Source organism: Flavobacterium foetidum (genome assembly GCF_004634245.1).
Taxonomy (GTDB): Bacteria; Bacteroidota; Bacteroidia; order Flavobacteriales; family Flavobacteriaceae; genus Flavobacterium; species Flavobacterium foetidum.
In genome coordinates, this window is sequence record NZ_SJTF01000009.1 from 115,343 (window position 1) to 173,013 (window position 57,671).

Annotated in this window: 55 protein-coding genes and 1 tRNA gene (1 of these 56 cut by a window edge); 25 read left to right on the forward strand and 31 right to left on the reverse strand. The window is 34.7% G+C overall.

Annotated features, from left to right (window positions below; translation table 11 throughout):
- Positions 1–24: 24 nt before the first annotated feature.
- Both E0W73_RS12705 and E0W73_RS12710 read left to right on the forward strand, forming a co-directional pair.
- The gene (locus tag E0W73_RS12705; RefSeq protein WP_135222452.1) at positions 25–1,284 is read left to right on the forward strand and encodes a putative DNA modification/repair radical SAM protein; all 1,260 of its coding nucleotides are present in this window, start codon (positions 25–27) and stop codon (positions 1,282–1,284) included.
- Positions 1,285–1,287: 3 nt separating this feature from the next.
- A complete protein-coding gene (locus tag E0W73_RS12710; protein WP_135222453.1) occupies positions 1,288–2,070 on the forward strand; it encodes a TIGR03915 family putative DNA repair protein in 783 nt (260 codons plus the stop codon).
- Between the two features lie 538 nt (positions 2,071–2,608).
- Here the strand turns inward: E0W73_RS12710 and E0W73_RS12715 are convergent.
- Positions 2,609–3,433, reverse strand: a complete 825-nt coding sequence (locus E0W73_RS12715) for an SIR2 family NAD-dependent protein deacylase (RefSeq protein WP_135222454.1) — start codon at positions 3,431–3,433, stop codon at positions 2,609–2,611.
- A gap of 66 nt (positions 3,434–3,499) precedes the next feature.
- On the reverse strand, positions 3,500–3,721 hold the full coding sequence (locus tag E0W73_RS12720; RefSeq protein ID WP_135222455.1) for a hypothetical protein: 222 nt from the start codon (positions 3,719–3,721) through the stop codon (positions 3,500–3,502).
- Between the two features lie 619 nt (positions 3,722–4,340).
- On the opposite strand from E0W73_RS12720, the gene E0W73_RS12725 reads away from it, so the two are divergent.
- Positions 4,341–4,880, forward strand: coding sequence for a GNAT family N-acetyltransferase (locus E0W73_RS12725; protein WP_135222456.1), 540 nt, complete (start codon positions 4,341–4,343; stop codon positions 4,878–4,880).
- Positions 4,881–4,921: 41 nt separating this feature from the next.
- Here the strand turns inward: E0W73_RS12725 and E0W73_RS12730 are convergent, their stop codons facing one another.
- The 4 genes from E0W73_RS12730 to E0W73_RS12740 all read right to left on the reverse strand — a co-directional run bounded on the left by E0W73_RS12730 (position 4,922) and on the right by E0W73_RS12740 (position 7,524).
- Entirely contained in the window at positions 4,922–5,182 is a 261-nt protein-coding gene (locus E0W73_RS12730; RefSeq protein WP_135222457.1) for a hypothetical protein, read from the reverse strand.
- A 135-nt stretch (positions 5,183–5,317) separates the two neighbouring features.
- Positions 5,318–5,461, reverse strand: a complete 144-nt coding sequence (locus E0W73_RS21435) for a hypothetical protein (protein ID WP_162847704.1) — start codon at positions 5,459–5,461, stop codon at positions 5,318–5,320.
- A 353-nt stretch (positions 5,462–5,814) separates the two neighbouring features.
- The gene (locus tag E0W73_RS12735; protein ID WP_135222458.1) at positions 5,815–7,128 is read right to left on the reverse strand and encodes a PDDEXK-like family protein; all 1,314 of its coding nucleotides are present in this window, start codon (positions 7,126–7,128) and stop codon (positions 5,815–5,817) included.
- Between the two features lie 322 nt (positions 7,129–7,450).
- Positions 7,451–7,524: transfer RNA gene (locus tag E0W73_RS12740), tRNA-Met, on the reverse strand.
- Between the two features lie 152 nt (positions 7,525–7,676).
- Between E0W73_RS12740 and E0W73_RS12745 the strand changes: the two genes are divergently transcribed.
- Both E0W73_RS12745 and E0W73_RS12750 read left to right on the forward strand, forming a co-directional pair.
- On the forward strand, positions 7,677–8,069 hold the full coding sequence (locus E0W73_RS12745; RefSeq protein WP_135222459.1) for an START-like domain-containing protein: 393 nt from the start codon (positions 7,677–7,679) through the stop codon (positions 8,067–8,069).
- A gap of 54 nt (positions 8,070–8,123) precedes the next feature.
- Entirely contained in the window at positions 8,124–8,963 is an 840-nt protein-coding gene (locus E0W73_RS12750) for an aminotransferase class IV (RefSeq protein ID WP_135222460.1), read from the forward strand.
- Here E0W73_RS12750 and E0W73_RS12755 read toward each other — a convergent pair.
- The 6 genes from E0W73_RS12755 to E0W73_RS12780 form a co-directional block, all read right to left on the reverse strand.
- The gene (locus tag E0W73_RS12755; RefSeq protein ID WP_135222461.1) at positions 8,960–9,520 is read right to left on the reverse strand and encodes a YqgE/AlgH family protein; all 561 of its coding nucleotides are present in this window, start codon (positions 9,518–9,520) and stop codon (positions 8,960–8,962) included. The genes E0W73_RS12750 and E0W73_RS12755 overlap by 4 nt on opposite strands.
- Positions 9,521–9,648: 128 nt before the next feature.
- Positions 9,649–9,921, reverse strand: coding sequence for an HU family DNA-binding protein (locus E0W73_RS12760; RefSeq protein ID WP_008464760.1), 273 nt, complete (start codon positions 9,919–9,921; stop codon positions 9,649–9,651).
- A gap of 180 nt (positions 9,922–10,101) precedes the next feature.
- Positions 10,102–11,049, reverse strand: coding sequence for a methionyl-tRNA formyltransferase (gene fmt, locus E0W73_RS12765; protein WP_135222462.1), 948 nt, complete (start codon positions 11,047–11,049; stop codon positions 10,102–10,104).
- A complete protein-coding gene (locus tag E0W73_RS12770; RefSeq protein ID WP_135222463.1) occupies positions 11,049–12,944 on the reverse strand; it encodes a RecQ family ATP-dependent DNA helicase in 1,896 nt (631 codons plus the stop codon). Before E0W73_RS12770 ends, fmt begins: the two co-directional genes overlap by 1 nt.
- Positions 12,945–13,009: 65 nt before the next feature.
- Positions 13,010–13,543, reverse strand: coding sequence for an AAA family ATPase (locus tag E0W73_RS12775; protein ID WP_135222464.1), 534 nt, complete (start codon positions 13,541–13,543; stop codon positions 13,010–13,012).
- 632 nt (positions 13,544–14,175) lie between these two features.
- Positions 14,176–15,087: a carboxylesterase family protein gene (locus tag E0W73_RS12780; protein WP_135222465.1), complete on the reverse strand. Its 912-nt coding sequence runs from the start codon at positions 15,085–15,087 to the stop codon at positions 14,176–14,178.
- A gap of 291 nt (positions 15,088–15,378) precedes the next feature.
- Between E0W73_RS12780 and E0W73_RS12785 the strand changes: the two genes are divergently transcribed.
- The 4 genes from E0W73_RS12785 (at position 15,379) to E0W73_RS12800 (ending at position 18,852) form a co-directional block, all read left to right on the forward strand.
- Entirely contained in the window at positions 15,379–15,675 is a 297-nt protein-coding gene (locus tag E0W73_RS12785) for a DUF493 family protein (RefSeq protein ID WP_135222466.1), read from the forward strand.
- Positions 15,676–15,679: 4 nt separating this feature from the next.
- Entirely contained in the window at positions 15,680–16,399 is a 720-nt protein-coding gene (locus E0W73_RS12790; protein WP_135222467.1) for a DUF4290 domain-containing protein, read from the forward strand.
- A 113-nt stretch (positions 16,400–16,512) separates the two neighbouring features.
- Positions 16,513–17,826, forward strand: coding sequence for a UDP-N-acetylglucosamine 1-carboxyvinyltransferase (gene murA, locus E0W73_RS12795; RefSeq protein ID WP_135222468.1), 1,314 nt, complete (start codon positions 16,513–16,515; stop codon positions 17,824–17,826).
- 147 nt (positions 17,827–17,973) lie between these two features.
- Positions 17,974–18,852: a cation diffusion facilitator family transporter gene (locus tag E0W73_RS12800; RefSeq protein ID WP_135222469.1), complete on the forward strand. Its 879-nt coding sequence runs from the start codon at positions 17,974–17,976 to the stop codon at positions 18,850–18,852.
- A gap of 245 nt (positions 18,853–19,097) precedes the next feature.
- Here the strand turns inward: E0W73_RS12800 and E0W73_RS12805 are convergent, their stop codons facing one another.
- The 3 genes from E0W73_RS12805 to E0W73_RS12815 form a co-directional block, all read right to left on the reverse strand.
- Entirely contained in the window at positions 19,098–21,587 is a 2,490-nt protein-coding gene (locus E0W73_RS12805) for a DUF5686 and carboxypeptidase regulatory-like domain-containing protein (protein WP_135222470.1), read from the reverse strand.
- A gap of 70 nt (positions 21,588–21,657) precedes the next feature.
- Positions 21,658–22,071 (reverse strand): type II 3-dehydroquinate dehydratase, encoded by a 414-nt coding sequence (gene aroQ, locus E0W73_RS12810; RefSeq protein ID WP_135222471.1) that lies wholly within the window; start codon positions 22,069–22,071, stop codon positions 21,658–21,660.
- A 144-nt stretch (positions 22,072–22,215) separates the two neighbouring features.
- On the reverse strand, positions 22,216–22,776 hold the full coding sequence (locus tag E0W73_RS12815) for a porin family protein (protein ID WP_135222472.1): 561 nt from the start codon (positions 22,774–22,776) through the stop codon (positions 22,216–22,218).
- A gap of 287 nt (positions 22,777–23,063) precedes the next feature.
- On the opposite strand from E0W73_RS12815, the gene E0W73_RS12820 reads away from it, so the two are divergent.
- The 4 genes from E0W73_RS12820 to E0W73_RS12835 all read left to right on the forward strand — a co-directional run bounded on the left by E0W73_RS12820 (position 23,064) and on the right by E0W73_RS12835 (position 26,998).
- Positions 23,064–23,579: a porin family protein gene (locus tag E0W73_RS12820; protein ID WP_135222473.1), complete on the forward strand. Its 516-nt coding sequence runs from the start codon at positions 23,064–23,066 to the stop codon at positions 23,577–23,579.
- Between the two features lie 192 nt (positions 23,580–23,771).
- Positions 23,772–24,359 carry a porin family protein gene (locus E0W73_RS12825; RefSeq protein WP_135222474.1) on the forward strand — a complete coding sequence of 196 codons (588 nt, stop codon included), beginning with the start codon at positions 23,772–23,774 and terminating at the stop codon, positions 24,357–24,359.
- A gap of 80 nt (positions 24,360–24,439) precedes the next feature.
- Entirely contained in the window at positions 24,440–25,336 is an 897-nt protein-coding gene (gene xerD, locus E0W73_RS12830) for a site-specific tyrosine recombinase XerD (protein ID WP_135222475.1), read from the forward strand.
- Between the two features lie 141 nt (positions 25,337–25,477).
- Positions 25,478–26,998 carry a PAS domain-containing sensor histidine kinase gene (locus E0W73_RS12835; RefSeq protein ID WP_135222476.1) on the forward strand — a complete coding sequence of 507 codons (1,521 nt, stop codon included), beginning with the start codon at positions 25,478–25,480 and terminating at the stop codon, positions 26,996–26,998.
- Positions 26,999–27,066: 68 nt separating this feature from the next.
- Here the strand turns inward: E0W73_RS12835 and rny are convergent, their stop codons facing one another.
- From rny to E0W73_RS12850, 3 genes are all read right to left on the reverse strand, one after another.
- Positions 27,067–28,626: a ribonuclease Y gene (gene rny / locus E0W73_RS12840; protein ID WP_135222477.1), complete on the reverse strand. Its 1,560-nt coding sequence runs from the start codon at positions 28,624–28,626 to the stop codon at positions 27,067–27,069.
- A 208-nt stretch (positions 28,627–28,834) separates the two neighbouring features.
- Positions 28,835–29,128, reverse strand: a complete 294-nt coding sequence (locus E0W73_RS12845; RefSeq protein ID WP_135222478.1) for a cell division protein ZapA — start codon at positions 29,126–29,128, stop codon at positions 28,835–28,837.
- A gap of 4 nt (positions 29,129–29,132) precedes the next feature.
- Positions 29,133–29,423, reverse strand: a complete 291-nt coding sequence (locus E0W73_RS12850) for a hypothetical protein (protein ID WP_135222479.1) — start codon at positions 29,421–29,423, stop codon at positions 29,133–29,135.
- A gap of 179 nt (positions 29,424–29,602) precedes the next feature.
- Here E0W73_RS12850 and E0W73_RS12855 point away from each other — a divergent pair, with 179 nt between their 5' ends.
- The 3 genes from E0W73_RS12855 (at position 29,603) to E0W73_RS12865 (ending at position 34,728) form a co-directional block, all read left to right on the forward strand.
- The gene (locus tag E0W73_RS12855) at positions 29,603–31,285 is read left to right on the forward strand and encodes a M23 family metallopeptidase (RefSeq protein WP_135222480.1); all 1,683 of its coding nucleotides are present in this window, start codon (positions 29,603–29,605) and stop codon (positions 31,283–31,285) included.
- Positions 31,286–31,296: 11 nt separating this feature from the next.
- Positions 31,297–33,762, forward strand: a complete 2,466-nt coding sequence (locus tag E0W73_RS12860; RefSeq protein WP_135222481.1) for a TonB-dependent receptor — start codon at positions 31,297–31,299, stop codon at positions 33,760–33,762.
- Between the two features lie 246 nt (positions 33,763–34,008).
- The gene (locus tag E0W73_RS12865; protein ID WP_135222482.1) at positions 34,009–34,728 is read left to right on the forward strand and encodes a CREC-EF hand family protein; all 720 of its coding nucleotides are present in this window, start codon (positions 34,009–34,011) and stop codon (positions 34,726–34,728) included.
- A 223-nt stretch (positions 34,729–34,951) separates the two neighbouring features.
- Here E0W73_RS12865 and E0W73_RS12870 read toward each other — a convergent pair whose 3' ends face one another.
- From E0W73_RS12870 to E0W73_RS12890, 5 genes are all read right to left on the reverse strand, one after another.
- Positions 34,952–35,653 carry a DUF2971 domain-containing protein gene (locus E0W73_RS12870; protein ID WP_135222483.1) on the reverse strand — a complete coding sequence of 234 codons (702 nt, stop codon included), beginning with the start codon at positions 35,651–35,653 and terminating at the stop codon, positions 34,952–34,954.
- Between the two features lie 127 nt (positions 35,654–35,780).
- Positions 35,781–37,610, reverse strand: coding sequence for an ABC transporter ATP-binding protein (locus E0W73_RS12875; protein ID WP_135222484.1), 1,830 nt, complete (start codon positions 37,608–37,610; stop codon positions 35,781–35,783).
- Positions 37,611–37,832: 222 nt separating this feature from the next.
- The gene (locus E0W73_RS12880; protein WP_135222485.1) at positions 37,833–39,560 is read right to left on the reverse strand and encodes a phospho-sugar mutase; all 1,728 of its coding nucleotides are present in this window, start codon (positions 39,558–39,560) and stop codon (positions 37,833–37,835) included.
- A 125-nt stretch (positions 39,561–39,685) separates the two neighbouring features.
- Positions 39,686–40,642 carry a glycosyltransferase family 2 protein gene (locus tag E0W73_RS12885; RefSeq protein WP_135222486.1) on the reverse strand — a complete coding sequence of 319 codons (957 nt, stop codon included), beginning with the start codon at positions 40,640–40,642 and terminating at the stop codon, positions 39,686–39,688.
- Between the two features lie 8 nt (positions 40,643–40,650).
- Positions 40,651–41,181 carry a DUF4199 domain-containing protein gene (locus tag E0W73_RS12890; protein ID WP_135222487.1) on the reverse strand — a complete coding sequence of 177 codons (531 nt, stop codon included), beginning with the start codon at positions 41,179–41,181 and terminating at the stop codon, positions 40,651–40,653.
- A 251-nt stretch (positions 41,182–41,432) separates the two neighbouring features.
- Here E0W73_RS12890 and E0W73_RS12895 point away from each other — a divergent pair, with 251 nt between their 5' ends.
- The 5 genes from E0W73_RS12895 to E0W73_RS12915 all read left to right on the forward strand — a co-directional run bounded on the left by E0W73_RS12895 (position 41,433) and on the right by E0W73_RS12915 (position 47,809).
- Positions 41,433–41,687 carry a type B 50S ribosomal protein L31 gene (locus E0W73_RS12895; RefSeq protein WP_011921626.1) on the forward strand — a complete coding sequence of 85 codons (255 nt, stop codon included), beginning with the start codon at positions 41,433–41,435 and terminating at the stop codon, positions 41,685–41,687.
- Positions 41,688–42,010: 323 nt separating this feature from the next.
- Positions 42,011–43,186 carry a GlmU family protein gene (locus E0W73_RS12900; RefSeq protein ID WP_135222488.1) on the forward strand — a complete coding sequence of 392 codons (1,176 nt, stop codon included), beginning with the start codon at positions 42,011–42,013 and terminating at the stop codon, positions 43,184–43,186.
- Positions 43,187–43,395: 209 nt separating this feature from the next.
- Positions 43,396–45,030 (forward strand): ABC-F family ATP-binding cassette domain-containing protein, encoded by a 1,635-nt coding sequence (locus E0W73_RS12905; protein WP_135222489.1) that lies wholly within the window; start codon positions 43,396–43,398, stop codon positions 45,028–45,030.
- A 221-nt stretch (positions 45,031–45,251) separates the two neighbouring features.
- The gene (locus tag E0W73_RS12910; protein WP_244248484.1) at positions 45,252–46,358 is read left to right on the forward strand and encodes a porin; all 1,107 of its coding nucleotides are present in this window, start codon (positions 45,252–45,254) and stop codon (positions 46,356–46,358) included.
- Between the two features lie 20 nt (positions 46,359–46,378).
- A complete protein-coding gene (locus E0W73_RS12915) occupies positions 46,379–47,809 on the forward strand; it encodes an anion permease (protein ID WP_135222491.1) in 1,431 nt (476 codons plus the stop codon).
- On the opposite strand, the gene E0W73_RS12920 is transcribed toward E0W73_RS12915, so the two are convergent.
- Positions 47,806–48,111, reverse strand: a complete 306-nt coding sequence (locus E0W73_RS12920; protein ID WP_244248485.1) for a GNAT family N-acetyltransferase — start codon at positions 48,109–48,111, stop codon at positions 47,806–47,808. The two genes, E0W73_RS12915 and E0W73_RS12920, sit on opposite strands and share 4 nt — an antisense overlap.
- 477 nt (positions 48,112–48,588) lie before the next feature.
- Here E0W73_RS12920 and E0W73_RS12925 point away from each other — a divergent pair, with 477 nt between their 5' ends.
- On the forward strand, positions 48,589–49,245 hold the full coding sequence (locus tag E0W73_RS12925; RefSeq protein WP_135222492.1) for an alpha/beta hydrolase: 657 nt from the start codon (positions 48,589–48,591) through the stop codon (positions 49,243–49,245).
- Positions 49,246–49,400: 155 nt separating this feature from the next.
- Here E0W73_RS12925 and E0W73_RS12930 read toward each other — a convergent pair whose 3' ends face one another.
- Positions 49,401–49,916, reverse strand: coding sequence for a DUF2892 domain-containing protein (locus E0W73_RS12930; RefSeq protein ID WP_135222493.1), 516 nt, complete (start codon positions 49,914–49,916; stop codon positions 49,401–49,403).
- Positions 49,917–50,085: 169 nt separating this feature from the next.
- Between E0W73_RS12930 and rpmH the strand changes: the two genes are divergently transcribed.
- Together rpmH and carB are read left to right on the forward strand one after the other, a co-directional pair.
- Positions 50,086–50,247 (forward strand): 50S ribosomal protein L34, encoded by a 162-nt coding sequence (rpmH, locus tag E0W73_RS12935; RefSeq protein WP_008464848.1) that lies wholly within the window; start codon positions 50,086–50,088, stop codon positions 50,245–50,247.
- 146 nt (positions 50,248–50,393) lie between these two features.
- The gene (gene carB, locus E0W73_RS12940) at positions 50,394–53,249 is read left to right on the forward strand and encodes a carbamoyl-phosphate synthase large subunit (protein ID WP_135222494.1); all 2,856 of its coding nucleotides are present in this window, start codon (positions 50,394–50,396) and stop codon (positions 53,247–53,249) included.
- Positions 53,250–53,324: 75 nt separating this feature from the next.
- Here the strand turns inward: carB and E0W73_RS12945 are convergent, their stop codons facing one another.
- From E0W73_RS12945 to E0W73_RS12970, 6 genes are all read right to left on the reverse strand, one after another.
- Positions 53,325–53,873 carry a DUF6252 family protein gene (locus E0W73_RS12945; protein WP_135222495.1) on the reverse strand — a complete coding sequence of 183 codons (549 nt, stop codon included), beginning with the start codon at positions 53,871–53,873 and terminating at the stop codon, positions 53,325–53,327.
- Between the two features lie 133 nt (positions 53,874–54,006).
- Positions 54,007–54,405 (reverse strand): inner membrane protein YiaA, encoded by a 399-nt coding sequence (yiaA, locus tag E0W73_RS12950; RefSeq protein WP_135222496.1) that lies wholly within the window; start codon positions 54,403–54,405, stop codon positions 54,007–54,009.
- Positions 54,406–54,596: 191 nt separating this feature from the next.
- The gene (locus tag E0W73_RS12955) at positions 54,597–55,136 is read right to left on the reverse strand and encodes a DUF4252 domain-containing protein (protein WP_135222497.1); all 540 of its coding nucleotides are present in this window, start codon (positions 55,134–55,136) and stop codon (positions 54,597–54,599) included.
- Position 55,137: 1 nt separating this feature from the next.
- Positions 55,138–55,713, reverse strand: a complete 576-nt coding sequence (locus E0W73_RS12960) for a DUF4252 domain-containing protein (RefSeq protein WP_394345994.1) — start codon at positions 55,711–55,713, stop codon at positions 55,138–55,140.
- A 15-nt stretch (positions 55,714–55,728) separates the two neighbouring features.
- A complete protein-coding gene (locus E0W73_RS12965) occupies positions 55,729–56,199 on the reverse strand; it encodes a hypothetical protein (protein ID WP_135222498.1) in 471 nt (156 codons plus the stop codon).
- Positions 56,186–56,695, reverse strand: a complete 510-nt coding sequence (locus tag E0W73_RS12970) for an RNA polymerase sigma factor (protein WP_135222499.1) — start codon at positions 56,693–56,695, stop codon at positions 56,186–56,188. The genes E0W73_RS12965 and E0W73_RS12970 overlap by 14 nt, the downstream gene beginning before the upstream one ends.
- A 159-nt stretch (positions 56,696–56,854) precedes the next feature.
- Between E0W73_RS12970 and E0W73_RS12975 the strand changes: the two genes are divergently transcribed.
- Positions 56,855–57,671, forward strand: partial view of a S41 family peptidase gene (locus E0W73_RS12975; RefSeq protein ID WP_135222500.1) — the 5' portion only. The gene runs 653 nt beyond the window's last position; 817 of the gene's 1,470 nt are visible here — the first part of the coding sequence; its start codon is at positions 56,855–56,857; its stop codon lies off the right edge, out of view.

Consider the following 57,671-nt stretch of genomic DNA (forward strand, 5'->3'; position numbering starts at 1 on the left):
TTAAACAAATCAAAAAAAGTCAAAATGGTACAGGAAAGAGTGATGGAGAAATTGGCTATTCTTGCCGATGCAGCTAAATACGATGTTTCGTGTTCGTCTGGACAAAGCAAACGCGAAAATAAAAACAAAGGTCTGGGAGATTCTACCGGATACGGAATTTGTCATGCGTATACGGAAGACGGACGCTGTGTTTCGCTTCTTAAAATTCTGCTTACCAACCACTGTATTTTTGATTGTGCGTATTGTGTCAGCAGAAAAAGCAATGATGTAAAACGTGCCGCTTTTACTGTTCAGGAAGTCGTTGATCTTACAATTGGTTTTTACCGAAGAAACTATATCGAAGGATTATTTCTGAGTTCGGGTATTTTTGATAATCCCGATTATACCATGGAACGTTTGGTGCGGATTGCTAAAAAACTTAGGTTGGAAGAAAATTTTAACGGATACATTCACCTCAAGGCAATTCCGGGAGCAAGTGATGGGCTATTAAAACAAGCCGGAATGTATGCCGACCGATTGAGCGTAAATGTTGAAATGCCGACCGAACAAAGCCTTAAACTTTTGGCTCCCGATAAAAACCACATCGATGTTATAAAACCGATGGAATATCTCAAAAACGAAATTACCGAATATAAAGAAGAAAAAAAACGGAACTACAAAATACCGCTTTTTGCTCCAGCGGGGCAAAGCACACAGATGGTGATTGGCGCAACCAAAGAAAATGATCTTGAAATTTTAGGCATGGCCAATTATTTTTACGAAAAAATGAATATGCGTCGGGTTTATTATTCGGGTTATGTTCCGATAAGCCATGATAACCGTCTTCCCGCAATAGGAACTCCTGTTCCGATGATACGCGAAAACCGTTTGTATCAGGCCGATTGGCTGATTCGTTTTTACGGATTTAATGTCAACGAAATAGTTGGTTTTGATCAGCCGAATCTTGATTTAGATATTGACCCCAAACTCGGATGGGCGCTCCGAAATCTTGATCAATTTCCCGTTGACATAAATACCGCCGATTTGGAATTGATAAAACGCATTCCCGGAATCGGCTTTTTGAGTGCCAAAAAAATTGTGGCAGCGAGACAATTCAAAAAACTACAACCTTATGATTTGCAGAAATTAGGAATTGCCTACAGTAGAGCAAAATATTTCTTGGCATTTGCTTCGCCTTTTAGGCTGCAACAGGATTTTACTTCAATACAGATTAAAAACCATATTTTAAATCTGCAGAAGAGCAAGTATAAAAATGATTTTTCGAATCAGCTTGTTTTATTTTAAGCAATGACACAAGTAATTTACGACGGAACTTATGAAGGCTGGCTTACGGCTGTATTTGAGATTTATGAATATAAATTGAATGATATTGTCCTGGCGCAAAATGAGGCTTTGAATACAATGCTTTTTGCCGATATTCACACCGTAACAACCGATATCTCAAAAGCAGAACGTGTAGAAAACGGATTAAGAAAACGGCTTACTGTTTTGGGTTTTCAAAGTGTTTTTGGCGCCTTTCAGTCAGAAATAAATAAGATTGATGAGGTTTTGTTTCGATTTGTAAAACATGTGTTGTCCAGCGATGTTAATGTGGAAGGTGATTTAGGTAATGATGATGTTCTTGCCGTAAAAAAGGCGTTTCATTTTACAACGAGAGAAAGCCACAGAATGAAAGCATTTATTCGCTTTAAGCTTACAAAAGACAATTTGTATTATGCGATTATCGAACCAGATTGCGATGTGCTCCCGCTTATAGAACAACATTTTAAAAAGCGATATGCCGATCAGCGCTGGTTAATTTATGATGCAAAACGTAAATACGGCATTTATTACGACCTGGAGAATACGAGTGTTGTAGCGTTGCAATTTGACTCAGGAGTTTCTTTGTCTAAATCTTCAGCTGAATTTTTTGACGAGGATGAAGGTTTTTTTCAGGATTTATGGAGGTGTTATTTTAGCAGCGTAAATATTGCATCACGCAAAAATACAAAGCTTCATTTACAGCATATGCCCAAAAGATATTGGAAACATTTGACTGAAAAAAGACCTGATTTAAATGATTTTAAATAACAGGAATTAATTTGCTGCATTTGATTCGTTATTAACTACAATTATGATTTTGCTATTCGGCCAATCTTAGAGAATAATTGCACATTTTCTCTCACAAATGCCTGGAACATTTTTCTTTTTAATTCATTGGCAAGGATAGCATTTATGCTGAAAAAGCAAACCTTATTCGTACTCCTAACAGTAAATCTGCTAAGATGGCGTTTTTTTTCTTTAATTGCTTTGTCGAGTTTCTTTGTATTTTCGAGCAGGAGAAAATGTAACTCCAGAAAACCACTATCATAAGCAAATATTCAAACTTGCTTAATTTTAAATCTCCATTGATGAAAAGCAATTGAATTAACCCAAAAGAATAAAAATACTTAACCAAACATATTTATACTTCTCATAGCTAACTGCTGATTGCGCACTAGATCCCTTTACTAAAAAATCGATAAGCATCAACAAATTGATAAATTAACAGGGACGTGCTACATTTAAAATTATCAATAAAGTGGTTTTTTAATATATGCATTTTTATCGGACTAATTTACAGTAACTATTAAATACAAATACTTTTAATCATGCCTTTTATCATTTTCAAAGCTTCAGTTGATGTTTTACGAATGATGATTTTATTCTTTTTATCCTTTATCAAAGCGGTAAACTGATTGTCTTCTATATTGATGTCAACGATAGTTCCGCCATATTTTAAAGTAGTTTCTGCAATTGCGATTGGGAGGCTTGTTGCGCCCGAAGTTCCCAAAATAAATAGTATTCCCGAATTTTTAGCAATTTTTAAAGAACTGAATTTCTTATTGGTTCGTTCATCATAATATTCATCAAACCATAAAATATTGGGCCTCATCCAGCTTCCGCAAGTTTGACATTTTAAAAGCTCGATTTCTCTTTCCGTCAGATCTTCATCGATTTCTTTTCCTTTTATTTCTTCTGGCAGATTTAGGATTTCTTTACAGCCATTGGAACATTTTATTTCTCTATTGTTGCCATGGATTTCGAAAATTCTTTCGGTTCCGCTTTGTCGGTGTAAATTATCAATATTTTGAGTAATAAGATGAAATCGGTCTTTCAGGATGTTTTCAATTTCAACCAATTCGTAATGACTTTCATTTGGTTTGGCATTTTGAAACATTTTCTTTCTAAACAACGAATATTGCCAGACTTCTTCCGGATGTTCTTTAAAGTATTTAAAAGTTCCGAATTCTTCCGGTTTATGAAATTGTGTTCCTTTAACCCAAATACCATCAACACCTCTATAAGTTGGAATGCCGCTTTCTGAAGAAAGCCCGGCTCCTGTCAAAAAGGTAAAGAGGTTTCTTTTGTTTTTAGTTGAAACGTATTTTATGATATTCTCTAATTCTTGCATATTTAGTTTTGAAAAAACAGTATTGTATTTTTTTGATTAAATAAATCAATTAACTAGCAACTTGGATTAATTAGAAAAACGTTTTATAAAATTCCAATTAGAATCATAGATCGAAATTTCTAGATTATCATTTTTGATTAATAAGTCATTTGCTTTACTTTCTGCTTCCTGAATGTTTTCAAAAGATAAAAAGGGACGTGAATTTGTTTCACTTTTTAAGAATCTTGTTTTACCATCAATCTCTAAAATGATTCCGGTTGCTTTTTCACAAAATACTAAATTGTACATGGTTTTATTTTTGGTTGGTTATAGAACAATTTTTTTATCAATAACTAATATGCATAAAATGAAAAAGGAATCATGCCATTAGGCTCTCGTACGTAATAAATTTTATGTTTATTTTTTGTTTCTCTATAGATAGTCATATTTTTTGAATAACGATCCTTAAAGACTCTATCGCCAACCGAAATCCCTAAATTTTCGAATTCTGTAAAACTATAACTAGCAAAAGAATATTTGTTATTTAGGCTGTCGTAAAATATTAGATAACCTTTTGCATCTGTTTCTATTTTATCTATACTAAAATCATATTTATTTGTGTATTCTTGACGTGATTTTATAAATGCATTTATAAAAATAAAAACAAAAATAGTTGCGAAAAAGATTATAAATAAAAAAACTGCTCTTTTTCATCCATATTTAAAATTGTTGTTTAGTACTTTATTGAAGCTTTTCAATTCTATTTATTTGTGCGAAAATACATAAATATATCTATTCGGCTTTTGTTTAATTTAAAAACCTTCTTTTAAGATAAATTTTTCTATTGTACCAAAAAAATGCCTTGAGAAGATGTACATTGAAATGTGCAGTTTAATTTGCTAAATTTGATTCATTAATAACTACAATTATGACTTTTGATATTCAGCCAATCTTAGAGAATAATGACACTATATTACGCCCTTTAAAAGAAAAAGATTTCGAGAGTCTCTATAATGTCGCATCAGACCCTGAAATATGGAAACAACATCCGAATCGGGACCGTTGGAAAAAAGAAGTTTTTAGAACTTTTTTTGAAGGAGCCATAAAGAGTAGGGGAGCTTTTAAAATTGTAGACAAAAAAACGGGAAACATAATTGGAAGCACGCGATTTTACGATTACGATGAGGTTGATAAAAGTATATTGATTGGTTATACTTTTTATGCCGTATCGCAATGGGGAAAAGGAGTTAATCTCACGGTAAAAACAATGATGCTTGGTTATGTTTTCCAGTTTGTCGATAAAGTTAATTTTCACATTGGAGCCGAAAATATCAGGTCACAAATCGCAATCTCGAGATTGGGTGCCCAGAAAATAGCCGAACAGGAAGTCGCTTATTTTGGAGAACATCCAAAACTGAATTTTGTTTATCAGATTACGAAAGCAAATTGGCACAATAAAAATAGTTAAGATGTTACTTCATACTTGCTGTAAAAAAGATGCTCTTCAAATTAGCTGTTATTTTCTTCTTCTAAATTAGCCGCAGAAATCTGATCCAATATATTAGTTTGATTGGGTGAGATATAGTTTTTTGTTTCGGTAGGAGTTTCTTTTTTGAAAAGAAGGTCCAATGCGTTGTATAGACGTAACAAAACATCTCGATCTTCTTTTGCAATGTCTAAGGCAGTGTTAAAGTTAAAAACATAATTATTCGAATTGCGTACTTCTACTTTTATCGTTTTTGATGTGATTTTAAATTTAACTATGTCCATATTGTTTTTATTACTTTGTTGCAAAAATACTCATTTTACTAATGGCTGTAAAAAATAATTTTTTAGAATTAATTTGATGTTTTGAATTGCGTTTTTAAGAGTTTTCAATCTCAATGATTTCTTGTATGGTTGATATTATATCTTGAATGTAAAACTATCTTTGCTTTTGGCAACATCTTTTCGGATTTCGGGACTATCGGCCCAAGTTCCCGTTGAAATATTTCTCCAGATATTGGCATGATTTCTTCTGAAGTTTTCAGGGAATTTTTTTTCTGTCATTGTTTTTTCCATTTCAGTGATGTTTTCATTATAGTGAAGAGAAACATACAATTAAGAGTAATTCTTAGTAGATTCTGTCTCAAACATGACAGCGATACTATAAGGTTTTGAAATCCATTCTTTTGGAGTTAAGTATAGTCCAAAGTGAGCTGGACTTTTTAGATGACTTGAATCTACAAAAATTTCATTTTTATTTGAATAATGAATTATCTCGTCAAAAAAGGCATAATACAATTTGGACTTTAAAGGGCCAATACTTTTTTGATATTTCAAAACTTTGCTGAATATTGTTCTTTAAAATTTCTAGAATTTCCATTGTTTTGATATGTAACGTTTTTTGAAACAAAAGTAGGTTAGTTGTTTTTCGAGATTATATCTTCACATACGCTAACTAAAGAATTCTCTCTGAAATTTATATACTCGACCATTCTTTTTGTGATTTTTTTTATTAACTCATCTTTCTGTAAAGGGTTTTTACCAAGAAAGTTTATGAATTCTGAATCATTAAAATTGATGCGATTGTTTTTGAAATCTTCCACATTGTCAAAAAAATCGACATCTCTCCACCATTTGAAACATTTAAAATTATGATTTTCAAAGTTTGTTCGGTGTCTATCATGCAAGTTTAAAATTCCAAAAAATAATTCATTACGTGAATTTCCTTTTCCGCTAAAAGGCTCTATCCCGAAGTATATTCCCATGTTCTGGTAATCTTTTAATTCTAGCCATATTCCTGAATTCCAGTCTCCAACTTTATTAGGTGTAGTTACATTATATTTTGAACCCAATTGTAAAATTAAGCTCTGCTCTATTTCAGCTCTGATATCTTCTAAAATTTTGTGTTTTATTTTTTCAAACTCTTTGACAATTTGTTCAGCAGCTAAAAAGTTTGTTAAAATTAAATTCTGTATTTCTTCTCCCATTTTCTTATTAATTGTTTGACCAGTTAACTTTTTAATTAAATAAATATATTGTTTTATTACTTCTCTAAGCATAGGTTTGTCTGATGCCTCTTTTAAGCAAAGCTCCAGCCAGTTTATGATGTCTTCTTTATATGAAATATTAAAATAATGTTGCCTTTCGATAAGTCCTTTTCCAGAAGTTGGTGCGATTCCATCCAATGTTAGATATATAATAGGAGCTTCATTAAAAAAATGTTCTTTACAATAATTGTAATATCTTATCAATTGATTTTGTTGTTCTCCTGCATAGATTTTGTTTTCAATAATAAGCGCATTTGTTTTATTCTTGTCTTCTATGATAATATCAATACGTCCACCTTCGGTTTTATCTTCATTTAATTTTTTAATATTTTTTTCAATGATTGTAACAGCTGTTTCAGTATTAAATTTAAACCTATCAAGATCAAGAGTATATTCGGATTCATCTGCTGCGGCCGAAATAAATTTTTCTTCCAGCATTTTGATAAAAAGCTTTAGCGGAATATCTTTTAAGCCATGTGAGCCTTTGATGTTTAGAAGTTCTCCAATAAATGCAGAATGAGTTCGAACCTCATTGCTTGTTAAGTTTAAAACAGAAAAGACATTGAACTTTTCTCCAGTAATTTCGGCTATATCATCGTATTTGTTTTGAATGATATGCACTTTTTCAAGTAAATTTTTTATTGCGGTGATATTTACTTTTTCATCAATTGAGTTTTCAATCATATGGGTTGAGCTAGAGTTGTTTTAAAACCACAAGTTAGCAAAGTCAAGTAAATAGTTGCATAGATTTGTGATTTATATATGTTATAATTAATTAGATATTGAAGTGCAATGAAAAAACTTTCAAGTTTTTGATGCGGATAAATTATGAACCACAACTGAGAAAGCGATTGGTTTTGGGATTTAGAATAACGAGCAGGATTCTTATAGAGATTACCCAATTTTTTTTACGTAATCTAACTTTTACACATTATTCTTTTTGTTTCTGGAATGAATTATAACAAAAAACCCTTAAACATTTACTGTTTAAGGGTTTTGCCTTTAGTAGCGAGGACGGGAGTTGAACCCGTGACCTCAGGGTTATGAATCCTGCGCTCTAACCAACTGAGCTACCTCGCCTGGACTACAACCAAAAGTGTTCCTGATTGCGGGTGCAAATATAGAAATAATATTAAAGCGAACAAGCAAAAAAGAAAGAAAAAAAAATATTTTTAAAAACGCATTGTTTTTGGACATATATTCTTATATTTCGAAAAAATTAAAAGTAGCACATGGATCCAAAAATACGTTACGAAATAGAGTTTCCGATCAATTCTTCGCCGCAATTATTGTATCAATATATATCAACTCCGTCAGGTTTATCAGAATGGTTTGCTGACAATGTTAATTCTAGAGGAGAGTTTTTTACCTTTATCTGGAATGATTCACAAGAAAAAGCGAGATTAGCCTCCAAAAAATCTGGAGAAAAAGTAAAATTTAAATGGGTAGACGAAAGCAGTAAAGACACTGACTATTTTTTTGAATTGCACATTTTGGTTGACGAATTAACCAAAGATGTATCGCTTATGGTAGTCGATTTTGCAGAAAAGGAAGAATTAGGAGAGGCTAAACAACTGTGGGAGAATCAAATCTCAGACCTCAAACATCTTATCGGATCTGTTTAGTTAAAGCTCTAATTTATCCTTATATTTGCCCTGAACAAAATTCAGGGCTTTTTTATGATTAATTTTAACGGAAACATTACTTCTGGAGAAGATAATATACTTACGCAAAACCGTGCTTTTTTATTTGGAGACGGTGTTTTTGAAACGGTAAAAATTGTTAACAGCAAGATTTTATATCTAGAAGACCATTATTTTAGATTGATGGCTTCTATGCGCGTGGTAAGAATGGAAATTCCGATGAACTTTACAATGGAGTATCTAGAAGAGCAAATTCTAAAATTGGTCAATGAAACTAATTTGACGTCTTCTGCTAGAGCCAGAATTACTGTTTTTAGAAATGATGGAGGGCTTTATCTTCCAAAAACAAATGAAGTTTCTTATTTGATCACTGCTTCGGCTCTTGAAAATAGTTTGTACGAAATAAATAAGGCCGAATATGAGGTAGATTTATATAAAGACTTCTATGTGACCAAACAATTATTATCGTCTATTAAAACGACTAATAAAATGATTAATGTGACCGGAAGTATATTTGCCCACGAAAATGGCTTAGCTAACTGCCTTTTAATTAATGATTCTAAAAATATAATTGAGGGGCTTCAGGGAAATATATTTATGCTGACAGGAAAAAAACTTGTGACACCTCCAGTCTCTGAAGGATGCTTGAACGGAATTATGCGCAAGCAGATTTTAGCGGCGGCCAAGAAAATAGAAGGCATAGAAGTGGCAGAAGAAATAATCTCGCCCTTTGATCTTCAAAAAGCAGACGAATTATTTCTCACAAATGTAATCATGGGAATACAACCCATAACAAAATACAGGAAAAAAGAATTTACAAGTAATCTAGCGCATTTGTTAGTGCAGAAACTGAATGAATCCATAACTGAAAATTAATTCAGATATGGATTTTCAGGTGCATTAGACCAAATAAGGTAGTCGCCTCCTAGCTCAATAATCTGTTCTTTCCAGAAATGAGTGGTCGATTTTCCTATAATTTTGTTTTTATAACTATTGTCTGCAATAATCCAAGAGTTTCCTTGCATTTCATTCTCAAGCTGGTTTTCATCCCAGCCGGTATATCCTAAGAAAAAGCGAATATTGTTTTTTCCAATAGACCCATCATTTATAAGCTCTTTGGTCGATTCAAAATCGCCTCCCCAGTAAATCCCGTTCGAAATCTCGACGCTGTTTGGAATCAGCTCAGGGATATTGTGAATAAAATAAAGGTTGTCTTGTTCTACAGGTCCTCCGTTATATATCTTAAAGTTGGCATCAATTTCTGGTATTAAGTCATTAATAGTATATTTTAACGGCTTATTGATTATGAAACCTATTGATCCTTCTTTGTTATGGTCTGCTAATAAAATTACCGATCTGTTGAATGATAAATCTCCAATTATTGAAGGCTCGGCAATAAGCAGGTGTCCTTTTTTTAATTTTTCTGAAATCATACGGCTACAATTTTTATTAAATTTAATCATAAAAAAATTAAAATCACAAAAAAAATCGTCAAACCGCACAAAAAAACCCTCGATAAGGAGGGTTTTTAGTATATTATAAGTTTAGAGAACTTTCTTACTTAGTTCACTGCACCTTCTAATTCAGCTCCAGCTTTGAATTTTACAACGTTTTTAGCTGCGATCTTAATAGTTTTTCCTGTTTGAGGATTTCTTCCGTCTCTAGCTGCTCTAGATGATACAGACCATGATCCGAAACCTACTAAAGAAACTCTTCCACCTTTTTTCAAAGTTGTCCCTACATTACCTAAAAATGACTCTAAAGCTAACTTCGCTGCAGCTTTTGTAATTCCTGCATCAGCAGCGATAGCATCGATTAATTCTGATTTGTTCATAATAATTAGTTATTAATTGTTGGTTAAAAAAAATTGTTAATACACAAATTTAGTAGGAAATCCGTTGCGTGCAAGTGTTTTGTTTAATTTTAGCAAAAATTGTTAATAACTTGCTTTTTTTGTTCATAAAGAACGTTGTTCATCGATGAAAATCGGGTACAAACCCCTGTTTTACTGATGTTAATAGACTTTTGCAACGTCTGAAAAGCTTACTCCATTTAATAATTCTGAGGCAAGCATTCTCTTTTTTCCCGGAAATTGTAGACTTAATAACTGAACAAAACCATCTTTTATTGCAATCTTGATTTCTTTTTTTGTACTCAATATTTTTCCGATCTCATAAGAATGCTGGTCAAGAATCAGTTTTGCCTCATATATCTTGATACTCATTTCTTCGTTTTGATCTTTCAAAAAACACCAAGATGCAGGATACGGACTCAGGCCTCGAATCAGATTAGTAATTTCTTTTCCAGATTTTGTCCAGTCTATTTTGCAGTTTTCCTTGTTGAGTTTGTAAGCTGTTTTAATATCCTCGTTGTCTTGCTGAATTGTGGTCGCCACATTTCCGTTTTCAATAACTTTTAAGGTGTCAATTACAGTTGTGCTCCCTAAATGCATCAAGCGGTCGTGGAGTTGTCCTGCGTTTTCTTCTGGCTCGATGGCAATTTTAGAATTTAAAATCATTGCTCCCGTGTCAATTTTGTCATCAATAAAAAAAGTGGTAACACCTGTTTTGGTTTCTCCGTTAATGATTGCCCAGTTTATCGGTGCCGCACCACGGTAATTCGGCAATAGAGAAGCATGCAGATTGAAAGTTCCTAAACTTGGCATTTCCCAAACCACTTTAGGCAACATTCTAAAGGCTACTACGATTTGTAAATTGGCATTCAAGGCTTTTAGTTCTGCTAAAAAATTCTCATCTTTTAAGTTAGTTGGCTGTAGTAAGTGTAAGTTGTTTTCGAGCGCATATTCTTTTACGGCCGAATATTTTATTTTTTGTCCGCGTCCTGCCGGTTTGTCTGCAGCAGTAATTACGCCGACAACTTCGTAATTGTTTTTAATGATAGTATCCAGGATTCCGACCGCAAATTCGGGAGTTCCCATAAATATGATTCTCAATTTCTCCATTATGATTTTAAAGTGTATTTATTATTCGCTTGTATGATGATGTGATTGTTTTCGAGTAATTCTTGAAGAACCGAAACAATATCTTTTGCATCCATTTTGATTTGGTTTTCGATTTCTCTCGAAGTCATAGATGCTGTTTTGAGCAAAGATAAAATCTTATCGGCAATCGAGTCGGCTTCTGTGATTTTTCCTTTCTGGGTAATGCAGTAGGAGCAGATACCGCAATTCTCTTTGTTTTCTTCTCCAAAGTAATCCAAAACCAACCTGTTTTTGCAGGTTTTGTTGTCCTTTATATAATGAAGAACAGATAAAAGCTGTTCTTTTTTTACCAGATTTTGTTTTTCTAAATATTTCGAAACACGATTTATAGTGTGGTCGTCTTCTCGAACTTCATTAAACAATATGGTAGCATCGTTGTTTTTAGATTTATATTCTATTATTTCTTTTTCTTTTAGTTTCTCTAAAAGCGCAATGATCTGTTCTTCTGTACGATTTGATTTTTTGGCTATCAGCCCTAGATTTAAATTGGCTTTTACTTCGTGAATGCCGGGATAAGTCCTCAAAATCGCAAGCAATATTTCTTCGTCGTTCGGATTAAGGCTCATGTATCGAATGACTTCCTTTGACTCAATGATAAACTGAATATTGATTTTTTCTGAAAACTCCTGAGACATCGTAATAATGCCCTGCTGATTTAAAAACTGCAGCGCATTATAAGTTTTAAGGGTCGGAAAATCATATTTATTGCAGAAATGATTCATTTTAAACGAAAAAGATTGGTCTAGGCCTTCTCCATATGCAATCTGAAAATAATTACAAAGTTTATTGTAGACTGTCTTTAGAAATTTTTTATCTGGAAGAATGTTTAAAAACTGCTGCTCGGACTGAATGGTGTCTGAATTGTTGTAAAGCAGTATCGAAAAAGATTTCGCACCATTTCGTCCAGCTCTTCCAGATTCCTGATAATAGTTTTCTAAATTTTCTGGAAGCTGGGTATGAATAACCGTTTTTACATTTCCTTTGTCGATTCCCATTCCAAATGCATTTGTTGCTACAATTACCTGAGCCTGTTCCGACATCCAGAGTTGCATATTTTTGTCTTTTTCTTTGGCAGAAAGGCCTCCATGATAATAAGTAGCCGTAAAACCTAACGATTGTAACTGCGAAGATATAGTAAGGCACGATTTGCGATTTCTGACATAAATAATAGAAGCCTGCGGATTTTTTTTCAGAATCTGTTCAACGCGGTACATTTTGTCTTCTACTTCAAAAACCATATAGGCGATATTTTTGCGCTCAAAAGACTGCTGGAAATGTTTTGGGTTTTTTAGTTCCAATTGTGTTCTGATGTCTTCAATTACACGAGGAGTTGCCGTAGCGGTCAATGCCAGAAAAGGAATTTTGGGAAAGAATTTTTTTAATTCTGATATTTTGAGATATGCCGGTCTAAAATCATGGCCCCATTGCGAAACGCAGTGCGCCTCATCAACCGCAATTAAATTTACTGGAAGATTCTTGATGCGTTCCAGAATCCAATCTGATTGTAAGCGTTCTGGTGATAAGTAAAGAAATTTATAATTGCCATATTGACAATTGTCCAGAAGATCAATGATTTCGTCGGCATGAATTCCGCCTGTAAGAGCAATCGCTTTAATATCTCGCTTCTGTAGATTCATTACCTGATCTTTCATCAAGGCAATGAGAGGAGAAATTACCAGACAGATACCTTCCTGCATCATGGCAGGAACCTGAAAACAAATCGATTTTCCGCCACCGGTCGGAAGTACCGCAAAAGTATCTTGCCCTTCCAAAACAGAGTCGATGATTTCTTTCTGCAGCGGTCTAAAACTGTCGTGTTTCCAGTATTTTAGAAGAATATCCTGCGCATTAAGCATGGCATAAGTTTTAAAGTTAAAAATTTAGAAATCAGTTTCTAGTTTTGCAACTTTAAAACCGGCTGCTAAATTTTGTCTAAGATATAAAGAATTCTGTTTTCAACCGTATCTTTCGGAACCTCAATTAAATCGTATCCGTATTTCTTGTAAGTCTCGATAAGATGTTTTTGGATTTCCAATGCTTGTTCAAAATTTTCATAACGTTCTGTATCGCTCTGATAAATTTCTTCCCAAGGTGGCAAAATAAAAGTTTTAGAATATTTAAAGTCCTCGCAAGCTCTGGTGAAATGTTCCGGATATTCATCACCGATGTAATCCATATAAGCAACAACGTCAGGAATACCGCGGTCAATAAAAACTACATCGTCAGGTTCCTCGATAGCGCTTTTAAATTGCTGAATACGACCTTCGAGCAACATTTCGCTAAACAATAAAGGCTGTTCTAGAAACAATTGTTCAATACCTCTTTTTTGAGCTTCGAGGGTAACTTCTCTTGAAATTTCGGGATAACAGCAATAGCCACGAGCGACTAATTCGTTTATAAGTGTAGATTTTCCTGTACCAGGACCGCCAAGCAGGACTATGATTTCTTTTTGCACTATTCTAAAAATAAAGCGCAAATTTACCTAAACTTATTCATAATTAAAAAGAATATTTACTAGAACCGAAAGATTTGGCATTTTTAGCAGATATGGGGTCCTGCTGTTCGCTACAATCTTTTGCTTTTTAAAGGAAAAAGCAAAAGGATTTCCACTTCCATCAGGGCTAGAGGAGAGACATGGTTTTGTTTTTGGGAATTTTTCCAAACGCCATCATCTCCTGCAAGGTTTTCAAAACCTTGTAGGTATATTTTTGGCTTAAATTTTAACCCGTTGGGTGTAATTAAAAAATAGAAGCATTTTAACACATAGAGGCATAGTTTTTTGTACCGAAAAAAGAAAATGGGAGAAACAATTTTCCACACATAGCTAAACTATGTGCATTTAGACTAGTGAAACGCCTTTTTTAAGTTTAGTTAAACTATGTTTCTATGTGTTGAAAATAATTTCACCCAACGAGTTAATTTTATATGTTTCGTTCCGATGGAACTTTTGTAATGTTCATTTATTATTCAACGGATTAAAATCCGTTGCTACAAAATAAATCGTTCCTTCGGAACTTTAACCGAAGAGCCTTTGGCTCGATTAATAAAGTTTTTGTAATTAATCTTCATTTATTTTGACTTTAAAAATCATTCACAAAACAAATGTTTTCCAGACAATGCTGTTTTGTCCGGACCCACAATTATGCTCGATTGAAATTTTTTGTCTTTTACAACATTGTTTACAAATTCTAAAACCTGCTTTTTGCCTTCGTGAAACAAGTAGCCCGAAAATTCATGTCCGCCACCGCAAAAGGTAATCAACTGTATGTCTCTTTGCAGTCCTAGCATGTGATTATAAACGGCTTGTGAGCCATAAAGTATTATAAAACCCGAAGCGTTTTCTGCGCAAGAACGGTGCGAACCTTTGGCATACGGAACTGTGGCATCTTTGCTTCCGTGTGCTAGCAACATCGGAATTGCGTTTGTTTTGGTAATAAGTTTGGTGTCAACAACTGCTCCTGATCCTCCAACAAAACCTGCGTATTTAAACGTTGCGGGCAGATTGTTTTTGTATAAATTCATGGTTTTATAATTCCAAAAAGAAGCTTGGAAACCAATTTCGGCACCAGCGCTAATTCCAGAAACGAATATTTTTGACGTGTCAAGATTGTATTTAGCGGCATTTCCAATCAAATAGCCAGTCGCGAGCCACATGTCGCTCACGCCAATTTGAATTGCTTTTATTTTTTCCTTTAAAATTCCCCCACATCCAAAATCCTTATCCTTCATGTATAAGCTATACGAAATGCTTGCAACAGCATAGCCATTCTCCGACATGAATTTTCCAAAATCTTTCTCGCTTGTGCGTTCTCCACCAGAAAAACCTCCACCGAAAGCAAACATAATCAACGGGATTTTTTGTCCAGCTTTTTTCTTTGGCAGGTATAAATCTAAATCCAGTTTTAAAGTGTCATTTTGAAAATAAGTTAAAGTTTTGACTTCTTGTGCTTGAATAGTGTTGAATACAAGGACGATAAAAAGTAATAGGAGTTTTTTCATTGTAATGTGTTTTGATTTTGGAAAGTAGCAGAATCGCAAAGTTGTTTCGCAATATTGTACGTTGTATGCTTCCTTCTGAGGAACTTTTTAATAAATATTTTAAAGGATTATTTTCTCAAATATAAGCGTAAAATTTACAAAGAAATAATCTTCAATTATATTTTTCTCTGACCTTTGCACCTTTGTAACTTTGTCCCTTTAAAACAAAGTTTTAACCTCAAAAAAAATCTAAAATCTAAAATCATAAATCTGAAATCAAAAACGTATCTTTGCGTTTATTTTTAATTACGAATGGAGAACGATAACGAAAAAAATACAGCTGAGTTTTACGAAAGATTAAAATTGGAACTTGATAATGCAAACAACTGGCCAGCAGAATATTTGTATAAATTCATTGTGCCATCTGTTGCCGATAATGTAGAAAGAGTGGAAAAAGCTTTTGACAGAATGGGAGCGGTGATTAAAACTACAAAATCTAAAACGGGTAAATTTACCAGTGTTTCTATAGATGTTACTATGAACAGTTCAGACGATGTGATTAGTAAATACAAAGAAGTTTCTACTATCGAAGGGATAGTATCATTATAAGATTATGATCGAAAAATATAAAAGAGAAGCCGCAAGCGACGTTGTATATAATTTGGAATACAATTCTGAAAGACAGCGTTTGATTATTCCGGAGTATGGTCGCCATTTGCAAAAACTGATTGATCAGGCTACTGCAATCGAAGACGATGAAACGCGCAACAAAGCCGCAAAATACATCATTCAGGTTATGGGAAGTTTGAATCCGCATTTGCGTGATGTGCCAGATTTTCAGCATAAACTTTGGGATCAGCTTTTTATCATGTCAGATTTTAAACTGAATGTTGAATCTCCTTATCCGATTCCGTCAAGAGACGTATTGCAGCTAAAACCGGAAATCTTACAATATCCGCAGAACTTTCCGAAATACAGATTTTATGGAAACAACATCAAATACATGATAGATGTTGCAAACAAATGGGAAGAAGGCGAAATGAAGAATGCTTTGGTGATGGTCATTGCCAATCACATGAAAAAATCGTTCCTGAGCTGGAACAAAGACACTGTAAAAGACGATGTGATTTTTGAGCATTTATATGAATTGTCTGGAGGCAAAATCAATTTGTTGCAAAGTACAGAAGAACTTTTAAATACAACAGATTTGATGCGCACCAACAAACGTATGTCAAATAAAACTGCTTCTGGCGCCCAACCAAAAAATCAGAACAACAAAAACAACAAAGGCGGACAAAAAAAGAATTTTCAAAAAAACAATAATCAAAAATAAAAAAGGGGCTAAGATGCTAAGCGACTAAGGGGCTAAGGTTTTTTGAAAGAAAAACTTAGAAACTTAGAACCTCAGAATCTTATGAACTTTAAAAAGAACCTTAACAAAGATCTATGGGAATTTTTAAAATCGAAGGGGGAACACCTTTAAAAGGAGAAATCACTCCGCAAGGAGCAAAAAATGAGGCATTACAAATTTTATGTGCCGTGCTGCTGACAGGAGAGAAAGTAAGAATTAATAACATTCCTGATATTATAGACATCAATAAATTAATCACTTTGCTGGGGAATTTAGGGGTGAAAATTCAACGTAACGAACCAGGTTCAATCACTTTTCAAGCAGATGAGGTTAATGTTGGCTATTTAGAAACAGAAGCTTTCAAAAAAGAAGGTGGAGCGCTTCGTGGTTCTATTATGATTGTTGGTCCGCTTTTGGCTCGTTTCGGAAAAGGATATATCCCAAAACCGGGCGGAGATAAAATCGGCCGCCGTAGATTAGATACACACTTTGAAGGTTTTATTAACCTTGGAGCAAAATTTAGATACAACAGAGAAGATCACTTTTACGGAGTAGAATCTCCAGAAGAAGGACTTCAAGGAACAGATATGCTACTTGACGAGGCATCTGTAACGGGAACTGCAAACATCGTAATGGCTGCCGTTTTAGCAAAAGGAACAACTACAGTTTACAATGCTGCTTGCGAACCATATTTACAGCAATTATGCAAAATGCTGAACTCTATGGGAGCTAAAATCACTGGTGTTGGTTCTAACTTATTGACTATCGAAGGTGTTGAAAGCCTTGGTGGTTGTGAGCACAGAATTTTGCCTGACATGATTGAAATCGGTTCTTGGATTGGTCTAGCAGCGATGACAAAAAGCGAAATCACAATCAAAAATGTTAGCTGGGAAAATTTAGGTTTGATTCCGAATACGTTTAGAAAACTCGGAATTACAATCGAAAAACGTAATGACGATATTTATATTCCGGCTCATAAAGACGGATATGAAGTAAAAACAGACATCGACGGTTCTATCTTAACAATTGCCGACGCGCCTTGGCCAGGATTTACGCCTGATTTGTTAAGCATTGTTTTGGTTGTAGCAACTCAGGCAAAAGGAGATGTTCTGATTCACCAAAAAATGTTCGAAAGCCGTTTATTCTTCGTAGATAAATTAATCGATATGGGAGCAAAAATCATGTTGTGTGATCCGCACAGAGCTGTGGTTATGGGACATAATTTCGAATCTCAATTAAAAGCAACAACAATGTCTTCTCCTGATATTCGTGCGGGAATCTCATTATTGATCGCAGCGCTTTCTGCTAAAGGAACGAGTACAATCCAGAATATCGAGCAAATCGACCGTGGATACGAGCGTATCGATGAGCGTTTAAGAGCAATCGGTGCAAAAATCGTGAGAGCTTAAAAAAGTTAGCCGCTAATTTCACAAATTACACTAATTTTTGATTTTTGAATTCAATTGTACGAATTTAGTTTTTAAAATTAGTGGAATAAAACACAAAGCTAATCTTCGTGTAATTTGTGTAATTAGTGGCGAAAAAAATAGTCATAAATGACAAATGAACAAAAAGCTGTAAAAGCTACTATTTTTAGTATAATAGGAAACACCTGCTTGGCCCTGATAAAAGGTCTCGCAGGTTTTTTTGGCAATTCATATGCCTTGATTGCAGATGCCATAGAGTCAACTACGGATATATTTGCTTCATTTTTGGTTTTATTTGGAATCAAGTATTCAAATAAACCTGCCGATGAAAATCACCCTTACGGACATGGCCGCGCAGAACCTTTAATTACCTTTCTGGTGGTCGGATTCTTAATTACATCGGCAACCATTATTGGATATGAAAGTATTGCCAATATTGGAACTTCGCATGAGTTGCCTAAATCTTGGACTTTATATGTTTTAGGATCTATTATTATTTGGAAGGAATATTCTTTTCGTCTTGTGATGAAAAGAAGCAAACAAACCAATAGTTCTTCTTTGGCTGCAGACGCGTGGCATCATAGAAGTGATGCGATAACTTCTGTAGCGGCCTTTATCGGAATTTCGATTGCTCTAATAATGGGGAAAGGCTACGAATCTGCAGATGATTGGGCGGCACTTTTTGCAGCCTTTTTTATCTTATATAACAGTTATAAAATTTTCAGACCTGCACTTGGCGAAATCATGGACGAAAATCTGAATGAAGATTTAGTTGAGGAGATTCGTATTGTAGCTCTTACTGTTCCCGGAATTTTAGGCACTGAAAAATGTTTTATCAGAAAAGCTGGAATGAAATACCATGTGGATCTGCATGCTATTGTTTCGGCAAAGATATCTGTTAAAGAAGGACATGATTTGGCACATAAACTGAAAGATACCTTGCGAGAAAAAAATCCTGAACTAGGACATGTCTTGATTCATATTGAACCGGATGATTATAATTGTTAAAGTTGCTAAGGTTCTAAGATGCTGAGGTTCTAAGTTTTTCTTGTAGCATATTAAAAATATTTCTTTGAAATCATAAGTATACTGCTTAGTTTACAGTCTGTTTGAAGCAAGACTTTAAATAAGCAGATTTTTTTTGAAGTTTGAAAATTTTTGAGCGGGTTTCGACTTTGCTCAGCTTGATATAACTAGTATTAAGTGCTAAGAAAACTTAGAACCTTAGCATCTTAGAACCTTAGTATCTTATCTTAGTCTAACACATTCAAAATCTTTATCCCGAATACAACACCGTTTTGCTGAATACCGCTTTGGTACGAATGCACATAATCGACTCTAAATATCTTAAATTTTCCGAAACCTAGATTGTCTAGACCAACGGTAAGTTCGGTGTACGGATTTCTGTCAGGAAGCGCTAGAGCATGAAAACCAATATTCATAGTTGATTTTAAAAGATTCAAGAGAGGGATTTTGTTCGTAATATATCCCATGTCATTATGCTCTAAATGCATTTCAAAATAGCTGTCATTGGTGCTGTTTTTGTAATAAGGCATCAAATTGAAAACATTCAAATATCTAGAGCTTGTACCAATATGGGTTTGGTTTCCGTTGAAATGTTTGTAATCGATAAACGAAATATTTTCGGCATTAAAGAATTTCCCTGCTTTGAAATTCATTCCCAAAACGCCTTTATTGTTTAATTTTAAATCGTACTGAACAGCAGCGGCAATTCTTTCAAATTCATACTTTTTCTCACTTCCAGCAAAGGTTTTTTCAAAAGCTAAAAAGATGGCTGGATATTTTTCATCTTTAAAATTGTATCTTCCATCGGGTCTTGAGATGTATTTGTTTCCGAAATTGATACGAGCATTTAAGCCAGCTTTAAGTAAATGATGCGCATCAAAAGCAGCGGTCGTAAAATCATTTGGCGCCAACGGATTATTTGACGAATAAATATCATCTCTTTTAAAGAATGAATAATCGGTAGTATTAAAAAGCGGTTTTCGCTGTTCGTAGGCCAGTTTTGCGTTTAAATTTATACCGTTTGCAATATCCTGGGCGTAGTTAACTTGTGCAAATTCCAAATTGTACAACTTCATATAATTGTCTTTGAAAAATAAAGAGCTTATCGAATTGACCAATTTAGTAATAGGTTGCGAACCGTTGAACTGAGCTGTTTTAGTTCCACCAGAAACATAAAGCGTTGCATAGTTTATGTTGTTAAATCGGTGGCTGAAATCGCCGGTAACACGAAGCCTTTCATCTGAAAAGCTGTAGTTGAAAGTGGTGCTCAAAGAAGTGGTTTTGCCATTTTCTTCGTTCCATTTTCTAAAAGAAAAACCAGAGTCAAGATTAAAACCCTGAACGGTATTAAAACTTAACGAAGTCAGATTTAATAAACCATCATATTTAAAAGAATATTTTTTGAAGGTGTTTTTGTAATCATAACCTCGAAGAATATCCAAAACTTTAAATTTATTTTCTTTAGCATCAATCGAGTCAGTATATTTTTTTGATTTTCGAATTGTCTGCAGACTGTCTTTTTTGGTATAATCCGTAGTTTCTTCAAGTGTTAGAGGAATCGGACGAATTTCGTTCCAAAAAGCATCATCTTTTTTGTTGGCATTCAAATCAAAAGATACAATTTCGTTGCCAAAAGTCTTTTTAGAAAACGAATCCGGAAATTCGTAATTAGAATATACATAATTGAATTGTCCTGAAAATTTCACGCCAAAGCCACCCGCATTAAACGTAAGTGTCTGCGCATTTTTTGACCAGATTTTGTTTTTGGAATTATAACTGAAGCTTTGTTTTAAATTCATTGCTTCTGTAAATTCATTTTTCATTCTATAGCCTTTTATATCTAAATCCAGAGCATAAATGGCAAAACTTTCGTCTACAATATAAATGTATCCTTCAAATACAGGCTCTTTGTCGCGTTTTGGAATCACTTTGATTTTATAAATCTGATGTTTGTCCTCATCATAAAAACTTCCCTCAAGTTTGTATTTGTAATAATTAAAGGCATTTCCGGCAATAGGAGAAATCAGGTTTACATCAAACTCCAAGGTGTTATCGTAAAAATCATAGGTCGATAACGAAGCGGTATTATAACTGAATCCTTTATTGTTTCCAGATATTTTAGAAGCGACAATGGTTTCTTTTAATTTATCTGGTTTCTGAAAAGAAACTTTTGAGATAGTTTCTGATAAATACAAAATTCCGGTTCCAGTAGAATCCAGATTTGATGCCAAGTCTGGACCAAGATCTATTTTTTGACCTAATATCTTTTTAGGTAAATCTTTGACTTTTAAAATTCCTTTTGAGTAGAAATCGGCTGTAAAACGGGCAGTTTTTTCAGAGTTTTCCTTTCTGTTTACAATTGCATTTTTAATAATCGCATTAGCCGGATTATTTTTGGGATCAATGACCACCTCATTTAAGGCAAAACTTTCCTCAGTCATTTTAACATTAAGAGTGACTGTTTTTGAGCCTGATGCAACATTGAGTTTTTGAGTTTTAAAACCGAGATATTGAAAAACAATTCTGTTTTTTCCGACCTCTTTTACATTCAATTGGTATTGACCTTGTTCGTTTGAGGTAGTTCCGCTATACGTATTTTCTTCAAAAACAGAAACAAAAGGCAGAGGAGTTCCTTTTTCATCAGTTACAGTTCCTTTTACTTGTGCAAAGTTGGAAACTGAAAAAAGCAAAAGGGCAGATAAAATAATGTTTTTCATGTAAGTGGTTTGTCTTACAAAAATAGAAGAACTGAAAAATGAGCTTATTAATAATTTGTTAAATAACGATTTATAAAAAGGACTGAATTGCAAGTTCGTAGCTTTTTAATCCAAAGCCTAGAATTACACCTTTTGCATTGCCCGATAAGTAAGATTGATGTCTAAAACTTTCGCGTGCATAAGTATTTGAAATATGAACTTCGATTACAGGAGTCGTAACAGCTTTTATAGCATCTCCCAAACCAATTGAGGTATGAGTATAGGCGCCGGCGTTCAGGATAATTCCGTCAAAGCTAAAACCAACCTCCTGAATTTTTCCAATCAATTCGCCTTCGATATTGCTTTGGTAATACGTTAATTCTATATCTGGAAATTTGTTTTGAAGAATTTCAAAGTAATCCTCAAAAGTTTGGCTCCCGTAAACTTCTGGTTCTCTCTTTCCTAATAGATTCAAGTTCGGGCCGTTGATAATGCAGATTTTCATGTTTTAATTATTTATGTGTTGAGGTATTATATTGTCTTTTGATATTGAAATTGAAATTGATTTTTGCCATTGCCATTGAGCTCTGTAAAAATAAAAAAACCGCTCCACAATATAGAACGGTTTTTGTAAAAGTATGTGATATATTTAGAACATGTATCCAGCTGAAAGTTGAAATACTGAGTTTTTAAAATCAGCTTGTTCTGATATTTCTGTTAAACCTATACCATAACGAGCTTGAACGAAAAGACCTCCAACAACTTTTAATCCTAGACCTGCATTAAGAGAAAAGTCAAATGTTTTTGGATCAGCAACATCAAACTCTTTTTTATTGCTAACAAGAAATGATGCCTGCGGGCCAAGTTCTAAGCTCAATGACTTAGTCATATAAAATTTAGCCATTACTGGAATAGCAATGTATCCCATTTCGTTTTTAAAATCCTGTACAGCACTTTTGTATTCTGCTCCTTGTGTAGTGTACAAAAGCTCTGGCTGAATTGAGAACTTTTCTAATAATTTAAGTTCAGCTACAAGACCTGCGTGGTAACTTGTAATACCTTCTTTGTCTACAGAAATTCCATCAAAGTCAGAACCTCCTGTTTGGTTAGCAAAGTTAACCCCTGCTTTAACCCCGATTTGTACAAATTGTGCATTTACTGCTGTCGATGCAGCAATGAACATAACAGCTGCTAAAATTATCTTTTTCATAAAAATGTTTTTGAAGTTTTGGTATTTAATTGATGTTATTTACAAGTCAAAACTACTTATTTGACATTTTATTGCATTATAATTTAGATTAAAGAATTACTAAAATTCCCACTAAACTAAGTTTTTTGAGTATTTAGGATATGATTTTATTGGTACTGCGCTGATTTTCAGGATTCTTTTTAGATGTGTTTTTTCTACCTTATTTTATTGTTTTTTAAACTTCTTGTGCACTATTTTTTGTAAGCCTAATCTTAGTTTTGAGCCAATAATTAAAAAAAAATGTAATCATGAAAAAAATTTTTTTAACTGCAATTGCAGTAATGGCTTTCGGTTTTGCTAATGCACAAGAACAAACAGCAAAAGGGAAATGGTTAATTGAGGCTAATACTGGTTTTGGCATTGGAGCAGAAAAATTAGCTAACACAAGTTTTCACTTAGAGTCTTCCGATGGAGAAACACAATGGGGATTAGGCGCTGAAGGTGGATACTTTGTGGCTGATAATTTAGCTGTAAAAGCTGGTTTAGGTTATACTGACTTGGGACATAGTGTAAATGCGTTCTCTTACAAAGTTGGTGCGAAATATTATTTATTAAATAAATTTCCTCTTGAAGCTTCTTACACAGGAGCAAGTATTAAAGATGCGGATGAAAATCCTTCTTACGTAGGTTTACAAGGAGGTTATGCTTGGTTTGTTGGAAAAAATATTTCTATTGAACCAGGACTTCGTTACAATATTTCTATGAACGAAGATTATGGAAAAGATGTTTTCCAATTAAACATTGGATTCGCATTACACTTCTAATATTATTTAGTTGATTTTTTTTCTAAGCCTTCCTCTTTTTGAGGAAGGTTTTTTTATTGTAAAAGTTTTAAAACACTATTTAACAATTTAGTCGCTTATTACTATTTTTTTTGTTAAATTCCAAATACGTTTTTATGAAGAATATATTTATATTTGAATAGTGAAAATTAAAATTTAACGAAAACAAATACCATGAAGAAAATTTTTTTAGCTGCTATTGCAGTAATGACATTTAGCTTTGCGAATGCGCAACAAACAAGTTTTGGAGTAAAAGGAGGTCTTAACCTTTCAAATTGGTCTGGTGGAGATGCCCGAGATAATACTAAAGCTTTGGTTGGTTTCCACGTTGGAGGTTTTGCAGAAATTAAAGTTATTGAAAAATTAGCTATCCAGCCAGAGCTTTTATTTTCTGCTCAAGGAACTAAAATTGACGGTGGTGGATTTTTAGGGGATTTTGATGTAAAAACAAACTACCTAAATATTCCTGTATTGGCTAAATATTACATCGTAGATAAATTCAGCGTTGAAGCTGGTCCTCAGTTAGGGGTTTTGTTGTCTGCGAAAGCTGATGGAGAAGATGTTAAGGATGGTTTTAAAACTGTTGATTTCGGTTTCAATTTAGGAGCAGGATATCATTTTACAGAAAATATCTCTATTAATCTTCGTTACACTATTGGTTTGTCTCCACTTTCTGATAATGCAGATATTGAAGATGAAGGTGACTACTACGACAGTGTAAAAAATAGTGTTTTAGCATTGTCTTTTGCTTATAAATTCTAATCTGAATTTTAAAATATTTTAAAACCTTCTCAATTCCAGAGAAGGTTTTTTTATGCTCGAAAATGTTTTACTTTGCAACTATGAAATGGAATAATTACATCAAAGATTATCAATCGTATCTGCGTATCGAAAGGGGTTTGTCTAAAAATACCATCGAAAACTACAGTTTTGATATCGAACGTTTGTGTTTGTTTTTAGAAAACAATCAGATTGATGTTTCTCCCATAAAAATTAAAGACGAAACGGTACAAGATTTTATTTATTCGGTTTCAAAAGAAGTAAATGCAAGATCTCAAGCCAGAATTATCTCAGGATTAAAGAGTTTTTTTAACTATCTGGTTTTTGAAGATTATCGAAACGATAACCCGCTCGAATTAATAGAAACGCCCAAAACAGGTCGTAAATTGCCAGACACCTTATCGGTTGAAGAAATTGACGCCTTGATTGCGGCGATAGACCTCAGTTCTAATGAAGGCGAAAGAAATAGAGCGATAATCGAAACGTTATACGGTTGCGGACTTCGAGTTTCTGAATTGGTTGCTCTTAGAATTTCGGATTTGTTTTTTGAAGAAGGTTTCGTCAAAATTACAGGAAAAGGAAATAAAGAGCGTTTTGTTCCCGTAGGGAAATTTGCGCAACGGTATATCGAGATTTACCAAACAGAAATCAGAACTAAATTAAATATTAAAAAAGGCTGCGAGGATACCGTTTTCCTAAATAGACGAGGGGGGCAGCTGACACGTGCAATGATTTTTACCATCATAAAAGATTTGGCAGTAAAGATCGGACTTAAAAAAAAGATAAGTCCACACACGCTCCGCCATTCTTTTGCTACCCATTTGTTGGAAAATGGAGCAGATTTAAGGTCAATTCAGCTCATGCTGGGACATGAATCAATCACTACAACAGAAATTTATGTGCATTTGGATCGAAGCTTTTTAAAAGAAGTAATGTATTCTTATCATCCAAGGAAATAATTTTCTTACTAAAAAGATGTTTTTTAAGTCAAAAATTGATACCTTGGTCTTAGAATTTTAGAACAAGAAAACAAAATAAGTAAATTTTTCAGCGTTATTATACAGATTCGTTTTTTGTATTATTTACTTAAATAGCAATATATGATTTTTGATTTGCCCAGTAACGATGATTGCTTAGAGATGAATAATTTCTATAGGAAATTGTTTGCCGAAATGCCAGATTTGCTTTTTCAATTTGTAATTGATAGTGACCATAAATATACTTTTCCTTTAGTCAGCAAGTCTGTTGACGACATATTTGAACTTTCTGTAAAAGAATTCACAGACGATATTAAGTTTATAATCTACGAAAGAATTTTTCCTCAGGATCGAGAAGAGTTCTTTCGATCTTTAGTAAAGTCACGTAAAGAAATAATTCCGTGGGAAATCGAATTTAGAGCTTTTCTTCCTAAAAAAGGACTTCGTTGGTTTAAGGTTTCCGCCAAGACTGAAATGTCACCAGATAATAGAGTGAGCTTTTTTGGGCATATTTCTGATATTACAGATTTAAAAGATAAAGAGGAAAAACTACGTATTTCCGAAGAACGTTTTCAGTTTGCACTTGAGGCTTCTACAGTTGGGGTTTGGGACTGGGATATGACAACAAATACCGTCTTTTATTCTTCGCTTTCGCTGAAAATCTTAGAATTAGAATCTGCAGATATTTTTGACAATCCAGAACGATGGGACAAAATTGTGCATCCAGAGGATCTTCCAAAGTATTATTCAGATATCCAGGAACATTTCGACAATAAGATTCCGTATTACGAGAATTATCATCGCGTAATGACTTCTAGCGGTAATTACAAATGGATTTTGGATCGCGGCAAAGTAATCAAACGCGATGAAAACGGAAAACCCTTACGTGTAATTGGTACGCATACCGATGTGTCTATTCAGAAAGAAAAAGAGCTCGAACTTTTAAAAACAATGAAGTTATACAGTGATCAAAATAGTCGTTTGCTGAATTTCTCGCATATTGTTTCGCACAATCTTAACACGCAGGCAGGAAACATAAAATCGATTTTAGATTTTATTGATGCCGACGTAGATAAGAAAACCATCGCAGAAATGCTGGAACACTTGAGGACAGTTTCGAATGATTTGAATGAAACTATCTCTAATCTCACACAGATTGTAAAAACACAGAGTAATATAGATATTGCAGTCGCTCCCTTATTATTAAGCGAGTATATTGAAAAAACGATTTCGACCATCAAAGGGTATGACAAACAGCGTAAAGTGACGATTGTTAATAACGTTCCGAAATATTTGACTGTTAATTTTAATCCGGCTTATATGGAAAGTGTGTTGCTGAATTTTACTACAAATGCCATTAAATATGCACATCCAGATCGTGATCCTGTAATTGTTTTTGATTTTGCAATTGAACCCGAAGGATTCAAATCGCTTAAAATCACAGATAACGGACTTGGGATTGATCTTAAAATGTACGGCGATTTGTTGTTCGGAATGTATAAAACGTTTCATAAACACGAAGAAGCACGCGGTATCGGATTGTATATTACAAGAAATCAAATAGAAGCAATGAAAGGAACCGTTTTGGTGGAAAGCGAAGTTGGGGTAGGAACGAGTTTTAAAATCGTTTTTAATGATATGTAAGGTTAAAATAAGGATAAAAAACAAAGGCCGTCAATCGACGGCCTTTGTTTTTTATGTATCCTAAGAGATTACTTAGCAATATTAACAGCTCTGGTTTCTCTAATAACTGTAACTTTTACTTGACCTGGATAAGTCATTTCTGTTTGGATTTTCTGAGAAATCTCAAACGATAAGTTAGCGGCGTTGTCATCAGAAACTTTTTCGCTTTCTACAATTACACGAAGCTCTCTACCCGCTTGGATAGCATAAGCATTTTTTACACCGCTGAATCCGTAAGCAACATCTTCAAGATCTTTTAAACGCTGAATATAAGAGTCTAGCACTTGGCGTCTCGCTCCTGGTCTTGCTCCAGAAATGGCATCACAAACCTGAACAATTGGAGAAAGAAGTGATTTCATTTCAATCTCATCGTGGTGTGCTCCAATAGCGTTGCAGACTTCGTCTTTTTCACCATATTTCTCAGCCCACTGCATACCCAATAAGGCGTGTGGCAAATCGCTTTCAGTATCTGGCACTTTTCCGATATCGTGAAGCAAACCTGCTCTTTTTGCCAGCTTTACATTTAGGCCTAATTCAGCAGCCATAATACCACAAAGTTTAGAAACTTCTCTTGAGTGCTGTAATAGGTTTTGTCCGTAAGAAGAACGGTATTTCATTCTACCCACAACTTTGATTAATTCTGGGTGTAAGCCGTGAATACCTAGGTCGATTACAGTACGTTTTCCGACTTCGATTATCTCGTCATCAATTTGTTTTGCTGTTTTAGCAACAACTTCCTCGATTCTTGCTGGGTGAATACGTCCGTCGGTTACTAATTTATGTAAAGACAAACGAGCAATTTCTCTACGAACAGGATCAAAACAAGAAAGAATAATCGCTTCTGGCGTATCGTCTACAATAATCTCAACTCCCGTCGCAGCTTCAAGTGCTCTAATATTACGTCCTTCACGACCAATAATACGGCCTTTTACGTCATCAGATTCGATGTTGAACACAGAAACGCAGTTCTCCACCGCTTCTTCAGTTCCAACTCTTTGAATAGTGTTGATGATGATTTTTTTAGCTTCCTGCTGTGCAGTAAGTTTAGCTTCTTCAATGGTTTCCTGTATATGAGACATTGCTTTGCTTTTGGCTTCGGCTTTTAATCCTTCGACCAATTGCTCCTTAGCTTCTTCTGCAGAAAGTCCTGAAATTACTTCAAGTTGTTGCAGCTGACTTTTGTGTAATTTGTCAACTTCAGCTTGTTTTTTATCTAAAAGCTCGATTTTATTGTTGTATTCAGCTGTTTTAGCTTCAAAATCGTCGTTTATTTTTTTTGCTTTTGAAAGTTCATTAGAAACTTGAGATTCTTTGTCACGCACTCTTTTTTCTACCTCTGCTACTTTTTTATCGCGAGCCAGAATCACTTGTTCGTGTTCAGATTTTAGTTCTATAAAACGCTCTTTAGCCTGAAGAATTTTGTCTTTTTTAATATTTTCTGCTTCTAAATTAGCGTCTTTTAAAATAGAAGCGGCCTCTTTTTTAGCGTTTTTAATTAGGTTCGAAATATTACTTTTCTCGATAATTTTAGCTATTGCAAAACCTGCCGCAATACCTACAATACCAATAATGATCGTTATGATGTCCATGTTTATTAGGGTTTATATATAAAAAAAGCCTACATTAATTGCTTGAATAAACTCGTAAAGACAAGTTTTGAGCTAACTCACTGTTCAAGTTTCCCAGCCGGAGCAGGGCATACTATAGTAGCGACGATTCGCTCATTCTAAATTGTTAGTGTTGAGTTTACCAATTGTGAACTAATGTAGGCAGTATCTTAGTTTCTTGTAAAGAACGTTATTTTTCGAGATATTGATCTAAAAGCGTATTTAGTCTCTTAATTCTTTCAATAGTTTCCTCGCCATCGATTGCGTAATCAATTTGTTTTTGTTCTGCTTGCGATGCAAATTGCAACGCGCACATAGCCAGTACATCTTGTTTGTCACGTACGGCATAGTTTTCTTCAAACTGCTTAATCATAGCATCAATTTTTTTTGAAGCGCTTCTAAGGCCTTCTTCCTGAGCAGGTTCAACCGTTAATGGATAAACGCGGTCGGCAATTGATATTTTAATTCTAAGCTTTCCGTCCATGTTTCTAATCAGATAATTGTGCTATACAGTAATCAATTTCGCGAATTAATGAATTTATTTTAAGCTTTGTCTCTCTCTTGTTATTGTCGCTGCCGAGCAACGAATTGGCTATCTTAAGTGTCTCATATTGCTTTTTCAAAGCCTCCATTTCTTCAGATTGTTTCTGGATAATTTGCACGGCTTTGGCTAATTCTAATTGTAATACCTGATTGTTTTTCTCCAAACTTTTTGATTTTTCAAAAAGCTTTTCGACTTTATATTCAAGAGCATCAATTATTTCGGCAATTACACTCATTATAAATCCTATTCATTACTTAATCCTACAAAGTTAGTATTCCTTTTTATTAATGCAATTATTTATCGATTTTTTTACATTAAAAATAAGCAAACCGATGAAATTCAATTAATTGTATTTTTATTGATTAATCCTCGGTTTTACCCTGTTAATTTTTTATCTTAGCAAAAATGTTGCTTATGAGAATTCCTGTACTTGCCCTTTTGTTTTCTAATTTTATTTTTGCTCAAACGCAATATCCTAAAGATTATTTCAGACCTCCACTAGATACTCCGATGCAGCTTTCAGGTAATTTCGGTGAGCTTAGGCCCAATCATTTTCATGCTGGCTTTGATTTAAAAACCAATCAGCGCGAAGGTCTTAACGTTTACGCTGTTGCCGACGGATATATCTCGAGAATCAAAATTTCGACTTTCGGAAACGGAAAGTGTATTTATATCACGCATCCTAACGGCTATACATCTGTTTACGGGCATTTGCAGACTACAGTTGGCGCTGTTCAGGAGTATGTCAAAAAAGAACATTACAGAGCAAAAGCGTACGAAATCGAAGTGTTTCCAAAACCAGATGAATTGCCAGTTACCAAAGGGCAACTGATTGCGCTTTCTGGCAATACAGGCTCGTCTGAAGGTCCGCATCTGCATTTTGAATTTAGGGATACCAAAACCGAGTTTGTAATCAATCCTATGTTTTTCGGTTTTGATCAAAATATAAAAGATACCAAAAAGCCGACAATTTCGAGTTTGTATGTATATCCTCTTGATAATGCAACCGTCAATCAGTCAAGACAACCTCTGCTTGTAAACATGGCACTTCAGAAAGACGGCACTTTTCTGGCAGGAAAGGTAAAAACAAACGGAAAAATCGGTTTCGGAATTAATGCTGTAGATACCGATGATGTTTCGCATAATAAAAACGGCGTATTTAATGTTTCGACTTTTTTAAACGGCGCTCAGAATTACAATTATCAGTTTAACACCTATTCGTTTGACGAAATGCGCTACATCAACGCCTTGATTGATTATCCGCGTTACAAAAAGACAGGACAGCGCGTACAGAAACTTTTTATGAAAACGCCATTTGCTTTGAGCATCATCAAAACTGATTCTCTTCGCGGTATTATAAAGGCAGAACCTAATTTGGCTGCGACTTATAAAATTGAAGTTTCTGATTATTTTGGAAATCAGAATTCAATCACGATTCCGATTGAGTTTGATGCGTCTGCTCCAATTGTTGAAGCCACTCCGGTAGATTCAAAATATTTTATAAAAGTCAATAAGGATTATAATTTCGAAAAAGACAATATGTCTGTGTTTTTTCCAGCGGGCACTTTTTACGATGATTTTAATCTGAATTTTGATGTAAAAAACAGAAAAATTTATATTCATGATGATACCGTTCCTGTTCATTCCAATTTTACGATTACGATAAAAGATACGCTGTATCCGGAATCTCTGAGGGACAAAGTTTATATTGCAAAAGGCACCAGTTTTTACGGAACCATTAGAAAAGGGGATGTTTTTACAGCAAAATCAAAAATATTGGGCACTTACGGTTTAGTGCTAGACACGATTTCGCCAGTTATAAAAATCGCAAAACCAATTGAAGGCAAATGGATCAGCGATCAAAAGAAAATTGATTTTACTATTGGTGACTCTCTTTCTGGCATAAAATCGTATAATGGTTATATTAACGGAAACTGGGTTTTGTTTGAATATGAAAACAAAGCCAGAAGGATTACGCATGTTTTTGATGATGCCCTGCTGAATGAGGGTGAAAATGATTTAAAAATAGAAGTTGTTGATAATGTAGGAAATACTGCTATCTTTGAAACTCGTTTTTTTAGAAGTCAAAAAAAATAAAATCCAAATATTTGAATTTCAATAAATTAATATTCGCTTTTTTCTTTTTATGTTTTAGCGCTGTTTTGTCTGCTCAAAAAGCTTACATAAAAGGTGTAATTTTAGATGAAGAAAAGCATGCTGTTGCAAATGTAAATGTGTCTTCTTCGGGAATAACAATTCAGTCTAATTCGAATGGTTATTTTGAAATCGAAGTCCCTTCAAACAAAAAAATCTCATTAATTTTTACGCACGTATCGTTAAAAATGATGAGTCTTACAATGAGCCTTAAACCTGGAGAGATTTTTATTTTTAATCCTGTAATGAATAATTCTCAGGAACAAATGGGAGAGGTTTTTGTTTCTTCTAAAAATAAAAAACGTGTTCAGGGAATTACTACTATTGATCAAAATACAATAAAAAAAGTTCCAGGAGCCAATGCCGGAATCGAAAATATCTTAAAAACGCTTCCGGGAGTCAATTCAAATAACGAATTAAGTACGCAGTACATGGTTCGTGGCGGTAATTACGATGAAAATCTGGTTTATGTTAATGAGGTAGAAGTTTATCGTCCGTTTCTGATTCGTTCTGGACAGCAGGAGGGACTTAGTTTTACCAATACCGATTTGGTGCAGAATGTAGATTTTTCTGCGGGAGGTTTTCAGGCCAAATATGGCGATAAGCTGTCATCTGTTTTGGATATTACTTATAGAAAGCCAATTCGTTTTGGAGCTTCTTTTGAAGTCAGTTTTCTTGGCGGAAGCGCTTCTGTAGATTTGGTCTCCAAAAACAAGAAGTGGTCGGCTGTTACTGGAGTTCGTTACCGGAACAACAGTCTTTTGGTGAATAGCCAAGATACACAGACCAATTATACGCCTACTTTTGCCGATGTTCAAACGAACATTAATTATGATGTTTCTGATAAATGGCAGTTGAGTTTTCTTGGAAATATTTCTCAAAACAAATATTTATACCAGCCTCTTACACGCGAAACCCGATTCGGAACCGCAGATCAGCCAATGGTTTTAGGCATTTATTATCAGGGACAGGAAAAAGATCAATACGATACTTATTTCGGCGCTTTAAAAACCACCTACAAAATTTCGCCGAGTTTTAATGTCAAATTAATTGGGTCTTTATTTCATACTACAGAAAAAGAACACTTCGATATTCTTGCAAGATATCGTCTCGGAAATGCAAATGCCGACCCAGACACGACAATTGAAGATGTAGAATTTACTCGCGGAATTGGTTCGCAACTGAATCACGCCAGAAATGATCTGGATGCTCTAATCGCAAATATTGAATTTAAAGGTTTTAAAGACTGGAAAGAAAGCCAGCTGGAGTTCGGACTAAAATATACACGTGAATCTATTCGCGATCGGGTTGTAGAGTGGGAGGTAATAGATTCTGCTGGGTTTTCTATCAATCCTCCAATTGTTATTCTTCCTAAAAATAACGAGCCTTATCAGCCTTATACTGGTCCGATTACGCCTTATCAAAATGTAAGAGCAACTAATTTTAATACCATAAATCGTTTTTCGGGGTATGCACAATGGAACAAACAAATGTTGATGGGTTCAAGTCAGGTTTGGTACACTTTGGGTGCCCGTTTTCAGGCGTGGAACGTAGCTGGTGCTTCAGAACAAGGAAAAACTCAAGCTGTTGTTAGTCCGCGTGCTCAGTTTTCCATTAAACCTGACTGGGATAAAGATATGATTTTTAGGATTTCGGCCGGATTGTACTATCAGCCTCCATTTTATAGAGAACTTAGAGATTTGGAAGGCGAAGTCAATCCGAATGTAAAAGCACAGCAATCTGTGAATATCGTTCTGGGGAATGATTATAATTTTAAGATGTGGAACCGCTCATTTAAATGGGTGACTGAAATTTATTATAAATCGCTTTCTGATGTAAATGTTTATTCGATTGATAATGTTAGAATTAGGTATGCTGCAGATAATAATGCTAAAGCCTACGCACAAGGTTTAGACTTTAGGCTCAATGGCGAATTTGTACCCGGAACAGAATCTTGGGTGAGTTTTGGATATTTAAAAACAGAGGAAAATTACGAAAACAAAGGCTACATTGCCAGACCGACAGATCAGCGATTGAAATTTGCGATGCTGTTTCAGGATTATATGCCGAATATACCTAGTGTAAAAGTATATTTGAATCTGGTTTATAATACAGGTCTTCCGGGAGGCTCGCCGTCTTATTCTGATCCTTATTTGTATCAAAATCGTCTTAAGGATTATCGTCGTGCGGATATTGGATTTGCTAAGGTATTTATTGACGAAAATGCTAAATCTGAAAAAACAGGTTGGTTGAAAAAATTTCGAGAATTGTCGCTTGGTGTGGAGATTTTTAATGTTTTCAATAATCAAAATGCGATTACGAATACTTGGGTGCGCGATGTGTATTCTAAAAATCAATACGCAATTCCGAATTATATGACTTCTAGGGTTTTTAATATAAAATTGAATGCGAGGCTATAATTGAAAAGCGACAAAAAGGAAAAAGATTTTTTTACGTTCCGGGAATGATTTCTCTAGTTCTTTTGCTAGAAAAGGAACGAAAAGCATAATTAGAACGCAATATCACTTTGTTTAAAAAGAACTGGATTCTGTTTGTGGGCTATTTAGGTTTGGCATTTCTAAATTTATTCGCTCTAGTAAAATTCAATAAAAACAGAAATTACAATCAAAAATAGTATATTTGATAATTGAATAGAATCATTGCAGATGAAAAAGTATTTTAAATATATAGCCGTAGTCATTATTACCACAGCGATTAGCTGTCGTGAAGAAGTTCAAAAACCAAAAGTAAGCTATGGCGCCTCAAATAAAGTGAGTGTTGCCAAAACAGATACAACTCAGATTGAAATTGCTGATTTGCCAATTCAAATGGAAGGAACCAATTATTTGATTCATCCAGTTGGGGATTTAAGGGTTTTTGAAAGAGGATCAAAAGCACGTTATGGCTCTTCGAGTGTTAACGATGTGAGTTTTACAATTTCTAATTTAGGAGAATACGAAATAACAGGTTACCTGCAGAATTTAAAATTTCAGCAAATCGATTCAGATTCGATTCGTCCTTTGTCAGACAAGCCAATCTTGATTCTTACAGCTACTTATCTAAAAACAGTGGCAGACAAAACTCAGAACAAAGTTATGGTTTATACCTTGACAGATTCTGATACAAATAAAGATGGCAAAATAGATACTAGCGATATCAAAACATTATACTTAAGCGATATTAGTGGTGAAAACTTCACTAAGGTTTCTGCTGACTTAGAAGAACTGGTAGATTGGAATTTGATTGAATCTAAAAATCGTTTGTATTTCAGGACTATTGAAGATACCAACCAAAACGGTCAGTTTGATAAAAATGATGTATTGCATTATAATTATATAGATTTGGCGTCTAAAAAATGGGAGGTTAAGCCTTATAAACCTATTTAAAAAGTAACTAAGGTCCTAAGATGCTAAGATTCTAAGGGATTTTGCTACAGATTATTATAAAGATCTTTTTTGAATTCTTTTATAAAATATAGAAGGCGTATGGAAAAATTTAATTTTTCTATACGCCTTTCTTATTTCGCTGCAGAAAGAAATCAATTTAATCTTTTTAATCTGTGGCAAGAAAAAAGACGCAGCGCCTCAGTATCTTAGCATCTCAGAACCTTTAAATCAATATGTCACTTTCTAAGTCTGATTTTTCTATTTCAAAATCGAATCCTAGGCGTTCTACAAGTTCTATAACCAGTTTTTTATACCAGTTTTCCGATTTTGGATGTATGTATATCTTTTCAATCAACTGGCTTAGATCGACATTGATTTTTATTCCGTCATTTAGTTTTATATTGCTTTTGGAGGTATCGGTTAAAATGCGGACTTCGCGCTCGTACTGAAAACTTTTTCGTTTGAATAAGAATGGAAAAAATAAATCGTCAAACGGGATATATTCTTTTTTGTAATCGATATAATTGACTTCGCCTATATATTGGTCAAAATTGTTTTCAGGTTTTACAGCTTTTTGCAATCGGCTAATTGTAGATTGAATGGCTATTCCCTCACTGTTTTGAGTAAAAATCTGCCACATTGCATACGATTCATATTCGTTAATGTGCCAGCTGCTTACAGCGACTTGTTCTCGTTGTGTTTTGTAGTATTGCAAAAAGTCAGGATTATCGATTGCAAGTTTTTTAATCTCTTCGTAAGTTGGTTCGCTGAAAGTGCCTTCGTACTGATCTTCAAATTTGTCGGATCTTGACATGAAAAGTTTTTTCGAAAGCAGTAAATCCAAGAATTTAGATAAATCTAAGTATTTCCAGACTATAGTGTCTGGATCATCAGGAAGCTTTATGTTTGAGTTATGAAGATACATTTTAAGGCACTAATGATTGCAATCGTTACTTGCCTAAAGTTAAAAAAATAAACACAGAGTAAAGACGTTAAAATTAGTTTTAATCATTCCTTAATCTGTGTTCTTTTTTATGAGTGTCGTTATTGTCTTAAGATTCAAAAGACTGCATAGTCACCAGTTTGTTGTACATGCCGTTGTGGGCAATAAGTTCTTCGTGAGTTCCTTGCTCTACAATGCGTCCTTTTTGCATTACCACGATTACATCGGCCTTTTGAATTGTTGACAATCGGTGCGCAATTACGATAGAGGTCCTATTTTGCATCATGTTTTCTAAAGCAACCTGAACATATTTTTCGCTTTCGGTATCTAGATTAGAAGTTGCTTCGTCCAAAATCATGATCGGTGGGTTTTTTAGTACCGCTCTGGCGATTGATAAACGTTGTTGCTGTCCGCCCGAAAGTTTGTTTCCGCTGTCACCGATGTTGGTGTAAATTCCATTTGGTAGATCTTTTACAAATTCATAAGCATTAGCGATTTTTAAGGCTTCAATAATTTCGTCGTCAGTAGCATCTAATTTTCCTAATGCAATATTGGCTTTAATAGTGTCATTAAACAAAATACTGTCCTGAGTCACCAATCCCATCAAGCCACGAAGCGAATGCAATGTCATATCTTTAATGTTGATGCCGTCCATCGCAATTACTCCTTCATTCACATCATAAAAACGGGTCAATAAATTGGCAATTGTGCTTTTTCCGCTTCCAGATTGTCCGACCAAAGCAACGGTTTGTCCTTTTTTAATTTTAAGTGAAAAATCTTTTAGGATGGTTTCTTCCTCATATCTAAAGTTGATGTTTTCAATAGAAATGTCCTGATCAAAAGACTCTTTTTCTAACGCCTTTTCTTTGTCAGCAATAGGATTTTCCTGTTCTAATATTTCCAAAACTCGTTCTGCGGCTGCATTTCCTCTTTTTACTCCATACGAAGCCTTAGAAATTGCTTTTGCCGGAGTCAAAATGTTATATGCTAATCCCATATACGCAATAAAAGAAGCGCCGTCGAGCGTTTTATCTATTAAAACCATTTGGCCTCCATACCAAAGCAAAATGGCAATTACGGTAATTCCCATAAACTCACTCGCTGGTGAGGCAAGATTCTGGCGGTTTCCGATACTGTTTGATAATTTGAAAAAACGATCCGTAGAACCTTGAAAAAGGGTGTTGAAGTAATTTTCAGCATTATAGCCTTTTACTACTTTTAATCCTCCGATAGTTTCTTCTATTGTCGATAAGAATAAACCTTGTTCCTGCTGTGCTTTTGATGACTGCTTTTTAAGCTGTTTTCCGATCAGCGAAATGATATAACCTGAAACCGGAATGAAAATAAATACAAACAAAGTCAGTTTCGGACTGATGATCAGCATGGCGATTATGGTAAAAACTATCGTTAAAGGTTCTTTTACAATTAGTTCGAGTATTGCCAAAAAAGAAGTTTGAACTTCGTTTACGTCCGCAGAAATTCTTGAAATGATATCTCCTTTTCTTTTTTCTGAATAGAAAGCCAAAGGAAGCTCTAATGTCTTTTTGTACATCGCATTACGCATATCTCTCAATATTCCGTTTCTTAAGAAATTGATGAAAAACATGGCAAGATAGTCAACCAAGTTTTTAAGAAGAAAAATCGAAATAATTCCCGCAACCATTATAGACAATGTGTAGCCAACACCATATGTGTCAGTTGTCGTGGTTACAAAATAACTTAGATAATCTTCTCCGTATGTTTTAATTTTAAGAAGTCCCTCGTAAATCGGTTTTTCAGTATTTCGTTTGGTTTGGTCAAATAATACCTGAATCATAGGGATCAACGACATAAACGAAAGGGTGCTGAACAAGGCATATAAAACATTAAAAAAGATGTTTAAGAATGCGTATTTTTTATATGGGTATATAAAAGGAACTATTTTTTTGAAATTACTCATTTATTTTTTTGATATTGATTTCTAGACTCTTTCGAGTATTCGGTTTTGTAGTTTATTTTATCGCACAAAATTAATCCAATTGAGGTGTTTTCAATTTCTTTTTGCTTTTTTTTATAAAAAAAACTCTGATTTGCATTGCGACAATACAAATCAGAGTCTAAAATATTGGTTTTGTTCATTGTGCCTGTTTTGTATGCACAATTGTAAAGGTGTTTTGTTTTCTTAATTAAGTTGCATATCGGCAATGATATTCTGTATTTTTTGATCTAAGAAACTTTCTGCTTCCTCAAAATCCAAGACCGATTCAATTTCGGCATTTACGCTGATATAGAATTTAATTTTAGGTTCCGTTCCGCTTGGTCTTGCACAGATTTTAGAGCCATCTGCAGTATAATAGATCAAAACGTTCGATTTAGGCATATCCATTGTCGATTCTTCGCCAGTTAATAAATTCAAAGCAATTGACGATTGGTAGTCTTCAACCATAACTACTCTTTCTCCATTGATTTCCTTTAGCGGATTTTCACGAAGATTAATCATCATTTGATTGATTTCTGCCAAGCCTTCCATTCCTTTTTTAGTTAAAGAAACCAAATGCTCTTTGTAAAAACCATTTTCAACGTACAATTGTAATAGTTCTTTATAAACAGAACTTCCTGCGGCTTTGGCTTGAGCTGCTACTTCGCAGATTAATAAAGTCGCAGCAACAGCATCTTTATCGCGTACAGCGTCGCCAACCATAAAACCAAAACTTTCTTCGCCTCCTCCAATAAACTCAAGTTCTGGGAAGTCTACAATCATTTTGGCGATCCATTTGAATCCTGTTAATCCTACTTTGCATTCAATACCATAACTTGATGCCAATTCCATCATCATCGGGGTTGAAACAATCGTTGATCCCACGAACTGTTTTCCGTTAAGTTTGCCCGCTTTTTTCCATTGTTTCAATAAGAAAGAAGTCATCAGGACCATTGTCTGGTTTCCGTTAAGCAAAATCATTTTGCCGTCGTTATTTCTAACCGCTACACCTAAACGATCACAGTCAGGGTCTGTACCTACAACAATATCAGAATTTGTTTTGTCTGCCAGAGCCAAAGCCATTGTTAGAGCTTCTGGCTCTTCTGGGTTTGGAGATTTTACAGTTGGGAAATCTCCGTCTGGAATAGCTTGTTCGGGTACAATATGTACGTTTTTGTATCCGGCTTGCGATAAAGTATCCGGAATAGATTTTATAGAAGTTCCGTGCAGCGAAGTAAAAACAATATGAAGATTGTCTTTTGCTTCTGCCGGAGTATTAAAACTTGCGTTTTCTATAGATGATTTTACGAACGCTTTGTCAATTTCTGTATCAATATACTGAATTAAGCTTTCGTTTGCGTTGAATTTGATTTTGTCGTAGCTCAAACTTTCAATCACATTGACAATTTCTTTGTCTTGCGGCGGAACAATCTGTCCACCATCTTGCCAGTAAACTTTGTAGCCGTTATATTCAGGTGGATTATGAGAAGCAGTCAGAACAATTCCGCACTGGCATTTTAAGTATTTCAGCGCAAAAGATAACTCTGGGGTAGGTCTTAAGTCCGAGAATAAATAAACCTGAATTCCGTTTGCTGAAAAAACATCAGCTACCACTTTTGCTAAAGTGTTGCTGTTATGACGGCAATCATAAGCGATAGCAACTTTTAAAGGTTGGTCTGGAAAAACTTTATGCAGATAATCAGATAATCCTTGTGTGTTTTTGCCCAGCGTGTATTTGTTGATTCGATTGTTGCCAATTCCCATTACGCCTCGCATACCGCCGGTACCAAATTCAAGGTTTTTGTAAAAACTCTCTTCGAGTTCTTTTGGCGAGGTTGTCATTAATTCTTTAACCGCGGCTTGTGTTTCTTGGTCAAATGTCGGCGTTAGCCATTCGTTTACAGCATCTAATATATTAGGAGCAATATTCATTTAAATTTCGTTTTATGTTTGTTTAAAAATAGGTTTTTTTCGAGGCTCAGAGGTGCTGTAAGCAATATTTTTGTATCTCAATTAATATTGGTCAACTAAAAATAGGCGTTGGCAAATCGAGTTTATTAAAAATTAACTTCTCGGGCTATTTTATAACGTTCTTCGTTGTGTTTTGTTCTTAAAATGATTTCGCCTAAAAATCCAGCTAAAAACAATTGTGTTCCCAAAATCATTGTGGTCAAGGCAATGTAAAACCACGGATTGTTTGTTACCAAAGAATATTTCATTCCGTTATACAAATGGTACAGTTTTGAAATCCCAATATATCCGGCAGACAAAAATCCGATGATAAACATAATCGATCCAATGGCGCCAAATAAGTGCATGGGTCTTTTTCCGAATCGCGACAAAAACCAAATGGTAATAAGGTCGAGAAATCCGTTGATAAAGCGTTCCATTCCGAATTTGGTTTCGCCGTATTTTCTGGCTTGATGAATAACTACTTTTTCGCCTATTTTTCCAAATCCAGCATTTTTTGCGAGAACCGGAATGTAACGGTGCATTTCGCCAGAAACTTCAATGTTTTTTACAACAACATTTTTGTAGGCTTTTAGGCCACAGTTAAAATCATTTAGTTCAACTCCCGAGGTTTTTCTGGCCGCCCAATTAAATAATTTGGAAGGCAGGTTTTTGGCTACGACAGAATCATAACGTTTCTTTTTCCAGCCCGAAACCAGGTCGTATTTTTGCGCCGTAATCATTTCGTACAATTCCGGAATTTCGTCGGGACTGTCTTGTAGGTCGGCATCCATAGTAATAATAACATCGCCTTTTGCTTTGGCAAAACCAGCGTGAAGGGCTTGTGATTTTCCGAAATTTTTCATGAAACGAATGCCTTTTACATTCGGATTCTCATTTGAAAAACCTTCAATGATTGCCCAGGAATTATCTGTACTTCCATCATCTACAAAAATGATTTCATAAGAATAATTGTTAGACTGCAACACTTTAATAATCCATGTGTAGAGTTCCTGCAGTGATTCCTCCTCGTTTAGAAGCGGTATAAGTATAGATAAATTCATTTATGTTTTTATTCTTGAGTAGTTTTGCTCTTAAAAAATGCTGCGAAAATTAATCCGAAAATAGCGCTGAAAACAATTGCAAATACAGAGCCTTTTAGAAGCTCAATTGTAGAATACGGACTGCTGGCTTTCATTTTTGCGATAGTTTCATTGATGGCAGATGCCGGAGTTCCGAATTTCTGCATCATTCCGACAGTATATTTAATCATTAATTCGTTTAATGTTTCTTTTGCTCCCGGATCGATTACGTTAAATAAGATAATGTTAAATGCTGTAGATATTAAGATGCCAATTACAGCAGCTATAAAATAAGTGGTAAAAGCTTCTTTAAAAGGAAAAATGCCTTTTAATTCTTTTTTTGTTTTAGACAATAAGATAATAGAAATTGTAATGCTTATTGCTATTCCTAAAAGGCCCATCCACCAAGCGGTGAATAAACTAAGGTCTACTGCATAAATGGTTGCAGTTATTAATGCAGATGCAACTCCAATCATTACACCATAATTGATACCGTTCTTTTTTATAACTTCATTAATCATATTTTCTATATGTTTTAAAATTAATCCACAAATATAGCAATTCCGACCTTACACAGGTATAAAATGCTTTTTGAATTTATCTAAAAAAAAGTGAACTAAAGATTTGATTATTAAAAAAGAATTGTAAATTTGCACACTCAAAAATAATTAAAAAATTTTTAAACAAAAAGAGTATCATTTGTTTACACCTTTTTCTAATCACGAAAAAGCTTCAAAATAAAAATGCTCCAAACAATAAATATAAAGAAAAGATGAAAAAAGGAATTCACCCAGAAAATTACAGATTAGTTGCATTTAAAGACATGTCTAATGATGACGTTTTTATCACTAAATCTACTGCAGATACAAAAGAAACAATTGAAGTTGACGGAGTTGAGTATCCAGTTGTAAAAATGGAGATTTCTAGAACATCTCACCCTTTCTATACTGGTAAATCTAAACTTATCGATACTGCAGGACGTATTGATAAATTCAAAACTAAATATGCAAAACACGCTAAAAAATAATAGCTGTTTTAAATTATACGAAAGCCTTCCAATTCTGGAAGGCTTTTTTTATGCATCGATTTTTGATAATTAGAAAGGAAAGGGGGCTGATTTTAATATAGCCCATGGTTTCAACCACTGGTTGTATTTTTCTCGGTGATTGAAAAATTAGGCGTATTAGGTTTGCCAAATAATCTTAATTTAGATGAACTAAGAGTAAGAGTTATTTAAAAATTTGTGAATTCGTGGCTATTTACATATAAAAATGACTCATGTAACGTATAAATATTTGTAACTTTGGAGCTAGGTAACCAAATCAAATTTTAACAAACACTCAATTATTTATGAACTACATTCTTTTCGACGGTCCCGTTCGGAATGCTTTATTACCATTTACTTTTACAAGACCCGTAGCCGATATTTTGGTCGGAATTACGACTATTCGCCAAAAATGGGAAATGCGTCTGGGATCTACCATTACAACCATAACCGAAGAATATCTGTCTGAAAAATATCCGATGGTAGAAATGGAAGAAAATGTAATGATCAACGCAGCTTATCTGCCAAATGATACGCTTGTAGAGATGATTTCTGAATTGAAAGAAAATCAAGCTATTTTTAAAGGAGAAGATGTAATTGCTTTTTTTGCTAATGAAAATCAGGAAGAAGTCGATTTTGATTCTTACGAAATTCTTTCCTATAATGAAGACTGCCTTACAATCGAACATACTTGGGATATTTTTTCTAAAAACGATGCTGCAATCCGTGCCGATTTTGATTATTTGACAGCAGATCGAAAATCACAGCCAATTCCGAAAAGCGTAAATGTGATCGCACCTGAAAATATTTTTATCGAGGAAGGAGCAAAATTGGAGTTTGTGACTTTAAACGCGTGTACAGGTCCTATATATATTGGCAAGAATACCGAAATTATGGAAGGAACTGTAATTCGTGGACCATTTGCCTTATGCGAAAATGCTATGGTAAAAATGTCTGCCAAGGTATATGGTGCCACAACTGTCGGCCCGGGATCTAGGATAGGGGGAGAGGTTAAAAACTCAGTTCTTTTTGCTAATTCTAATAAAGGACATGAAGGGTTTTTGGGAGATTCTGTTTTAGGGGAATGGTGCAATATCGGTGCCGATTCTAATAATTCGAATCTAAAAAATAACTACGAAGAAGTTAAGCTATGGAGCTACGAAACGGAAGGATTTGCTAAGACCGGACTTCAGTTCTGCGGCTTAATGATGGGTGATCACAGCAAATGCGGTATCAACACTATGTTTAATACAGGAACGGTTGTCGGGGTGAGCGCCAATATTTTTGGATCTGGATTTCCGCGTAATTTTGTTCCTAGTTTTTCTTGGGGTGGTGCAACAGGTTTTACAACTTATGTAACCAAAAAAGCTTTTGAAACTGCACGTCTAGTAATGTCTCGAAGAAATATTGAGTTTGACGAAACAGAAGCGGCGATTTTAGAACATATTTTTGAAGAAACAAAAAAATGGAGAAAAGATTAATTAGATAATTAGTCAATTTGAAAATTAGATAATTTTTGTAGACCCGACAGTTTTTTTAAAACTGTCGGGTTTTGTGTTCTTTGGAAGTAATTATCCCATTGTCTAATTTCCAAATTATCTAATTTTCAAATTATCTAATTGACTAATTATCTAATTAAACTATCTTTGCAGCTTCAAAAAACAATGCATTTTAAAAATCTAAAATCTAAATGATTACAGTTAACGATATTTCGGTTCAGTTTGGAGGAACTACACTTTTCAGCGATGTTTCTTTCGCGATAAACGAGAATGATAAAATTGCCCTTATGGGTAAAAATGGTGCAGGGAAATCGACACTCTTAAAAATTATTGCGGGAGTTAATAAGCCTTCGACAGGAAATATTTCGGCTCCAAAAGAAGCGGTTATCGCCTATCTGCCTCAACACTTGCTGACTGAAGATGGGGCAACAGTAATGGAAGAAGCGTCAAAAGCTTTTAGTGAAATTTTTAAAATGAAAGCTGAAATCGACGAAATCAACGAGCAGTTGACCGTGCGCACCGATTATGAAAGCGACGATTACATGAAATTAATCGAAAGAGTTTCAGACTTGAGCGAGAAATTTTACGCGATTGAAGAGGTGAATTACGAAGCTGAAGTTGAGAAAATCTTAGTAGGTCTTGGTTTTGAGCGTGAAGATTTTACACGACAAACTTCTGAATTTTCGGGTGGGTGGAGAATGCGAATCGAATTGGCAAAAATCCTATTGCAAAAACCAGATTTGATTCTGCTAGACGAGCCGACCAACCATATGGATATCGAGAGTATTCAATGGCTAGAGGAGTTTTTGCTAAATCAGGCAAAAGCGGTTGTAGTAATTTCGCACGACAGGGCGTTTGTAGATAATATTACGAATCGTACGATCGAAGTTACAATGGGAAGGATTTACGATTATAAAGCGAAATATTCTCATTACTTAGAATTGAGAAAAGACCGTCGTATTCATCAGCAGAAAGCTTATGATGAGCAACAGAAAATGATCGCCGAGAATCGTGCTTTTATCGAACGTTTTAAAGGAACATTTTCTAAAACTGATGCCGTTCAGTCTCGTGTCAAAATGCTTGAAAAGTTAGAAATTGTTCAAGTTGATGAAGTGGATACTTCTGCATTACGTTTAAAATTTCCGCCAGCGCCGCGTTCAGGGCAGTATCCTGTTATTGTAAAAGAAATGTCTAAAGCGTATGGCGATCATGTGGTTTTTAAAGACGCAAATATCGTGATCGAGCGTGGCCAGAAAGTTGCTTTTGTAGGGAAAAATGGTGAAGGAAAATCGACTATGATCAAAGCGATCATGAAAGAAATCGGCGTTGATTCAGGAAGTGTAGAAATCGGACATAATGCGCAGATTGGGTATTTTGCCCAAAACCAAGCGGCCTTATTAGACGAAAATGCTACCATATTTGAAACAATAGACGGTATTGCGGTTGGAGATATCAGAACGCAGATTAAAAATATTTTAGGGGCTTTCATGTTTCAAGGAGACGATATTACCAAAAAGGTAAAGGTGCTTTCTGGTGGTGAAAAAACACGTTTGGCAATGATTAAATTGTTGTTGGAACCTGTAAATTTATTAATTCTAGATGAGCCTTCGAATCACTTGGATATGAAGACTAAAGATATCATAAAGGACGCCTTGCGAGATTTTGACGGAACTTTGATTCTTGTATCGCACGATCGTGATTTCTTGGATGGATTAGCAACCAAGGTTTTTGAATTTGGAAACAAACGCGTAAAAGAACATTTTGAAGACGTTGCTGGTTTCCTTGCGCACAAGAAAATGGATTCTATGAGAGAAATCGAAAAATAATATAGCGTAAGATAGCTATAAAGCGCAGGACGACCTCCTGCGCTTTTTTTGTGCGTTATTTTTTACATTGTATCGTAATTTTTATTATTTTAGTCTGTATATTAATGAGTTATAGTTCTCCAGAAACATAATCTGATTTGCATCAGTAGTAAAAAATTAATTTTTTATTTATGGAATTTGTAAGCAAGCCACTAATAAGAATTGTTTTTATTTTTCTAATAATGCCCTTTTTTTTAAAGGCACAAGGTGATGTAAATAATGGTAGCACTACCGCAGAGTCTGCAATAAAATATCCGCAATATCAATTAAAAGGACTTTTGCAAGCTCGTTATCTCGAAAGTTTTGGGGATAATGTAGATGTCTTGGGAATTCATCACGCTACTGGCGAGGTAACACAAAGCTCTTTTGATATAAAAAGAATGCGTGTTGGACTTAATACCAAGCTTAGTGAAGCTACAGAAGTTGTGATTTTGGTTAATCTAGCCGATTTTAAATCGGATACCAAAGGCAAGGTTCTCGAAAATGCCTATGGAAAATATACTTTCAACAAATATATAGCACTCACAGGAGGTCAGTTTCGTCCGGCTTTTGGTATAGAAGAGCTTGTTCCTGTCGATATTATTAAGTCTTTTGACTTTTCCAATCAATATTATGAATTTGGTAAAAACGGCTGGACGAGTTTTCAGATTGGCGCTTCTGCAACTGGATCTTTTGATGTGGGGAAAATCCCTGTGAGTTATGCCGTCTCAGTATTAAACGGAAACGGTAAAAATGCAGAAATGGACAAGGATAACGGCAAGCAATATTCAACTCGCTGGGTTTTTGGTTTGTCTAAAGAATACAAAATAAATTTAGGGCTCAACGGTGGTTTTGGAAAAGTTTTCAAAAAAGATGTTTTTGCACTGGGAGCAGATATTACAAGTGATTTTAGACTCACAGATAAATTCTCCTTTGATCTTCAAATCGAATACAAACAAGGAACCAATCATAATCTTTATTTCTCGCTTCCTGCAGATCAGAGAGTAGGAGAGGTGTCTAATTATCAAATGCGTGGTGTTTATTTTCTGCCGAATTTAAGATATGTGGTAAATTATAAAAAACTGACCGCTTTAGAATTGTCGTGCCGCTACGAAACTTTTGACCCTAGTTATAAAGTCAATTCAAATGTTAGGCAAACTTATACGCCAATGGTCAGTTTAGAATTTGGAAATGCTTACACCGGCCGAATCGAAATGGGATTTGAAATAGACCGTTTTAAGCGAAATGTTCCAGATTCGTCAAGTTATAATGATGAATTATTTCTTATTCAGCTTCAGCTTAGACTTTAATCAACTTAAATTTAATTTTTATGAAAGAAGTAAAAATTACTCAAACTCTTATCACGCTTAGTGTCGGTATTGCTATTTGGTTTATTCCTGCTCCGGAAGGTGTCAAAATAGAAGCTTGGCATTTGTTTGCCATTTTTACAGCCACCATTTTAGGGATTATTTTAAAAGCTGCACCGATGGGGACAATGTGTATGATTGCCATTGCGCTAACCGCATTGTCTCAAGTTCTCGCACCAGGAGATCCTGGAAAGTCAATTACTTTGGCGCTAAAAGGTTTTGGAGACAAAGTAATCTGGTTGATTGGAATTTCTTTTTTTATCGCTAGAGGATTTATTAAAACAGGTTTAGGAAATCGAATAGCGTTTTTATTCATCAGAATATTCGGAAAAAGCTCGCTCGGATTGGCATATGGTTTGGGTTTGGCAGATTTGGTCTTGGCGCCTGCAGTTCCGAGCAACACAGCTAGGGGAGGCGGCATCATTTACCCGATTATGAAATCAATGTCAATGAGTTTTGGTTCTGTGCCAGATCAGCCTGAAACACATAGGAAATTGGGTTCGTATTTAACCCTCAATAGTTATAATATGAATCTGATTGCCTCGTCTATGTTTCTAACAGGAACAGCTAGTAACCCGATGTGCCAGAAGTTTGCTCTTAATTTGGGCATAAAAATTACTTGGATGTCTTGGGCGATTGCGGCAATAGTTCCCGGATTATGCGCTTTTTTCGTAATTCCGTTTTTGCTTTATAAAATTTATCCTCCCGAACTAAAAAATACAGGCGATGCACCACAGATTGCTTCTCAAAAACTCAAAGAAATGGGAGCGATTACTAGAAACGAATGGATGATGCTCTTAACATTTTTTATATTGTTGTTTTTATGGATGACGGGAGATTTGTTTTCGATAGATGCCACGACAACTGCATTTATCGGACTGGTAGTTTTGTTGCTGACATCGGTTTTGACATGGGATGACGTTAAAGCCGAAAAAGGTGCGTGGGATACTATTGTCTGGTTTTCTGTTTTGGTCATGATGGCAAGCTCTCTTAATGAGCTTGGTTTTATTGCGTGGTTCAGTGATTTGGTCAAAGCAGAAATCGGAGGTTTGAGTTGGCAGATGGCCTTTCCGATTATTATTTTGGTCTATTTTTTCAGCCACTACCTTTTTGCAAGTGCAACAGCGCATGTGGCCGCTATGTATGCCGCTTTGCTTGGTGTGGGTATTTCGCTTGGAATTCCGGGACTTTTGTTGGCTTTTATGCTTGGGTTTATTGGGTCAATTTACGGAACATTGACGCATTATGGCCACGGACCAGCTCCCGTTTTTTTCGGGAGCGGGTATGTAGACCTAAAAAGTTGGTGGATAAAAGGGCTTGTAACCGGTTTGGTTATGCTTCTAATTTATATGGTAATCGGAGGTTTGTGGCTCCGAATTATAGGTGATTTCTAAATTCTGATTCCGGGAGGAAGCAATTCTTTGTATTTAGGATTCTTTTTGAAAAACAAAACAATTTTTGGATGAATCGGTACTACTCTGTAATTTTTTTCAGAACTTAATTCTAATACATTTTTAAGTAAAGTATTGATTTTCTCTTCGTTTTGGAACGAATCAGGAGTGTTGATTTTGGTTAAGAAAATCTTCTTTTCCTGAAATGAATATTCAACTGCCAGCATTCCTTCGGGTACTGTGGTTTCAAATTGGCGCGCAAACGTGTTGTCTTTGATTTCCATAGTTTTTTCAATAGTTTCCATAGTAGTGTGTTGTTAGGTTATATTAAAATAGTGAATTTGGGACACGAAATGATTATGAAAGAAATTTCTTTATAAGATTTAATACTCATAATTCATTTCAAGTACAAAGGTAATCATTTGATTTTCAATATTAAATAATTTTTTTGAGAACGCATGCATGAAGTTTGTTTTTTTTTTGGAATCGATTACATAAATACGGTCTGAATTTTGATTGAGATTGCATTAAAAAAAAGTAATTTTATTTTATAATAACTCGTTGGGTGTAATAAAAAAATAAAAGCATTTTAACACATAGAAGCATAGTTTTTTTGTGCCGAAAAAAGAAAATGGAAGAAACAAGTTTCCAAACATAGCTAAACTATGTGCATTTAGACTAGTGAAACGCCTTTTTTAAGTTTAGTTAAACTATGTTTCTATGTGTTGAAAATAATTTCACCCAACGAGTTAAAATGATAAGTGTAATCTTTATTTGGTGCTATGAGTAAAATTCCAGTTTATTTTATGCCGGGTCTGGCAGCAAGTTCATCTATTTTTGAAAGGATAAAATTAGATGAAACGCTATTTGAAATGTGTCTTTTAGAATGGGAAATTCCAAAGCCAAAAGAGTCTTTGTCTGATTACGCACTTCGAATAAGCAAAAATATCAAACATGAAAATCCGGTTTTGATTGGAGTCTCATTTGGAGGAATTCTGGTTCAGGAAATATCAAAACATATACAGGCTAGAAAGGTGATCATCATATCAAGTGTCAGAAGTAATGCTGAATTTCCGAGACGAATGAAAATCGGAAAAAGAACAAAAGCCTACAAACTCATTCCGATGCAATTAATTCTTAATATTGAAAAACTTGCTAAGTTTTCTTTTGGAGAAAAAGTAAATAAAAGAATTAAATTATACGAGAAATTTCTAGCTGTTCGGGATTTGGGGTATCTGCAATGGGCTGTAGAAACTGTAATTTTATGGGATCGCGATAAAATTGACGAAAACGTAATTCATATTCACGGCGATCAAGATGAGGTTTTTCCAATTAAATATATTGATAAATGCATTTTGGTAAAAGGAGGAACGCATATTATGATTTTGAATAAGTATAAATGGCTGAATGAGAATTTGCCTTCTATTATACTGGAATAAATTCCAATTTTTTAAACTCCAAATTTCAATTCTTGATTTGAGTAAACTTTATAAGAAAGCCTTCAGAAAAAAACTCTAAACTCTTCAATCTAAAATTAAAAATCCCAAACTCTTTTGGAATTTGGGATTTGATATTTTGGAATTTAAAGGAAAATTTAGATTTTCTTCATTTGTTCTTTCATCATAGAAATCTGATCTTTCAGCATTCCTTGTTTGTCTAATTTTTTAGCTTCGTTCAATAAATTGGTTGCTTCCAACTTTCTGCGGCGCGACATAGCAACTCCGGCAAGGTTTAATTTAGCTACAGCCAAATCCATATCCATAGATAATCCGAGTTCGATTGCTTTTTTGAAATGTTTTTCTGCTTGGTTGATGTTGGTTTGAGACAACATAATACCGTGTAAATAGTTAAAATATCCTTGTTGTTTTCTTACTAGAGCAGTTTCTGGATTTTTGATGTATGCTAGCCATTTTTTTGCGCCTTCAAAATCTTGTTTTCTTAATTTGAAGAAGGCTAAAAGGATAAATTCGTTTTTAAAATAAAGAAAAATTGGAATTGCAGTAAGCAAAAAAAGGAATATACCATTTCCGATATTGCTTTCTGTAAATTGCCAAATGCCAGCAACTACAAGAAGTCCGGCCAAAATAAGTTTGATAATTTTGTTAAACATAATAGATGTATATTTGTGATTGCAAAGATAGTAAAAGGAATTAAAAATATTTTTATAAAACTACTTGCCAGAAAAAAAAGTCTTTGTATATTTGCACTCGGTTTTTGAACAACGATATCCAAAACCAAAATAACGAGTTAATAGATACCATTTTTAAAGATACAAAGCAATGAGCAAAAGAACATTTCAACCATCGAAAAGAAAAAGAAGAAATAAGCACGGATTTATGGACAGAATGGCTTCTGCGAATGGAAGAAAAGTTCTAGCGCGTAGAAGAGCAAAAGGAAGACATAAATTAACTGTTTCTAGCGAGCCTAGACACAAAAAATAATGTTTTTATAAACATACATAAGGCGATTACTTTCTTAGTATCGCCTTTTTTTATACCTTGTCGGTAAAAAATTTCTCAACATTCTAGTTTATAGTGCACTACGAATGTTTTTTGACACACTTTTATAACTACACAATACATAAAAAATGCCTAAAGACACATCAATTAAATCCGTTTTAATAATAGGTTCGGGACCTATTGTTATTGGTCAAGCTTGCGAATTCGATTATGCTGGATCTCAATCTGCACGTTCGATTCGTGAAGAAGGAATTGAAGTTATCTTAATTAACTCAAATCCGGCGACGATTATGACCGACCCATCTATGGCCGATCATATTTATTTGAAACCATTAACTACAAAATCGATTATTGAAATTCTTAAGGAACATCCGCAAATTGATGCTGTTTTACCAACAATGGGAGGACAAACAGCTTTAAACTTGTGTTTGGAAGCTGAGGAAAAAGGAATCTGGCAAGATTTCGGAGTAAGATTAATCGGTGTTGACGTAAATGCGATTAATATTACTGAGGACAGAGAGCAGTTTAAACAGCTTTTAGAAAAAATTAATGTGCCAACTGCACCTGCAAAAACAGCTACTTCGTATCTTGAAGGAAAAGAAATTGCTCAGGAATTTGGTTTTCCGCTTGTAATTCGTCCTTCGTTTACACTTGGAGGAACTGGAGCAGCTGTAGTGTACAAAAAAGAAGACTTTGATGAGCTTTTAACTCGCGGACTTGAAGCTTCTCCAATTCACGAAGTTTTAATCGACAAAGCTTTGATGGGATGGAAAGAATACGAATTAGAGCTTTTAAGAGATAAAAATGACAACGTTGTAATTATCTGTTCTATCGAAAACATGGATCCAATGGGAATCCACACCGGAGATTCGATTACGGTTGCGCCAGCGATGACGTTATCGGATACCACTTTCCAAAAATTACGTGACTATGCCATCTTAATGATGAGAAGCATCGGAAATTTTGCAGGAGGTTGTAACGTACAATTTGCAGTTTCGCCAGACGAAAAAGAAGATATCGTAGCAATCGAAATCAACCCTCGTGTGTCTCGTTCTTCTGCTTTAGCATCAAAAGCGACGGGATACCCAATTGCTAAAATTGCTTCTAAACTGGCTTTAGGGTACAACTTAGATGAATTGCAAAACCAAATTACAAAATCTACTTCGGCTCTTTTCGAACCAACTTTAGATTATGTAATCGTAAAAATACCACGTTGGAACTTCGATAAATTTGAAGGTTCAGACAGAACTTTAGGTCTTCAGATGAAATCTGTAGGTGAGGTTATGGGAATCGGACGTTCTTTCCAAGAAGCGCTTCACAAAGCCACTCAATCTTTAGAGATTAAGAGAAACGGTTTAGGTGCTGACGGAAAAGGATACAAAAATTACGAACAAATTATCGAGAAGTTAACGTATGCAAGCTGGGATCGTGTTTTTGTAATCTACGATGCTATCGCAATGGGAATTCCATTGAGTACCATTCATGAAATTACAAGAATCGATATGTGGTTCTTGAAACAATACGAACAGCTTTATACTTTAGAAAAAGAAATCTCAAACTACAAGGTTTCAAATCTTCCTAAAGAACTATTACTTGAGGCGAAACAAAAAGGTTTTGCCGACAGACAAATCGCTCATATGATGAATTGCCTTGAAAGCGAAGTGCATGCTTTGCGTATGGAGCAAAAAATCAACCGCGTTTTTAAACTGGTAGATACTTGTGCAGCTGAGTTTAAAGCTCAGACTCCGTATTACTATTCTACTTTTGAAGCTGAAATCGAAAAAGCAAATGGCGAGCGTTTTGTTGACAACGAAAGTATCGTAACAGACAAAAAGAAAGTAATTGTTCTAGGTTCTGGGCCAAACAGAATCGGGCAAGGAATCGAGTTTGATTACTCTTGCGTGCACGGAGTTTTAGCTGCAAAGGAGTGTGGTTACGAAACGATTATGATTAACTGTAATCCTGAAACGGTTTCTACAGATTTTGATACAGCTGATAAATTATATTTCGAACCTGTTTTCTGGGAGCATATTTATGACATTATCCAACACGAAAAACCAGAAGGTGTAATCGTTCAGTTGGGAGGCCAGACAGCTCTTAAATTAGCAGATAAATTATCTAAATACGGTGTAAAAATCATCGGAACTAGTTTTGACGCCCTTGACTTGGCAGAAGATAGAGGACGTTTCTCAGACTTATTGACTGAGTTAAACATCCCTTTCCCAAGATTCGGAATCGCTGAAACGGCTGATGAAGCTTCAAAATTAGCGGATACTTTAGATTTCCCACTTTTAATTCGTCCTTCTTATGTATTAGGAGGTCAGGGAATGAAGATTGTAATCAACAAAAAAGAGCTTGAAGAGCACGTAATCGATTTGTTGAAAGCAATTCCAGGAAACAAATTATTACTAGACCACTATTTAGCAGGAGCAATCGAAGCTGAAGCAGATGCAATCTGTGATGCTGATGGAAATATTTACATCATCGGAATTATGGAGCACATTGAGCCTTGTGGTGTTCACTCTGGTGATAGTAACGCAACATTGCCTCCTTTTAACTTAGGAGAATTTGTAATGCAGCAAATTAAAGATCATACGCATAAAATCGCGAGAGCTTTAAAAACGGTTGGGTTGATCAACATTCAGTTTGCGATTAAAGATGATACGGTTTACATCATCGAGGCAAATCCAAGAGCTTCAAGAACAGTTCCGTTTATTGCGAAAGCTTACGGAGAACCTTATGTAAACTACGCTACAAAAGTGATGTTAGGGCACAATAAGGTAACAGATTTTGATTTCAATCCGCAATTAAACGGTTATGCAATCAAACAGCCGGTTTTCTCTTTCAGCAAATTCCCGAATGTAAACAAAGCGTTAGGGCCAGAAATGAAGTCAACAGGAGAAAGCATCTTGTTTATCGATGACTTAAAAGACGATCAATTCTACGAATTGTACTCTAGAAGAAAAATGTATTTGAGTAAATAATCTCTCAGATTCTATTATAAAAGAAAAGCTCCGATTTTATGTTGGAGCTTTCTTGTTTTAAATTTGTGTGTTTGCTTAATAAGCAACATCATATCTGTAACTGAAAGTTCCGTCAGTTACTTTTGTTGTAACAGGATTTGATACGCTGACAGGTTTTGACTGATCTTCGACGCAATTAAACCAGAACGTTCCTTTTACTGTTTTTGCATTGGTATCAACTGCTGTTATCACCAAACTGCCTTCAATCGGATATTGGATATTGGTGCCTTTGCTGTTGTACGACATTTCTATTTGAGTTTTAGAAGCGTCATATGTAGCAGCTGTAATAGCATATGTTCCAACTTTAAGGTCAGTTCTTTTAATGAAAATCCTAATTTCATCAATTAAAGTTTTTCTTCCTTGAAGTTGAATATAATGTGTTTCTGGGTAGTAATTAAATAATGGCTTGGTTGCATAGTCAGATGCAAATGGATTTTTCATTTCCCATAAGGTTCCGTCAATTTTTGCTGTCATTGCAAATTTTGACACAGGGTTTTCATCTGGTGTATCGCCGTTGTTGTCATCGCTTGAGCAACTGCTTAGAATTAAAGTTAAGAAAAGAAATAAAATTTTTGTTGTTTTCATTTATGGATTTGTTTTTGGTTATGAGTCAAATGTAAATGAATATTTGTTAATATATTTATTGCTTTTTCAGAAAATTATGATTAATTATTAGCGTAAAAAAAAACTCCAAATCGGAGCTTTTACATTTTTTAGGTTATTCGGTTTTGTTGAATGCCATATTATCCCTTGTATTTTTTTGCACCGAAATGGCACCAAATAATGCTAATAAAAAAGCAAAAGCATAAAATCCTTTTTCGCTTGGCAGAATCGTGGCATTCCAAAGTCCAACTACTAAAAGTACAATCGAAAGCAATGTTCCGAACCAGCAGATTCCGTAATAAATATCAGTTACGGGAAGTTTTTCAAGTTTGTCTCTAACACTTTTTTGTAATGAAACTACAGCGAAAAGACCAAACATTAAAACGGTAAAATAATATCCTTTTTCATTTAAAAGCATTTCTGCTCTGGCAAGTCCGACAATAAATCCGATTGTTCCTGCTCCAAGGGCGACCCAAGATGCCGCAATAAAGGCATTTGATGTTTTTTGTATCATATTAATTCTGGTTTAATTAGGTTTTGAGATTTGATTTTTTGGCGAATAGAGAATCTCATTTCGTAAATGTAATTATTTTTGATTAACAGCAACATAAAAACCAAGTTAAAATTAGTAGGTATAATCTTCTTTAAAATAAAAAAGAAAAGCCTCGTAATTGAGGCTTTCTTGAGTGTAAAAAGTAAGATGTTTTATTTTTTAAGCAACTGTTGCAAAGGCTTGAGTTGCTCCATGTCAATTTTTGATTTTTGCAGTACCGACATCAAAGTCATGATGTTGTTTGGGTTCATATTGTTTCCTAAAACGCGTACTACCGCAAATCCGTTTTCTTTTCTGTTGGCAAAAATGACAAATTCTTTTATGTTGTCATCACTACCGATATAACTTACAGAAGCTCCGTCTTTGCCCGAACCAAATTTCATCAATTCCTGGTATTTTGGATCTTTCAATATGGCTTTTACCTTTGCTCGTTCTGTTTCAAACTGTGTCTGATTATTTTGATCGGCTTTAAAGGCAAGAATGTTCATCTTATCAAAAGAATTCAGCGCTTCGTTTTGTTCTGCAGATAGTTTTGTTTTTTCAATATTTAAAATATCAGGAGAAATATCCAGCGCAATAAAATCCTTTTTCTCTGAATTTTCGACAAAATATTTTTGAAGAGAAGGTTCAGAATTACAGCTTACCAATGTCAGTAAGAAGCATAAGGCTGAGGTTAAAAGAGCGGCCTTCATATTATCTTTTGCCTTTAGAGGCTTTTTTAAGGTCAGAACCACCCGGTAATTGCATCTTGTCTGTGAGCACCGAAATTTCATTTAGGTCAAAATTACCTGTTAGAGACAATAAAACAGTATCATCATTTTTGGCACCTTCCACATACATCAGCAATTCTCTAATTTGAGTATCGCTTGCACCAGATTTTACCATTATTTTGACATTTTTACCACTGTCGTTAATGCGCATTAATTCTTCTAAACCTGCAGTTTTAATATATTTTTCTGCAGTAGCTTTCATATCAGCTTCAACTTTAGGATTCTTAGTAGTAAATACTTTTAAGTAATCTAACTTTTTAATAAGACTGATGTATTGCTGAGTTTGTTTGTCAGAAGCATCTACTTTTACTTTGCTCATTAAATCGAACATTTTTTTGTTTACAATTACAGAAGTCACTTCATCTTGACCGTCAAATTTGTCAAAAGCATTTTGTGCATAAAAGAATTGTGTGATGAAGACAAAAACTAAGGTGAATAAGAATGTCTTGTTCATGTTGCTTGTACTGTTTTTTCTGTTTTCTAAGACTATTGATTTCATTTTTTGATTGATTTTTTACTGTTTAAAGATTTTATTTTTTGATTTCTCGTATTCGTTAATGTACTGTACACTTTCAATACCTACATTAACATTGTTTGATAATAATGCCAAAGCTTTCTGAGTTGCCTTGAGCGCTTCTTCAGGATCATCGTAGGTTCCTAGTTCTGTTTGCGAAGCCACCGCAGTTTGTGTACTATCTTCGCTCACATAAAAAAAGGTTCCAATTCCTATCAAGAGAACAGCCGCAGCAGCAATTGACAGCCACGCTTTTTTTCGCTTAGTAGTGCGAGAATTTGTTAGCATAATGTCATTAGTATACTCTGGTTCTCTTGCTTGAGAGAAATAAGCAAACAAAGGTTTGTACTGCTCCAAATGCTGCGCAACATCTGGTGAAGAAAAATATTCTTTTAATTTTTTTTCTTCGGCAGTGCTTGTTTCTCCCTGAAAGTATTTTTCTAATAGATTTTCTATATTATTTAGTTCCATAAAGGTGTGTATTAATCATTGATTCTCTAATTTTTTTTCTGGCTCTCGAAAGTGCCACTCGTATCGCAGTTTCGTTCATGTTGACAATTTTCGCTATTTCATCAAATTCATATTGCTCAACATCCCGAAGCTGTATTAGTAGCTGCATTTGTTCTGGCAGCTGATTTATTATTTTTTCTACCCATTCTAAACTGTCGGCATCTTCCAGTTTTTTGTCTAGTCTTGGTTGATTGTCTGTATAATTATTATGAACGATTTTTAGATTCCCGGCCCGTTTTGATTTTAACTGATCTAGACAATAATTTTTGGTCATCGTCATGGCAAGCGCTTCAACACTGTTGTAATCTTGAAGGTTTTCTTTTTTGTTCCATAATTTTACCATTACTTCCTGTGTTGCATCTTCTGCTTCTTCGGTACTGGTGAGCAATCGTTTTGCCAGACGAAAAACTTTGTCTTTAAACGGATTTATTAATTCTATAAATACATTTTGGTTCATTAATACGATGGTTATTCGTTAGCTTATATAGTCAAGACGAGGCACTATTATTTTTGTTACAAGAAATATTTTTTTTCTGTAAAAAATTACTGTAAGGAGATTAAAGATAAAACTAAAGATAGTACTTTTACGTTTATATGATATTATAACCAATATATTATGAAAACACCTTTAAAGAGCTTTCTGTTTCTTTTTTTACTTGTCTTTTCTTTGCAGTCCTGTGAAGACGAAAATGATAAAGCCGCACCCGCAGCGATTCAAGTCAATGATTTTATCTGGAAGGGTTTAAATGAAGTTTATTTATGGCAACAAGATGTGCCTAATCTAGCCGATAACCGTTTTGCCTCTCAGAATGATTTAAATAACTTTTTGGAAGGTTATGCTAAACCCGAAGATTTGTTTGAAGATTTATTGTACAAGCCCGAAAGTAAATACCCAAACGGTGATGCGGTTGATCGTTTCAGCTGGATTGTTTCTGACTATACCGTTTTGGAGCAGGAGTTGGGTGGAATTTCAAAAAATAATGGTGTTGATTTTAGACTAGGCCGCATTAGCGCTAGCTCTGATGATCTTGTAGGTTATGTGCGTTACATTATTCCGAATTCTGATGCTGCTACAAAAGCGATAAAACGTGGAGATCTTTTTACCGGTGTAAACGGAACCAAACTTACGGTTTCCAATTATCAGCAGTTGTTAATGAATCAGGATAGTTATACTTTGAATATGGCAGACAGAAGCGGTGCTACATTTGTGCTAAACGGAAAATCGGTTTCGCTAACCAAAACGGTTCTTGAAGAAAATCCGATTTATATCAATAAAGTTATTCCTTCGGGAACTCATAAAATTGGTTATTTGATGTATAACGGATTTTATGCCGATTACGATGAAAGACTAAATCAGGCTTTTGGCGAATTGAAAGCGCAAGGAGTGACCGACTTGGTTTTAGATTTGCGTTACAACGGAGGAGGTTCTGTAC

Bases quoted from the DNA above. Each gene is read 5' to 3' on its own strand.
- E0W73_RS12750 (WP_135222460.1), top strand. From the start codon at position 8,124: ATGATTAATTTTAACGGAAACATTACTTCTGGAGAAGATAATATACTT.
- E0W73_RS12725 (WP_135222456.1), top strand. From the start codon at position 4,341: ATGACTTTTGATATTCAGCCAATCTTAGAGAATAATGACACTATATTA.
- E0W73_RS12705 (WP_135222452.1), top strand. From the start codon at position 25: ATGGTACAGGAAAGAGTGATGGAGAAATTGGCTATTCTTGCCGATGCA.
- E0W73_RS12875 (WP_135222484.1), bottom strand. From the start codon at position 37,610: ATGAGTAATTTCAAAAAAATAGTTCCTTTTATATACCCATATAAAAAA.
- E0W73_RS12865 (WP_135222482.1), top strand. From the start codon at position 34,009: ATGAAAAAGTATTTTAAATATATAGCCGTAGTCATTATTACCACAGCG.
- yiaA (WP_135222496.1), bottom strand. From the start codon at position 54,405: ATGATACAAAAAACATCAAATGCCTTTATTGCGGCATCTTGGGTCGCC.
- E0W73_RS12930 (WP_135222493.1), bottom strand. From the start codon at position 49,916: ATGTTTAACAAAATTATCAAACTTATTTTGGCCGGACTTCTTGTAGTT.
- E0W73_RS12925 (WP_135222492.1), top strand. From the start codon at position 48,589: ATGAGTAAAATTCCAGTTTATTTTATGCCGGGTCTGGCAGCAAGTTCA.
- E0W73_RS12825 (WP_135222474.1), top strand. From the start codon at position 23,772: ATGAAGAAAATTTTTTTAGCTGCTATTGCAGTAATGACATTTAGCTTT.
- E0W73_RS12800 (WP_135222469.1), top strand. From the start codon at position 17,974: ATGACAAATGAACAAAAAGCTGTAAAAGCTACTATTTTTAGTATAATA.
- E0W73_RS12910 (WP_244248484.1), top strand. From the start codon at position 45,252: ATGCCCTTTTTTTTAAAGGCACAAGGTGATGTAAATAATGGTAGCACT.
- E0W73_RS12730 (WP_135222457.1), bottom strand. From the start codon at position 5,182: ATGGACATAGTTAAATTTAAAATCACATCAAAAACGATAAAAGTAGAA.
- E0W73_RS12890 (WP_135222487.1), bottom strand. From the start codon at position 41,181: ATGATTAATGAAGTTATAAAAAAGAACGGTATCAATTATGGTGTAATG.
- E0W73_RS12815 (WP_135222472.1), bottom strand. From the start codon at position 22,776: ATGAAAAAGATAATTTTAGCAGCTGTTATGTTCATTGCTGCATCGACA.
- E0W73_RS12770 (WP_135222463.1), bottom strand. From the start codon at position 12,944: ATGCTTAATGCGCAGGATATTCTTCTAAAATACTGGAAACACGACAGT.
- E0W73_RS12805 (WP_135222470.1), bottom strand. From the start codon at position 21,587: ATGAAAAACATTATTTTATCTGCCCTTTTGCTTTTTTCAGTTTCCAAC.
- E0W73_RS12850 (WP_135222479.1), bottom strand. From the start codon at position 29,423: ATGAGTGTAATTGCCGAAATAATTGATGCTCTTGAATATAAAGTCGAA.
- E0W73_RS12920 (WP_244248485.1), bottom strand. From the start codon at position 48,111: ATGGAAACTATTGAAAAAACTATGGAAATCAAAGACAACACGTTTGCG.
- E0W73_RS12720 (WP_135222455.1), bottom strand. From the start codon at position 3,721: ATGTACAATTTAGTATTTTGTGAAAAAGCAACCGGAATCATTTTAGAG.
- E0W73_RS12960 (WP_394345994.1), bottom strand. From the start codon at position 55,713: ATGAAATCAATAGTCTTAGAAAACAGAAAAAACAGTACAAGCAACATG.
- E0W73_RS12915 (WP_135222491.1), top strand. From the start codon at position 46,379: ATGAAAGAAGTAAAAATTACTCAAACTCTTATCACGCTTAGTGTCGGT.
- E0W73_RS12880 (WP_135222485.1), bottom strand. From the start codon at position 39,560: ATGAATATTGCTCCTAATATATTAGATGCTGTAAACGAATGGCTAACG.
- E0W73_RS12845 (WP_135222478.1), bottom strand. From the start codon at position 29,128: ATGGACGGAAAGCTTAGAATTAAAATATCAATTGCCGACCGCGTTTAT.
- rpmH (WP_008464848.1), top strand. From the start codon at position 50,086: ATGAGCAAAAGAACATTTCAACCATCGAAAAGAAAAAGAAGAAATAAG.
- E0W73_RS12755 (WP_135222461.1), bottom strand. From the start codon at position 9,520: ATGATTTCAGAAAAATTAAAAAAAGGACACCTGCTTATTGCCGAGCCT.
- rny (WP_135222477.1), bottom strand. From the start codon at position 28,626: ATGGACATCATAACGATCATTATTGGTATTGTAGGTATTGCGGCAGGT.
- E0W73_RS12905 (WP_135222489.1), top strand. From the start codon at position 43,396: ATGATTACAGTTAACGATATTTCGGTTCAGTTTGGAGGAACTACACTT.
- E0W73_RS12870 (WP_135222483.1), bottom strand. From the start codon at position 35,653: ATGTATCTTCATAACTCAAACATAAAGCTTCCTGATGATCCAGACACT.
- E0W73_RS12710 (WP_135222453.1), top strand. From the start codon at position 1,288: ATGACACAAGTAATTTACGACGGAACTTATGAAGGCTGGCTTACGGCT.
- murA (WP_135222468.1), top strand. From the start codon at position 16,513: ATGGGAATTTTTAAAATCGAAGGGGGAACACCTTTAAAAGGAGAAATC.
- E0W73_RS12885 (WP_135222486.1), bottom strand. From the start codon at position 40,642: ATGAATTTATCTATACTTATACCGCTTCTAAACGAGGAGGAATCACTG.
- E0W73_RS12780 (WP_135222465.1), bottom strand. From the start codon at position 15,087: ATGAAAAAACTCCTATTACTTTTTATCGTCCTTGTATTCAACACTATT.
- E0W73_RS12820 (WP_135222473.1), top strand. From the start codon at position 23,064: ATGAAAAAAATTTTTTTAACTGCAATTGCAGTAATGGCTTTCGGTTTT.
- E0W73_RS12900 (WP_135222488.1), top strand. From the start codon at position 42,011: ATGAACTACATTCTTTTCGACGGTCCCGTTCGGAATGCTTTATTACCA.
- fmt (WP_135222462.1), bottom strand. From the start codon at position 11,049: ATGGAGAAATTGAGAATCATATTTATGGGAACTCCCGAATTTGCGGTC.
- E0W73_RS12955 (WP_135222497.1), bottom strand. From the start codon at position 55,136: ATGAAGGCCGCTCTTTTAACCTCAGCCTTATGCTTCTTACTGACATTG.
- carB (WP_135222494.1), top strand. From the start codon at position 50,394: ATGCCTAAAGACACATCAATTAAATCCGTTTTAATAATAGGTTCGGGA.
- xerD (WP_135222475.1), top strand. From the start codon at position 24,440: ATGAAATGGAATAATTACATCAAAGATTATCAATCGTATCTGCGTATC.
- aroQ (WP_135222471.1), bottom strand. From the start codon at position 22,071: ATGAAAATCTGCATTATCAACGGCCCGAACTTGAATCTATTAGGAAAG.
- E0W73_RS21435 (WP_162847704.1), bottom strand. From the start codon at position 5,461: ATGACAGAAAAAAAATTCCCTGAAAACTTCAGAAGAAATCATGCCAAT.
- E0W73_RS12965 (WP_135222498.1), bottom strand. From the start codon at position 56,199: ATGGAACTAAATAATATAGAAAATCTATTAGAAAAATACTTTCAGGGA.
- E0W73_RS12735 (WP_135222458.1), bottom strand. From the start codon at position 7,128: ATGATTGAAAACTCAATTGATGAAAAAGTAAATATCACCGCAATAAAA.
- E0W73_RS12970 (WP_135222499.1), bottom strand. From the start codon at position 56,695: ATGAACCAAAATGTATTTATAGAATTAATAAATCCGTTTAAAGACAAA.
- E0W73_RS12855 (WP_135222480.1), top strand. From the start codon at position 29,603: ATGAGAATTCCTGTACTTGCCCTTTTGTTTTCTAATTTTATTTTTGCT.
- E0W73_RS12785 (WP_135222466.1), top strand. From the start codon at position 15,379: ATGGAGAACGATAACGAAAAAAATACAGCTGAGTTTTACGAAAGATTA.
- E0W73_RS12945 (WP_135222495.1), bottom strand. From the start codon at position 53,873: ATGAAAACAACAAAAATTTTATTTCTTTTCTTAACTTTAATTCTAAGC.
- E0W73_RS12760 (WP_008464760.1), bottom strand. From the start codon at position 9,921: ATGAACAAATCAGAATTAATCGATGCTATCGCTGCTGATGCAGGAATT.
- E0W73_RS12715 (WP_135222454.1), bottom strand. From the start codon at position 3,433: ATGCAAGAATTAGAGAATATCATAAAATACGTTTCAACTAAAAACAAA.
- E0W73_RS12835 (WP_135222476.1), top strand. From the start codon at position 25,478: ATGATTTTTGATTTGCCCAGTAACGATGATTGCTTAGAGATGAATAAT.
- E0W73_RS12895 (WP_011921626.1), top strand. From the start codon at position 41,433: ATGAAAAAAGGAATTCACCCAGAAAATTACAGATTAGTTGCATTTAAA.
- E0W73_RS12790 (WP_135222467.1), top strand. From the start codon at position 15,680: ATGATCGAAAAATATAAAAGAGAAGCCGCAAGCGACGTTGTATATAAT.
- E0W73_RS12745 (WP_135222459.1), top strand. From the start codon at position 7,677: ATGGATCCAAAAATACGTTACGAAATAGAGTTTCCGATCAATTCTTCG.